This is a genomic window from Olsenella phocaeensis, from assembly GCF_048189965.1.
In the GTDB taxonomy this organism is placed as follows: domain Bacteria; phylum Actinomycetota; class Coriobacteriia; order Coriobacteriales; family Atopobiaceae; genus Olsenella_I; species Olsenella_I phocaeensis.
On the sequence record NZ_DBEZHV010000013.1, the window covers coordinates 108,540 to 156,733 of the forward strand.

At 67.6% G+C, this 48,194-nt stretch carries 40 protein-coding genes and 1 riboswitch (1 of these 41 only partly in view); of the genes, 22 read left to right on the forward strand and 18 right to left on the reverse strand.

Going from position 1 to position 48,194, the window contains the following annotated elements:
- The 7 genes from ACMPH2_RS06990 to ACMPH2_RS07020 form a co-directional block, all read right to left on the reverse strand.
- A protein-coding gene (locus ACMPH2_RS06990) for a tyrosine-type recombinase/integrase (RefSeq protein ID WP_417119028.1) crosses the window boundary here: on the reverse strand, positions 1 to 498 show its 5' end (the start). Its footprint begins 681 nt before the window's first position; 498 of the gene's 1,179 nt are visible here — the first part of the coding sequence; the start codon lies at positions 496 to 498; its stop codon lies beyond the left edge, outside the window.
- Complete coding sequence (locus tag ACMPH2_RS06995) at positions 495 to 1,349, reverse strand: HNH endonuclease signature motif containing protein (protein ID WP_417119029.1); 855 nt, start codon at positions 1,347 to 1,349, stop codon at positions 495 to 497. The genes ACMPH2_RS06990 and ACMPH2_RS06995 overlap by 4 nt, the downstream gene beginning before the upstream one ends.
- Positions 1,350 to 1,535: 186 nt before the next feature.
- Complete coding sequence (locus tag ACMPH2_RS07000) at positions 1,536 to 1,769, reverse strand: hypothetical protein (RefSeq protein WP_417119030.1); 234 nt, start codon at positions 1,767 to 1,769, stop codon at positions 1,536 to 1,538.
- Entirely contained in the window at positions 1,766 to 1,951 is a 186-nt protein-coding gene (locus tag ACMPH2_RS07005) for a hypothetical protein (RefSeq protein WP_417119031.1), read from the reverse strand. Before ACMPH2_RS07005 ends, ACMPH2_RS07000 begins: the two co-directional genes overlap by 4 nt.
- Positions 1,952 to 2,005: 54 nt before the next feature.
- Positions 2,006 to 2,329 (reverse strand): helix-turn-helix domain-containing protein, encoded by a 324-nt coding sequence (locus ACMPH2_RS07010; RefSeq protein WP_417119032.1) that lies wholly within the window; start codon positions 2,327 to 2,329, stop codon positions 2,006 to 2,008.
- Between the two features lie 204 nt (positions 2,330 to 2,533).
- Positions 2,534 to 2,779 carry a hypothetical protein gene (locus ACMPH2_RS07015; RefSeq protein ID WP_417119033.1) on the reverse strand — a complete coding sequence of 82 codons (246 nt, stop codon included), beginning with the start codon at positions 2,777 to 2,779 and terminating at the stop codon, positions 2,534 to 2,536.
- Between the two features lie 56 nt (positions 2,780 to 2,835).
- The gene (locus ACMPH2_RS07020; protein WP_417119034.1) at positions 2,836 to 3,054 is read right to left on the reverse strand and encodes a helix-turn-helix domain-containing protein; all 219 of its coding nucleotides are present in this window, start codon (positions 3,052 to 3,054) and stop codon (positions 2,836 to 2,838) included.
- Positions 3,055 to 3,175: 121 nt separating this feature from the next.
- Between ACMPH2_RS07020 and ACMPH2_RS07025 the strand changes: the two genes are divergently transcribed.
- The 6 genes from ACMPH2_RS07025 (at position 3,176) to ACMPH2_RS07050 (ending at position 8,408) form a co-directional block, all read left to right on the forward strand.
- Positions 3,176 to 3,835, forward strand: coding sequence for a LexA family protein (locus ACMPH2_RS07025; RefSeq protein ID WP_417119035.1), 660 nt, complete (start codon positions 3,176 to 3,178; stop codon positions 3,833 to 3,835).
- Between the two features lie 49 nt (positions 3,836 to 3,884).
- Positions 3,885 to 5,027: an exonuclease domain-containing protein gene (locus tag ACMPH2_RS07030; RefSeq protein WP_417119036.1), complete on the forward strand. Its 1,143-nt coding sequence runs from the start codon at positions 3,885 to 3,887 to the stop codon at positions 5,025 to 5,027.
- A gap of 34 nt (positions 5,028 to 5,061) precedes the next feature.
- Positions 5,062 to 5,259 (forward strand): hypothetical protein, encoded by a 198-nt coding sequence (locus ACMPH2_RS07035; RefSeq protein WP_417119037.1) that lies wholly within the window; start codon positions 5,062 to 5,064, stop codon positions 5,257 to 5,259.
- Between the two features lie 10 nt (positions 5,260 to 5,269).
- Positions 5,270 to 6,064, forward strand: a complete 795-nt coding sequence (locus ACMPH2_RS07040) for a hypothetical protein (RefSeq protein WP_417119038.1) — start codon at positions 5,270 to 5,272, stop codon at positions 6,062 to 6,064.
- 141 nt (positions 6,065 to 6,205) lie between these two features.
- Positions 6,206 to 7,150 carry an Abi family protein gene (locus ACMPH2_RS07045; RefSeq protein WP_417119039.1) on the forward strand — a complete coding sequence of 315 codons (945 nt, stop codon included), beginning with the start codon at positions 6,206 to 6,208 and terminating at the stop codon, positions 7,148 to 7,150.
- Positions 7,151 to 7,271: 121 nt separating this feature from the next.
- A complete protein-coding gene (locus ACMPH2_RS07050; protein ID WP_417119040.1) occupies positions 7,272 to 8,408 on the forward strand; it encodes a hypothetical protein in 1,137 nt (378 codons plus the stop codon).
- Between the two features lie 53 nt (positions 8,409 to 8,461).
- Here the strand turns inward: ACMPH2_RS07050 and ACMPH2_RS07055 are convergent, their stop codons facing one another.
- On the reverse strand, positions 8,462 to 10,972 hold the full coding sequence (locus ACMPH2_RS07055; RefSeq protein WP_417119041.1) for a phosphoketolase family protein: 2,511 nt from the start codon (positions 10,970 to 10,972) through the stop codon (positions 8,462 to 8,464).
- A gap of 371 nt (positions 10,973 to 11,343) precedes the next feature.
- Here ACMPH2_RS07055 and ACMPH2_RS07060 point away from each other — a divergent pair, with 371 nt between their 5' ends.
- Positions 11,344 to 12,390: an aldose epimerase family protein gene (locus ACMPH2_RS07060; protein ID WP_314639362.1), complete on the forward strand. Its 1,047-nt coding sequence runs from the start codon at positions 11,344 to 11,346 to the stop codon at positions 12,388 to 12,390.
- A 425-nt stretch (positions 12,391 to 12,815) separates the two neighbouring features.
- Here the strand turns inward: ACMPH2_RS07060 and ACMPH2_RS07065 are convergent, their stop codons facing one another.
- The 8 genes from ACMPH2_RS07065 to ACMPH2_RS07100 all read right to left on the reverse strand — a co-directional run bounded on the left by ACMPH2_RS07065 (position 12,816) and on the right by ACMPH2_RS07100 (position 23,348).
- Complete coding sequence (locus ACMPH2_RS07065) at positions 12,816 to 13,811, reverse strand: 2-keto-3-deoxygluconate permease (protein WP_062531771.1); 996 nt, start codon at positions 13,809 to 13,811, stop codon at positions 12,816 to 12,818.
- A 90-nt stretch (positions 13,812 to 13,901) separates the two neighbouring features.
- Positions 13,902 to 14,657 carry an SDR family NAD(P)-dependent oxidoreductase gene (locus tag ACMPH2_RS07070; protein WP_417119042.1) on the reverse strand — a complete coding sequence of 252 codons (756 nt, stop codon included), beginning with the start codon at positions 14,655 to 14,657 and terminating at the stop codon, positions 13,902 to 13,904.
- A 604-nt stretch (positions 14,658 to 15,261) separates the two neighbouring features.
- Positions 15,262 to 16,869 carry a xylulokinase gene (locus ACMPH2_RS07075; protein ID WP_417119043.1) on the reverse strand — a complete coding sequence of 536 codons (1,608 nt, stop codon included), beginning with the start codon at positions 16,867 to 16,869 and terminating at the stop codon, positions 15,262 to 15,264.
- Positions 16,870 to 16,969: 100 nt separating this feature from the next.
- On the reverse strand, positions 16,970 to 18,466 hold the full coding sequence (gene araA / locus ACMPH2_RS07080) for an L-arabinose isomerase (protein ID WP_417119044.1): 1,497 nt from the start codon (positions 18,464 to 18,466) through the stop codon (positions 16,970 to 16,972).
- Between the two features lie 82 nt (positions 18,467 to 18,548).
- On the reverse strand, positions 18,549 to 19,538 hold the full coding sequence (locus ACMPH2_RS07085; RefSeq protein ID WP_009278616.1) for an ABC transporter permease: 990 nt from the start codon (positions 19,536 to 19,538) through the stop codon (positions 18,549 to 18,551).
- A 12-nt stretch (positions 19,539 to 19,550) separates the two neighbouring features.
- Positions 19,551 to 21,044 carry a sugar ABC transporter ATP-binding protein gene (locus ACMPH2_RS07090; protein ID WP_417119045.1) on the reverse strand — a complete coding sequence of 498 codons (1,494 nt, stop codon included), beginning with the start codon at positions 21,042 to 21,044 and terminating at the stop codon, positions 19,551 to 19,553.
- Positions 21,045 to 21,060: 16 nt separating this feature from the next.
- Positions 21,061 to 22,011 carry an ABC transporter permease gene (locus ACMPH2_RS07095; protein ID WP_072500212.1) on the reverse strand — a complete coding sequence of 317 codons (951 nt, stop codon included), beginning with the start codon at positions 22,009 to 22,011 and terminating at the stop codon, positions 21,061 to 21,063.
- Positions 22,012 to 22,151: 140 nt separating this feature from the next.
- Entirely contained in the window at positions 22,152 to 23,348 is a 1,197-nt protein-coding gene (locus ACMPH2_RS07100) for a sugar ABC transporter substrate-binding protein (protein WP_083558326.1), read from the reverse strand.
- 524 nt (positions 23,349 to 23,872) lie between these two features.
- Between ACMPH2_RS07100 and ACMPH2_RS07105 the strand changes: the two genes are divergently transcribed.
- Together ACMPH2_RS07105 and ACMPH2_RS07110 are read left to right on the forward strand one after the other, a co-directional pair.
- The gene (locus ACMPH2_RS07105) at positions 23,873 to 25,237 is read left to right on the forward strand and encodes a PFL family protein (protein ID WP_072500213.1); all 1,365 of its coding nucleotides are present in this window, start codon (positions 23,873 to 23,875) and stop codon (positions 25,235 to 25,237) included.
- A 12-nt stretch (positions 25,238 to 25,249) separates the two neighbouring features.
- The gene (locus ACMPH2_RS07110) at positions 25,250 to 26,230 is read left to right on the forward strand and encodes a serine hydrolase (protein WP_417119046.1); all 981 of its coding nucleotides are present in this window, start codon (positions 25,250 to 25,252) and stop codon (positions 26,228 to 26,230) included.
- Positions 26,231 to 26,318: 88 nt separating this feature from the next.
- Here ACMPH2_RS07110 and murB read toward each other — a convergent pair whose 3' ends face one another.
- Entirely contained in the window at positions 26,319 to 27,242 is a 924-nt protein-coding gene (gene murB / locus ACMPH2_RS07115) for a UDP-N-acetylmuramate dehydrogenase (protein WP_417119047.1), read from the reverse strand.
- Between the two features lie 279 nt (positions 27,243 to 27,521).
- Positions 27,522 to 27,665, forward strand: a riboswitch (FMN riboswitch).
- Between the two features lie 4 nt (positions 27,666 to 27,669).
- Between murB and ACMPH2_RS07120 the strand changes: the two genes are divergently transcribed.
- The 13 genes from ACMPH2_RS07120 to ACMPH2_RS07180 all read left to right on the forward strand — a co-directional run bounded on the left by ACMPH2_RS07120 (position 27,670) and on the right by ACMPH2_RS07180 (position 47,156).
- Positions 27,670 to 28,248, forward strand: a complete 579-nt coding sequence (locus ACMPH2_RS07120) for an ECF transporter S component (RefSeq protein ID WP_417119048.1) — start codon at positions 27,670 to 27,672, stop codon at positions 28,246 to 28,248.
- A 47-nt stretch (positions 28,249 to 28,295) separates the two neighbouring features.
- Positions 28,296 to 30,077 (forward strand): ABC transporter ATP-binding protein, encoded by a 1,782-nt coding sequence (locus ACMPH2_RS07125; RefSeq protein ID WP_417119049.1) that lies wholly within the window; start codon positions 28,296 to 28,298, stop codon positions 30,075 to 30,077.
- Positions 30,077 to 30,883, forward strand: coding sequence for an energy-coupling factor transporter transmembrane component T family protein (locus tag ACMPH2_RS07130; protein ID WP_417119050.1), 807 nt, complete (start codon positions 30,077 to 30,079; stop codon positions 30,881 to 30,883). Before ACMPH2_RS07125 ends, ACMPH2_RS07130 begins: the two co-directional genes overlap by 1 nt.
- A gap of 444 nt (positions 30,884 to 31,327) precedes the next feature.
- Positions 31,328 to 35,059, forward strand: coding sequence for a phosphoribosylformylglycinamidine synthase (locus tag ACMPH2_RS07135; RefSeq protein WP_417119051.1), 3,732 nt, complete (start codon positions 31,328 to 31,330; stop codon positions 35,057 to 35,059).
- A 563-nt stretch (positions 35,060 to 35,622) separates the two neighbouring features.
- Positions 35,623 to 37,638: a TerB N-terminal domain-containing protein gene (locus ACMPH2_RS07140; protein WP_417119052.1), complete on the forward strand. Its 2,016-nt coding sequence runs from the start codon at positions 35,623 to 35,625 to the stop codon at positions 37,636 to 37,638.
- On the forward strand, positions 37,635 to 39,068 hold the full coding sequence (locus ACMPH2_RS07145; RefSeq protein WP_417119053.1) for an ATP-binding protein: 1,434 nt from the start codon (positions 37,635 to 37,637) through the stop codon (positions 39,066 to 39,068). Before ACMPH2_RS07140 ends, ACMPH2_RS07145 begins: the two co-directional genes overlap by 4 nt.
- A 13-nt stretch (positions 39,069 to 39,081) precedes the next feature.
- Positions 39,082 to 41,541 carry a DEAD/DEAH box helicase gene (locus ACMPH2_RS07150; protein WP_417119054.1) on the forward strand — a complete coding sequence of 820 codons (2,460 nt, stop codon included), beginning with the start codon at positions 39,082 to 39,084 and terminating at the stop codon, positions 41,539 to 41,541.
- Positions 41,542 to 41,875: 334 nt separating this feature from the next.
- A complete protein-coding gene (locus ACMPH2_RS07155) occupies positions 41,876 to 42,391 on the forward strand; it encodes a nitroreductase family protein (RefSeq protein WP_072500222.1) in 516 nt (171 codons plus the stop codon).
- Positions 42,392 to 42,460: 69 nt separating this feature from the next.
- Positions 42,461 to 42,679, forward strand: coding sequence for a hypothetical protein (locus ACMPH2_RS07160; RefSeq protein WP_072500223.1), 219 nt, complete (start codon positions 42,461 to 42,463; stop codon positions 42,677 to 42,679).
- A 141-nt stretch (positions 42,680 to 42,820) separates the two neighbouring features.
- The gene (locus ACMPH2_RS07165; protein ID WP_417119055.1) at positions 42,821 to 43,678 is read left to right on the forward strand and encodes an LOG family protein; all 858 of its coding nucleotides are present in this window, start codon (positions 42,821 to 42,823) and stop codon (positions 43,676 to 43,678) included.
- A 396-nt stretch (positions 43,679 to 44,074) separates the two neighbouring features.
- Positions 44,075 to 45,130 (forward strand): UDP-glucose 4-epimerase GalE, encoded by a 1,056-nt coding sequence (galE, locus tag ACMPH2_RS07170; RefSeq protein WP_417119056.1) that lies wholly within the window; start codon positions 44,075 to 44,077, stop codon positions 45,128 to 45,130.
- Positions 45,131 to 45,138: 8 nt separating this feature from the next.
- Complete coding sequence (locus tag ACMPH2_RS07175; protein WP_417119057.1) at positions 45,139 to 46,176, forward strand: polyprenyl synthetase family protein; 1,038 nt, start codon at positions 45,139 to 45,141, stop codon at positions 46,174 to 46,176.
- A gap of 68 nt (positions 46,177 to 46,244) precedes the next feature.
- On the forward strand, positions 46,245 to 47,156 hold the full coding sequence (locus ACMPH2_RS07180) for a peptidoglycan-binding domain-containing protein (protein ID WP_009278597.1): 912 nt from the start codon (positions 46,245 to 46,247) through the stop codon (positions 47,154 to 47,156).
- Between the two features lie 58 nt (positions 47,157 to 47,214).
- On the opposite strand, the gene ACMPH2_RS07185 is transcribed toward ACMPH2_RS07180, so the two are convergent.
- The coding region (locus ACMPH2_RS07185; RefSeq protein ID WP_417119058.1) for a sensor histidine kinase at positions 47,215 to 48,194 on the reverse strand (980 nt) is incomplete at its 5' end.

A 48,194-nucleotide genomic window follows, 5' to 3' on the forward strand; every position in this document is an offset into this window, starting at 1 on the left:
CCTCGTGGCCGCCTCGACGGGGCTCGACCCGCAGAGCCCGAGCGCGCGGAAGTGCCGCCACGCGCCGGAGAGGAACCAGTGCATGCCGAGGACGGAGCTCGCCGAGAGCGGCCCCTCCCCGCCGGCCGGGCCCTCCGAGAGGAGGCGGCGGTAGAGCTCGTCCACCATCCAGGGCGTCACGTCGGCGACGCGCAGGCGCGCGAGCGGGGCGGCCCAGGCGGCGTAGCGCCGGTAGGTCCTCACCGTGTTCGCGGGGGAGCCCGCGGCGGCCATGCCGTCGACGTGGCGCGAGAGCGCCTCGCCCACCCTGGGGGCGGCGCCCCCTTGCGCCAGGCCCATGAGCCACTCGCGGGCCATGGCGAGGGCCTCCTCGTCGGTCGCGCCGGGGAAGCTCCTGTAGGGCCTGACCGGCTCGCCCGTCACGGGGTTGGTCCCCAGGTAGGGCCTGACGTAGGGCGTGCCGTCCGCGGCGTGCCTGATCCTCGGCTCCCCCGTCACCGGCCCCGCCTCCCCGGGGCGCGCCTGCCGGCGGCGAGGCACACGGGGCAGGTCCTGACCGGCCTCGTGTAGGCGGCCTGCCCGCCCGTGGGCACGAACTCGCGCCCACGGGCGGCGCAGGCGCGCGCCCCGCCGCTCTCCAGCTCGCGCGCCCTCGAGCGCAGGCGGGCCATGGCCGCGCACGCCTCGAGCGTCTCCCGGTCCGACCAGCCGACGCCCAGGCTGTTCATCACGGCCAGGAGGTCCCTCGGCACGGCGACCAGGTTCTCGGGGCCGAGGTTCGCGCGGTCCCCGTCGGCGAAGAGCACGACGTGGCCCTCCGGGAGCGGGCCCCTCTCGCGCTCCCAGGCGACGACCTGGGCGGGCCTCCAGTTGTCCTTGGTGCAGGGGACGCCCGGGTCCTCCGCGACCTTCACGTAGGGGTAGCCCCGCTTCCAGAGGACCTCGCCGACGGCCCTGCGCGGGCTACCGCCGCCGTGGTTGCGCCGCGTCTGCGTGCCGTGCGTGGAGCGGAAGAGCGACACCTGGTGCCTTGAGAGCCCGAAGCCGAAGCGCTCCCGGAAGGCCTCCGAGAGGAGGTCGGTCCTCTGCCCGCGGTCGTGCCCGAGCATCCAGGCCTCCATCTCGGGCTCCCGCGACCACCTCACCTCCCGATCGGCCCTGCCGTCGTGGTTCGCGACGGGGCGCTTGGAGAGGCCCAGCCTGTGCGCCCTCATGTACACCGAGCGCACCGACGGCTCCCAGCCGAAGTCCCGCCCGAGCTCCATCGCGAGCTCCCGCGCGTCCGTCATCCCCGGGTACGCGCCCCTGAGGAACTCGTCCATCTCCGCCGTCCACCTCGCCCTCGCCACTCCGACCTCCCGTCCGCCTGGTCCCGACCTCCCCGCGCGCCCCCGGCCAGGCGCGGCCCGGGGGCGAAAGGAGTGCCCCCCGGCCGCCCCTCGTCCCGCTCGCTCCCGCGGCCACCGCGCCTTGCGACGCCCGGGGCGGCTAAGCGTTCCGCCGGGCGAAGCGGGGGCGCGCGGGGAGGGCGGGCCCTACTGCCCGCCCAGGAGCTCGGGCAGCCTCGCCGCCCCCGCCCCGTACTCGGCCCTGATCTCGGCCGTCCTCAGGATCGTGTTCGCGTTCGCGGTGACGGCCTGGGCGATCTTGCCCACCGCGCGCGAGCGCTCTATCTCTGCCCTGAGCTCCTCGCCCGAGAGCGACGGGTCGCCGAGCCGCGCGAGCTCCTCGAAGAGGACCTCGTTGAGCCTCCCGAGGGAGTTGTTCACCTCGCCACCTCCCACGCGGGCTCCGCCGCCCTCGTGGCGCGCATGCTCTCGTAGTCCGACGTCCCCGCCAGCCCCAGGGCCACGAGGAACGCGAGCATGAGCGCGAGGGCGACCGCGAGCTCCGCCACCGGGTAGGCGTCGGCCCTTCGTGTCCCGCGCCTGTGCGATACTTGCCTTGACATGGGTCCCATCCCTTCCGTCGCCGCCCGCGCGCGTTGCCCCGCGTCGCGGGCTCTTTACCTCTGGCTCTCGTCCATCCAGGCGTCCACCGCGTCGACCCTGATCAGGGTCCTGCGCTCCGCGCCCGGGGGCGTCACGAAGGCGAGCCTCCCCGCCTTCATCTCGTCGCGGATGGTGCTCGTGGGGACGCCCGTGTACCTGGCCGTGTCGGCCACCGTGTACGCCATCCGCGCGGGCAGACCCGCCGCCTGCGCGAAGGCGAGCGCCCTGCTCCCGCAGGGGTAGGGGTTCTCCTCCATGCGCCGTCTGTAGCGGTCGACGCCCTCCTGGATGGTGCTCACCAGCTCCTCGAGCGGGTCTGCCGTCGTGACCGTCGCCATGCAGATCGCCTCCCTTCCTTTTCAAGGCTTCCGAATCGAGCAGGCGGGGGCGGCGGGGCGTCACTCCGAGAAGAGGTCCCTTGCCCTGCAGCCGATGGCCCTCGCCCGTCGACCACTTCCAGACGGACGTGCGGCCGTAGCCGGTCCGCTCGGAGAGCTCCTTCTTGGTCATGCGCGCCTCCGCGAGGCGCACGTTCAGCATCGTTAGATAGTCCGGATTGCCCCGGCGGGCATGTCCGGGTCGATGAAGTCGCACGTGCTCACGAGACACATGCGCAGGGCGAAGAGCGCGAACCTCGGGTTCTTCTCGTTCCCGGAGTCGAGGCCTCTGGCGAACTCCCGCGCAGGCCCGAGATCCTCGAACGACTTTGCGTTCCAGGCCTTCGCGTCCTCGGTCCACTCCACGCGCCAGTTGATGGCGTCAGGGCGTGCTCCCGTCGTGCCGTCCATGTCCCCTCCCCTCCCTCCCCCGCGGGGGATGGCGCGAATAGTTCTGTTTAACGCAATTAATCTGCCAAAAAAATATTGACCATGCCGTCGTGAAGAATCTTGCGACCTGTCTTGTTCATGCTTGCGCGAAGTCCGATGAGCTCACCGATGCGAAACTCGGTCGGGGCCTTCTCTCGCAGCTGGTACGTCTGCCTGGTGATTCCGCAAGCTGAAGCGGCCTCTTCAAGTGTTAAGCCCGAGGCCCTTCGCGCTGCGTAAATCGCGTCAACGTCCATTCATCCTCCTTCCCTCGTTGCTAAGCAAGTATAGCGACTATTCCGTTTAACGCAATAACTATTTTGGAAAAAGGAAATTCCAAAGTGTAAGATTCTCGATAAACGGAACGTAGGAGGCGACATGGGGCTGCCAGAAAACATCGATGCTCTCTTGGTCAAATACGACATCAACCAGGAGGCGCTTGCCCGTGTCGCTGGAGTTGCTCCCTCCTCGATAACCCGCTGGAGAAACGGCGCCCAGATGCGCAAGGAGCCCTTGCGTGCCATCTGCAAGTACTTCGGCATCACGGAGGATGATCTTCTCTCCGACTCCTACGGGCTCGCGGCAAAGGAGCACGGTTACTTCCCCTCCTCCGCCCTCACCCCCGTCGCGTCTGAGGTGGCCTACGCGCCCCTCCTGGGGCGCGTCCACGCGGGGGACGCCCAGGAGCCCGACGTCCTGGACGACGAGGTGCCCGTCCCAGCCGAGGTGCTGGACGGCCATCCCCGCGCCTACTTCCTCGAGGTGGAGGGCCAGTGCATGAGCCGGGTCTACCCCGAGGGCTGCCACATCCTCATCGACCCCGACAGCGAGCCGACGAACGGCTCCATAGCCGTGGTCTCCATCGACGGGGCCGACTACGTCATGAGGAGGCTCTACCGGGGCGCGTCGACGCTCGTGCTCTCGCCCGACTCGTGGGACGAGGGCTACGAGGACATCGTCGTGAGGGACGGGGACGGCCACGAGGTCAGCTTCCACGGCTGCGTCGTGTGGTTCCAGGCGAGCAAAGAGATGGAGTAGGGACAGGTCCATGCCCAAATTCGGGCATGGATGGCAGACAGGAGGGCACATGTTCGACAGCATCACGTTCCTCGACGTCGAGACGCCGAACCGGCACAACGACAGCATCTGCTCCATTGGCCTCGTGACCACCGACCTCTCGGGGCGCGAGCTGGACCGCGCCTACACGCTGGTCAACCCGCAGACCCGTTTCGACGACGTCAACATGAGAATCCACGGCATCTCCCCCGTTGACGTGAGCGACGCGCCGACCTTCGCCGAGGCGTGGAGCGACGTGATCTGGCCGCGCTTCGACGGCTCGCTGCTGGTCGCCCACAACGCCGCCTTCGACCTCTGCGTCATCTGGAAGGCAGCCGCCACGCTCGGAATCGGCGTCGACCACTTCGACTACGCCTGCACGCAGAGGATGGCGAGGAGCATCCTGCCGCCGCAGGGCGACTACAAGCTGGACCACCTGTGCGACACCCTGGGCGTGCGGATGGGGAGGCACCACGACGCGGCGGCGGACGCCGACGGGTGCATGGGGCTGTTCTGGTCCCTCCGCGAGATGGCCCAGGGAGACGTCTCCCCGTACGTCGACACGTACAGGGGACCCGGGGCGTCCTCGCGGGTCCCGCGTCCCCGCGGCTCCGCTGGGACGGACTCCCGCCCAGGAAGGACGTACAGCCAGTCGACCAACGACATGCGCGACCTGATCAAGATCGTCGGAAGGGTCACGTCGGACGGCGACGTGTCGGTGGACGAGGCGGCTGCGCTCCTCTCGTGGATGCTCTCACGCGACAGCCTAGCGGGCGATCCGGTGGTGGCGAGGCTGATGGACGAGCTGCAGGAGGCGCTCGAGGACGGCGACATCTCCCTGCTGGAGTCCGACGAGCTCGTCGGCGAGCTGGACAGGCTCGCAAACCCGCTCGACGGTCACGCCGAGGCCGTCGAGTTCGACGGGAGGCTGTTCTGCCTGACCGGTGACTTCGAGCACGGCAGCAAGTCGGCCGTCACGGAGTACATCGAGTCGCGGGGAGGCACGGTAAAGACCGGGGTCACCAAGAAGTGCAGCTACGTGGTAATGGGGGGCTGCGGCAGCGAGGCCTACTCCCTCGGGAGCTATGGCACGAAGGTGAAGAAGGCGATGGAGCTGCAGGAGAAGGGCGTACCCGTGAAGGTCATCAACGAGTGCGATCTGTACCGCGACTAGACGATCGCAGGCGGCAGGCTCCGAGGAGGAAGCCATGAAGTTCGGCATGCGCAAGCCAAGCATCAGGAAGTCGCTCTCGGCCAGGACGAGGGGCCGCGCGACGAGGGCGGTCAAGAGGGCGGTGGTCCCCGGCTACGGCAAGAGGGGCATGGGGTGGCTGCACCCCAAGCGGAAGGTCAAAAGCGCCATCTACAGGAAGGTGACGTTCAGCCCATTCGACTTGTTCAGGTGAGAGGTGGCCAATGAAAGGTTTGACGGACGAGGAAGAGGAAGCCCTTGGTCTGGCGTTCATGAACAGGGGCGACGATTTACAGACCTACGCGGGCAAGGCGGCAAAAGCATTCATCCAGTTGGCAGATGCGGGCATGATCGATGCCGAATATGGAAGCATGAGTGGCAACCTTGTTCTCGTGCGCAAGGTACTACCTGAGGGAAGACGACATCTTGAACTCGTAAGAGAGTCGCTCCTTGCAGCGGGTGTCGAGTCATTGTCAGCTGATACTGAAAGGGTGCTGCGCAACCTTGCTTGGGAAGAAACCTGCGCAAGGGCAGCTGGCAGAGTTTTCTCGCATGCAGCAGATGAAGGTCTTCTTGAAGCCTACAAGGAGTTGTCCCGCAAGAAGATGATTGGTGTCACGTGGGCAGATAACACCGCCTACTGCATCCACGGGGTCACGGATGCCGGCTGGAAGTATGTCCGCGCCCTGGTGCCAGCGAAGGAGGGGCTCGTGGAGATCATCAACAACCCACAGTTCACCCAGCAGGTCATCGGCAGCGCAAACGCGAGCTCGTCTGCCTTGGCCTCCGCAAACGTCACGATCTCGGATGCCTATAGGGCCATCCGGGACAGCGATGCAACCGATGAGCAGAAGCGCGCAGCGGAGGACGGCATCGGCGAGATGGAGCGCGCGGCGGCCCAGGGCGACCTGGCGGCGTTTGCGGCGGGCATGGAGAAGGTGGCTTCCGTGGCCAAGAGCGTGGGCGCGATCGCGTCGGTTGTGGTGCCGCTCGTCGCCAAACTTGTCGGTGGGATGTAAGGATTTTTTGACAAGCCTCGCCGGACGGGTATAGTAATGGCAGTGATACGGCTTGGTGTCTCCACGTGAGCCCAAGACTGGTTGAGGGTCGCCGCCATCTTTATGGGGGCGGCCCTCTTCCTATTCCGCTTGGAGGACGCATTGAAAGAGCAAGACAAGCCCTTCAAAACAATCGACGAGCAGATAGAGATTCTCCGCTCCAGAGGCGTGGTTATAGACGACCACAAAGGCGCGAGAGAGCTGCTCCTCAGGAACAACTATTACTCCGTGATAAACGGATACAAGGAGTTCTTCCTCGACAAGGACAGATGCAACCAGGATGTCGAGGTGTACCGAAGGGGAACGAGGCTGGAGGACATAGCGACCCTCTACCGTTTTGACACGATGCTCAGGTTCTCGATGACGCACTGCCTCCTCAATGCCGAGAAGGCCCTGAAGACCGTAACCGTCCACGCATTCTGCGAGCGTCACAGGGGCATCGAGGACTATCTCGACCCTGCATGCTACTGCTCCAAAAGGGACTACAAGGGCACGAACTACACGAAGAACCTCATCAGGCTCCTGTCGACCATGCAGTCGCTGAGGGACGGGAAGGGTGGCCGACCTTACATAGAGCACTACAGGAGGGAACACGGCGGAGTGCCGTTGTGGGTGCTCTCCAACGCCCTCACGTTCGGCAACATGTCGCACTTCTACGATCTGCAAAGCATCGGTGTGCAGAATGAGGCATGTCACCTGCTCTGCGAAACAATCGGAGCCGACAGGCTTGGTGCCAAGAAGCTCAGGATGGCATACTCGACCATGACTGACTTCAGGAACGTGTGCGCTCACGGGGGGAGGCTCTTCTGCGCGAGGTCAGGCGTCAGGGGCGACAGGCGCTTCGCCGATATGGTCAGATACCTGGTTCTCGTATCAACGGAGCCAGAAGGTGAATTCGCCCTATCGGCCATCATGCAGGCGTTTAGGGTGCTGGCGCCGATAGAGGGTCTTCCTGAAATAGTACTGGACGAAATGGGCATCGGGCATGCCAAGCAGGCTAACGCTGACAACCCTCTGGCGAATGTGGTCAACGCCGGCAAAAAGTGACCAGGGATTGCCACCCCATTGGGGACGAGGTACGGCTTTGCACTCCTAGAAACCCCCGCACGCGATCTTGGAGGACTCGTGCGGGGGCCACGACCGTCCAGGACAGGAGGTCGATGCCATTATGGCACGACTGCGCAGCAGCTGGGGCAGCGTCTCCAGGCTGGGCCCGGGGCGCTACAGGCTCAGGTGGCCCGAGCGCGAGGGCCGGAGGACCGTCAGGCGCTCGAAGGTCATGCGCTGCACGAGGCGCGAGGCCGACGCCGAGCTCGCGCGGCTGAGGACGCTCCACGAGCACGCGCCGGGCGAGGTCCCCTGCCCCACCTTCCGGCAGTGCTGGGAGGAGTGGTACCACCCCGAGCTCTCCCGCCGCGTCGGCGAGGGCTCGCTCAGGCCGCAGACGCGCAGGCTCTACGAGGGTCTCTGGCGTGTCAACGTGGGCCCCAGGTGGGGAGACGTCCCCATGGACTCCGCCCTGCCGTCCGAGTGGCAGGAGTGGCTCCTCACGATGCCCCACGACACGGCGCGGCTCTCGAACGTCCTGGGCGGGAACCTCGCGAAGTGCGCCCGCATGCACGACGTGCGCGGCATCGAGTACGCGGGCATGGCCTACCGGCTCCGGAGGAAGGAGAAGAGCGCCACGGACGCGACGTGGACGCTCGAGGAGCTGGGGGAGGTCTGCCACGCCGTGGCGGGCACCGCCTGCGAGGTCCCCGCCATCCTCATGGCCTTCGGCGGGTGCCGCGTTGGCGAGGCATGCGCCCCGCTCGTCTCGGACCTGCGCATGGTCGAGTCGCACGGGATGCGGCTCGCCGTGGTCGCCATCGACAAGCAGCTCGCCCAGGGGCGAAGGGTCGCGCCGCCGAAGACCGAGGGCAGCGTGAGGAGCGTCGTGATTCCGGAGCCCTGGTCGCTCAGGCTCGAGGAGCTTGCCCGGGAGAGGGTCGCCCTGGGGCTCCCGTCGCTCAACGACGGCGGAGACGGCAGGCCGGCGTCCCGCACGACCGTCTCCGACCAGTGGGCCCGCGCCCTGGGCGCAGCCGGCGTGAGGCGGCTCCCCATGGGCAAGCTGCGCAACTCCTGGGAGACGATGATGCGCTGGCGCCTGGGCGTCGACAAGGACAAGATAGACAAGATGATGGGCCACACCTCGGCGGACGTCCGCGCGAAGCACTACGACCGCCCCGACGAGGAAGTGTTCGTCGAGACGGTCGCGGGAGCGTGGCAGGGGTTCCGTTCGGTACCTTCGGGGACAAGTTAGGACACAAGGACCTAACCCATACCCATCTACCAGCGGTTATTCAGTTGTGGTGCCTACTCGTCGTTGTCTCCGCCGGTCGAGGACATGGCGGCGGCACTGTTGTCCTGGTGGCCCACGACGTCACGCCAGACCCACTCGGTGAAGCGCGGGTGGTCGTAGCCGTTGTCGCAGGCGAACTGGAAGGCCTCGTCGCGGAAGGCGCGCCACTCGGCAATCTTCTCGGCGTACTTCTCGGTGTCCACGAGCTCGAGCGCGTGGGACGCGAGCGCCCAGCGGTCCATCTCGTTGAGGCGAAGCATGTCGTAGGGCGTGGTGGTAGAGCCCTCCTCCATGTAGCCGTGCACGTGGAAGTTGTCGTGGCCCGGACGGTCGAAGATCAGGCCGTGGATGGTGTGCGCGTAGGCATGGTAGGCGAAGAGCACAGGCACGTCGGTGCCGAAGAGCTCGGAGAAGCGCTCGTCGCTGATGGCGGCGTCGTTCTCGCCCGCGTTCTGGATGCTCAGCAACTTGACCACGTTGACGAACTTGACCTTGAGGCCCATGTCCTGCAGGGCGTCGGACGCCGCGAGGAGCTCGAGGGTGGGCACGTCGCCGCAGCAGGCGAGGACGATGTCGGCCTTCTCGCCCTTCTTGACGTTGCCGGCCCACTCCCACTCGGCCACGCCCTCGGCCAGCTCGGCCTTGGCCTCGTCGATGGTCTGGAAGGTCGGCGAGGGCTGCTTGCCCGCGAAGATGGCGTTGATCTTGTTGGTGGACTTGTAGGCCTCCTCGCCCACGGCCAGCAGCATGTTGGCGTCGGCGGGATAGTAGGCCTCGACCACGTGGTCGTTGTGGAAGTTCTTGTTGAGGAGGACGTCCACGAAGCCGGGGTCCTGGTGAGAGAAACCGTTGTGGTCCTGGCGCCAGACATGGCTGGTGAGCAGGATGTTGAGCGAGGCGATGGGCGCGCGCCAGGGGATGTGGCGCACGGTGGCCTCGAGCCACTTGGCGTGCTGGTTCACCATGGAGTCGACGACATGGATGAAGCTCTCGTAGCTCGACCAGACGCCGTGGCGACCGGTGAGCAGGAAGCCCTCGAGAAGGCCCTCGCACTGGTGCTCGGAGAGCTGCTCGATGACGGAGCCCACGGAGCTCATGTGGACGTCGTTCTCGGGGTCGGCGTTGAAGCCGGCGTCCCACTGCTTGTCGGTCAGCGAGTAGGCGGCCTGCAGGCGGTTCGAGGCGGTCTCGTCAGGGCCGAAGACGCGGAACTTGGTGAGGTTGAGCTTCATGACGTCACGGGTGTAGTCGCCGAAGACGCGGGAGGCCTCGGTGGTTCCGTAGCCATGGCCCTTCTCCGCCACGGGAATCTCGTAGTCGTGGATGTCGGGGAGCTCGAGCTCCTCGCGCACCAGGCCACCGTTGGCGTTGGGGTTGGCGCCCAGGCGCAGCTCGCCCTCGGGCATGAACTCGGTCACCTCGGGACGCAGGCTACCGTCCTCGTTCCAGAGCTCCTCGGGCTTGTAGGAGCGCAGCCAGCTGCGCAGCACGCGGAAGTGCTCGTGCGTGTCCTTGGCGGACACCAGGGGCACCTGGTGCGCACGCCAGCTGTCCTGGGTCTTCTTGCCGTCGATGTACTTGGGGCAGGTCCAGCCCTTGGGGGTCTTGAAGACGATCATGGGGTACGCGGGACGCTCGGTCTCGCCGGCGAGGGCGCGCCACTTGATGTCGCAGATCTCGTTGAAGACCTGCTCGAGCAGGGCGGCGAAGCGACGGTGGATCGAGATCGGCGGCTCGTCGTCGAAGCCGGCGACGAAGGTGTAGGGGTGGTAGCCCATACCGCGGAAGAACTCGTTGCGCTCCTCGTCAGAGATGCGGGCGAGGATCGTGGGGTTGGCGATCTTGTAGCCGTTGAGGTGCAGGACGGGCAGGACGATGCCGTCGGTGAGGGGGTTGATCAGCTTGTTGGTCTGCCAGGAGGTGGCAAGGGGACCGGTCTCGGCCTCGCCGTCACCCACGACGGCGAAGGCGAGGAGGCTGGGGTTGTTGAGGACCGCACCATAGGCGTGGCTCAGGGTGTAGCCCAGCTCGCCGCCCTCGTGGATGGAGCCAGGGGTCTCGGGCGCGAAGTGGCTGGGGATGCCACCGGGGTAGCTGAACTGGCGGAAGAAGCGCTGCAGGCCAGCCTCGTCGTCCGTGATCTGCGGATAGCACTCGCGATAGGTGCCGTCGAGCAGGGACTGCGAGGTGCCGGCGGGTCCGCCGTGGCCCGGCCCCATGAAGAACACGACGTTCTGGCCGTGGTCGTGGATGAAGCGGTTGACGTGGCCCATCAGGAAGTTGAGGCCCGGAGTGGTTCCCCAGTGGCCCACGAGGCGATGCTTGACGTCGGCACGGCCGAAGTCGCGGGGCTGGCCGCTCTTCTCGTCCACGAAGTCGTCGCGCATGAGGGGGTTGCTGCGCAGGTAGATCTGGCCGACGGACATGAAGTTGGCGGCGCGCCAGTACTTGTCGACCCAGGCCACCTCCTCCTCAGCGACGGGGGCGTCGAGCTTCTTCCAGGGGGTACCCAAATCTTCTGCCATGCGGACTTCCCTTCATTCGAACGTCCAGGTGACGCGCTTGCGCATAAACACTGCCAAAACACAAAAAACACCAATATGACTTTGCCCATTTTAGCCTACGAATGGATAATCGTCCCCTCATTTTGACCGTTGGCCGATTGCTGCTGGCTAAATTTTGCTAAACATGAGAAGGAGCGTTTAGTGCTCATGTGAGACGCCCATACAGGGCGCAGGGCTGGCTCCCGCCGGTGGCTCGTGCCGTCCCGCCGACGCCTCGCGCTGCCCCACCGAAAACCCCGCCCACCACGTGCGGCAACCCTCCCGGTCGCGCTAGCGTACGTGGCAGCGGTCCGTCACGCGGGCGGACTCGCGTCTTGGGGAGAGGGGTTCCTATGCCAGTTGCCACCAGGCCTTTCGGTCGCTGCGAGGATGGGCGCGAGGTCCACCTCTTCGAGCTCCAGAACTCCTCGGGCATGCGCGCCTGCGTCACGGACCTCGGCGCCTGCCTGCAGGCGGTCGTCGTCCCCGACGGGAGGGGCAGCTTCGTCGATGTGACCCTGGGTTACGACGGCGCGCCCGGCTACCTGCACAACGGCGCAGACTTCGGGGCCATCGTGGGCAGAAACGCCAACCGCATCGCCGGCGCGAGCTTCGAGCTGGCCGGCACGACCTACCACCTCGCGGCAAACGACGGCCCCAACAGCCTGCACTCGGGCCCGCACCTCTGGTTCGAGCGCCTCTGGAAGCTCGCCGACGGCCCACGCCAGAACGGGGACGGCAGCTGCCAGCTCACGCTCAACCTCCTGAGCAGGCCGGGCGACCAGGGATTCCCCGGTGCGCTCGACGTCTTTCTCACCTACCGCCTCTTCGAGGACGGCCGTCTCGAGCTGAGCTTCGAGGCCATGCCCTCCGCCACCACCATCGTCAACCTGACCTGCCACGCCTATTGGAACCTCAACGGACATGCCGCGGGCTCCATCCTCTCGCACGAGCTCTGGCTCGACTGCGACCGCTACACCCCCTCCGACGCCCGACTCATCCCCACCGGAGAGCTCGCCGACGTCACGGGCACCCCGTACGACTTCCGCAGCACGAAGGTGCTGGGTCGCGACATATGGCTCGTTCCCGGAGGCTATGACACCAACTTCGTCCTGAAGAACGACGAGAGGGTGGAGAGGGTCGCCCGCCTCACGGGTGACCAGAGCGGAATCTGGATGGACGTCTGGACCGATGCCCCGGGCCTGCAGCTCTACACCGCAGGCGGGCTCGACGCCCTGGGCAAGGGCGGCGTGCATCATGGCCGCTTCGACGGCGTCGCCCTCGAGACCCAGTTCTTCCCCGACGCCATCCACCACAAGAACTTCCCCCAGCCGGTCTACGCGCCGGGACACCCCTTCGTCTCGCGCACGGTCTTCGCCTTCGGGCACGCCGAACGCTAGGGCCGCCAGCGCCGCAAGCTCCCTCATCGCATGCGCCACCCGTGCGCATGCCGTGCTCCGCCCGTGCACGAGCGCGTCCGACGCGTCCGCCTCGCGCTCGAAAGCGTCCAACGCGTGCGATACAAACGCGAAAACGTCCAACGCGTCTTTGAGCTCACCGCCAACTGGGCAAACGTGAGGCTCTCAGACGCGTTGGACGTACTCGGCGGGCATTCGGACGCATCGGACGTACTCGGCGGGCATTCGGACGCATCGGACGTACTCGGCGGGCATTCGGACGCATCGGACGTACTCGGCGGGCATTCGAGCGCATCGGACGTACTCGGCGGGCATTTGGACGCATCGGACGTACTCGACTGCAGGCTGCACGCGTTGGACGCCATCGCGAGACAAAGCGCACGTGGCGCCAGGCGAGAGTCGCCCGCCTACGCCGTCGCGGGCTGCTGCTCCGCTGCGTCCTCCACGTGGTAGCGCTTGTACACGTAAGCCGTGATGAGCGGTGTCAGGATGGCCGTCACGATGGCGGCTGCCGCCACCTGCGCCGTCGCCGTGGCCAGCACGGCCCCGCCGAAGCGCTCGGCGCTGACGGAGGCCATGGCCGCCGGGGTGGCCACGTTGGCACCCGCGCAGCTCGAGATTGCCGCGCCAGCCACGCCGGTACCGCCCGTCGCACGGTCGGCGGCGACGGTCACGAGCGCGCCGCCCACGGAGCAGATTACGCCCAGCAGGATGCCGGGAAGTCCCGCCTGCACGATCTGGCTCAGGGTCATCGTGGAGCCCATCGCGAAGAAGGTCAGGATGATGATGCCGGGAAGGCCGGCCGAGAGGGTCTTCTTGAGGCTGGGGAAGCAGTTGCCCAGCACGATGCCCAGCAGGATGGGCAGCACGGCACCTAGAAGGCTCCAGCCCAAAGGCGCCTGTCCGGCAGCCCCTAGCACGATCATGGTGACGGGAGGGCCGACCACCAGGGTGGTCACGGCGACGGCACCACGCTCGACCTCGGTGCCGTAGTCTCCCATGAGCCCCGCGTAGAGCGAGTTGTTCGCGCCGGAGCAGGCGGCAAGGATGACCATGGACGAGAGTCCCAGCAGGTTGTCGCCCAGAGCGAACTGCACGATGAGCGCCAGCGCCACGCAGAAGACGACCTTGGTCGCGATGATGATCGCGCCACGGACGGCGGCCTTCGGTGCCGACTCGAACGAGATTGTGGTGCCCACCATGACCAGGAAGGCGCCGACGAGCGCGCCCGTACCACCGGTGGTCATGGCCGTGGTGAAGCTCCCCAGGGCGAAGACCTGTGGGAAGAAGGTGTTGATGGTGCAGGCGAGGAGCAGGGGCACGAGGATGTTGGCCCCGGGGATGCGGCCGAGCATCTTGAAGAAGCCGCCGCCCTTCTCCGCCTTGGTTGTTGCCTCGGACATGTGCGCTTCCCTTCGGTTTGCCTGCGCATGCTTCGGGGCCCTGGCCGAGCCGGGCCCCAATTGGTCGTACGACGTGACGTGCGCGGATGCTTACCCGTCCATCACGATTCCGCCGTCACAGTCCCCCACCTCGCCGTTGACGAAGCTCGCGAGGTCGGACGCGAAGAAGAGCACCATCTGCGCGGGCTCGGAAGGCTCGGCGGCACGGCCCAGCGGGATGATCGAGATGACCTTGTCGTGCTTGACCGGGTCCTCGCTGAGCGCAGTGGTCATGCTGGTCAGGGTGAAGGAGGGGCAGACGGCGTTGCACGAGATGCCGTACTTGCCGCCCTCCTTGGCGATGGCCTTGGTGAGACCGTTCACTCCTGCCTTGGACGAGGCGTAGGCGGCGGTGCCCAGCAGGCCCCCGCCGATCTTGCCGGCCACGGACGAGACGTTGACGATGCGCCCGCCGCCGTGCTCCTTGAAGTAGGGGAAGATCGCGCTGCACATGGTGAAGGTGCCCGTGAGGTTGACGTCGATGGTGCGCTTCCACTCCGCGTCGTCGACCTGCTCGAAGGGCTTGGCCGAGATGACGCCCGCGTCATTGATCAGGATGTTGACGCCCGGGACCTCGTCCAGGATCCGCGCGACGGTCGAGCGAACTGCCGCGGAATCGCCCACGTCGAGCCGGTAGTAGTGGTTGCCCTCCCCTAGCGACGCCACGAACTCCCTGCCGCGCTGCTCGTTGAGCCCGATGACAACGACGTGGCCGCCACCCTCGACGATGCCCTTGCAGATCTCGGCGCCGATGCCGCGGGTGCCGCCGGTGACGATCGCGGTCTTGCCCGTGAAGTCAAAAGCCATGCCCTGCTCCCTTCCATGTCGCAGCTTGTTTGCCGCAGAGAGCTTGGACCCTTTGGAGGCTGCATTTTATTCAGATTTGTAAACTATCGAATATTGTTCATGCGAAATTTGTATTCAGATTACTGGTCCTTTGCTTCGTCCTCAAAGGTCAGCGTCCTTCTCGACAAACACGATTCGCATGCATTCTTTTATGAGAGCCACTGCATAATTCATTCGTTCACATTTCCTACATAACTCACGCCGACGACGCACGATATCATGACGGATGGCTTCGAGCACCCACGACGTCAAACGCGCGTCTCTCAGCAAGAAATACGTCAAACGCGTCCGAAGCACTCACGTTTGCCCAGTTGAGCAGACGAGAAAAAACGCGTTGGACGTAGTCGAACAATTTTCGCACGCGTTCGACGTAGTCGAGCAACCCTCACACGCGTTCGACGTCGTGGGGACGTTCTCGCGCGCGTTGGACGTCATCGGCGGAGAGACGCACGCGTTCGACGTCGTGGGTGGGCATCGTGGGCAACGCGAGGCGGGCGCCGACCAACGTGCGGCCGACGCCCGTGCGTCAATCAAATCTTCAAAGTGGTAAGTGGTGAGACGTGGCCTACGCCAGTCGCGCCTCCGCAGCCTTCTCGGCCTCGTTCGCACGCCTGAAGTCGGCAAGCCAGGTCCTATAGCCCGCGACGTCGTCCGCATCGGGCTCGAGCGTCAGCTGCTCCATGCCCGCGAAGACGCGCTCGTCCAGGAAGCTCGGGAGCGACTGTCCCTCTGCCTTGTTGACCATGTACGAGGCGGCCACGGCCTGGCCCCAGGCGCCGCCCTCCCCTGCCGTCGCCATAACGGTGACAGGCGCCTCGAGCGCCGCCGCAAGCAGGCCCTGAGCCACCTTGGGCGTCTTGAAGATGCCCCCGTGCCCGTACAGCTTGTCGATGCGCACGCCCTCCTCGCGCAGGGCCTCGTTGCCTGCGGCCAGCGCGCCGAAGGCCGCCATGATGTGGCAGCGCATGAAGTTGGCGACGTCCAGCCGCGCGTTCTGCCTACGCAGGAAGAGGGGGAAGCCCGTCTGCACACCCATGACCGTCTCGCCCGAGACGAAGGGCAGCGACACCAGGCCGCCTGCGTCCCTCTCGCCCTTCAGCGCCTCGTTGAAGAGGGTGGTGAAGATGGCCCCCTTGTCCACCTCCTGGCCCATGACGCGCAGGAAGTCGGCCAGGAGGTCGACCCAGGCGTTGATGTCGGAGCTGCAGTTGTTGCAGTGGACCATGGCAACGGGGTCTCCCATGGGGGTGCAGACCAGGTCGATCAGGGGGTTGGAGGGGTCCTTGAGCGCGTGCTCGAGCACGACTATCGAGAATACCGAGGTGCCGGCAGACACGTTGCCCGTGCGCGGCGCCACCGCGTTGGTGGCGATCATCCCGGTGCCCGCGTCGCCCTCGGGCGGGCAGACGGGGCAGCCCGCCTCGAGGTCGCCGTCGTGGTCGAGGAAGCGGGCTCCCTCCTCGCTCAGGTGACCCGCCACCTCTCCGGCCACCATCACGCGGGGGAGAAGGTCCTCGACCCTCCACGCGACCCCCCTCTGGGACACGAGCTCGTCGAACTTGGCAACCATGCCAGCGTCGTAGCCCCTGGTGGCGGAGTCGATGGGGAACATGCCCGAGGCGTCGCCCACCGAGAGCACGTGCTCCCCCGTGAGCCTGCGGTGCGCGTAGCCCGCCAGGGTGGTGAGGCTCGCGATGCGGCCGACGTGCTCCTCCCCATCCAGGACGGCCTGGTAGAGGTGGCTCACGCTCCAGCGCTCGGGGATGTGGAAGCCGAAGAGCCCGGACAGTTCGTGGGCCGCGCGGGTCGTGGTGGTGTTGCGCCAGGTGCGGAAGGGCACGAGGAGCTCCCCCGCCGCGTCGAAGGGCAGGTAGCCGTGCATCATGGCGCTCACTCCCAGGCCGGCAACGCGGCGCAGGGTCACGCCGTAGCGCGCGAGCACGTCGGCCTTGAGGGCGGCGTAGGCGGCGGCGATGCCCTCGTCCAGCTCGCGCTGGGCGTAGGTCCAGTAGCCGTCGACCAGGGAGTTCTCCCAGTCGAAGGCGCCGATGGCGATGGGCTGGTCGTCGGCGTCGTCCAGGACGGCCTTGATGCGCGTCGATCCGTACTCGATGCCCAGGGTGCACTTCCCCGCCTCGAGCTCGGCGGCGATCTGTTGGGTGGTCTTCGTCATGTCTCCTCCAAGGGAAGGGCCGCAGCCCACAGAGAGCCGCGGCCCAGGTCAGCCAGAGATGCGCGTCGCCGCGGGGCAGGGTCCCGCGGCGCGCCAGGGCCTAGCGGTAGTACACCTCGCCCAGCTTGAGGTCGCGCTGGAAGTCGCGGAGCCTGGTGTTCTCGTCGATCACCACGGACTCGATGCCCATGGCCTCGGCCCAGTCGACCATCTGGTCTGCCGTGAGGTCGTAGGACATGGCGGTGTGGTGCGCCCCACCGGCGTAGATCCAGGCGGTGGTGCCCACCTTGAGGTCGGGGCGCGGGGTCCAGAAGACGGTGCCGGTGGGGAGCAGCGGCATGGGCTTCTCGACCTTCTTGCAGTCCACGTCCTGGATGATCAGGCGGAAGCGGTTGCCCAGGTCGACGAGGGAGGTGGCGATGGCGGGGCCGGTCTTGGCGGTGAAGATGAGGCGCGCGGGGTCCTCGCGGTCGCCCATCGAGAGCGGGGTCGCGCGGATCGAGACCTTGCCGTCGGCCACGGAGGGGTCGACCTCGGTCATGTGGGACTCGAGTATGCCCTCCTTGCCCTTGACCAGATTGTAGGTGTAGTCCTCCATGAGCGCGGAGCCCTTGGCGCCCGCCATGCCGGCGGTCATGACCTTCATCAGGCGCACCATGGCAGGGGTCTTCCAGTCGCCCTCGGGGCCGAAGCCGTAGCCCTTCTGCATGAGGCGCTGGATGGCCAGGGACGGCAGCTGCTTGAGCCCGCCCAGGTCGCCGAAGTGGTCCGAGAAGGCGTTGTAGCCGTGCTCGACCAGGAAGCGCTCGATGCCGATCTCCTGCGCGGCCTGCACCTCGACGTGACGGCGGAACTCCTCGGGGTCGCGGCCGTCCAGCACCAGGTCGTAGGTGTCGTAGTACTCGTCGGTCAGGGCCTTGACCTCGGCGTCCGTCACGCCCTCGACGAAGGGCACGAGGTCGTTCACGGGCCAGGCGTCGACGGTCCAGCCAAACTTGACCTCCGCCTCGATCTTGTCGCCGTCGGTCACCGCGACGTTGCGCATGGTGTCGGCGAAGCGGGCCACGCGGATGTTGCGGCTCTCGTTGACGCCCACGGCGACGCGCTGCCAGGCGCCCAGCTCGGCCTGGGCCTCGGGGTCCTTCCAGAAGCCGAAGACAACCTTGTGGTTCCAGCGCATGCGGGCGAAGATGTGCCCCAGCTCGCGCTCGCCGTGGGCGGCCTGGTTCTCGTTCATGAAGTCCATGTCGATGGTGTCGTAGGGGATCTCCTCGTTGTACTGCGTCGCGAACTGGCACAGCGGCTTGCGGAGGTCCTGGAGGCCCAGGATGTAGGACTTCGCGGGCGAGAAGGTGTGCGCCCAGGTGATGATGCCGGCGCACTCGTCGTCCACGTTGGCCGCGTTGAAGGTGGCGCGGATCACGTCGCTGGTGAGCAGGTTGGGCTTGAGCACGACCTCGAAGGGGACGAGCTCGCTGGCGTTGAGCTCGGCCACGACCTCGGCCGCGTGTTGGGCGACGTGCTCGAGCACCTCGTCGCCATAGAGGTCCTGGGTGCAGGGGCAGAACCAGAACTTGTACTGCTTGATCTTCAGCATGAAGAGCCTCCTTTTGCGAGCCGCGCTTTCGCGGCGATGCCGTTCGGGAGGGGAGGTCCCGGGAGGGGCCTCCCCCAGAGAGCTACTTGATGACCTGGTTGCCCTCGCGGTCAGAGAAGAGCGCCAGGAAGATCAGGAACACGATGCCCATGATGAGCTGCTTGGGCGCCGCCTCGAAGCCCATCATCGAGAGGCCGCGGTCCAGGATGCAGTAGGTCAGGACGCCCACGACGATGTTGGAGAAGCGCACCTTGGCGCCGCCCGAGATGGGCAGGCCTCCCAGGACGAGGGCGAGCATGATCTGGGTCTCCATCATGTTGCCGCCGGTGGCCGTGACCGAGCCGTTGCGGATGGCCAGGATGAAGGCGGCGAATCCCGTGATGCAGCCTGCCGCCACGTAGACCAGGACCTTGGTGCGCTGGACGTCGATGCCCGCGAAGCGCGCCGCCGTCTGCCCCGCGCCGATGGCCTTGAGGTTCGAGCCCAGCGGCGTGAAGGTGAACACGGCATAGAAGACCACGAGGCAGGCGATGGTGATGGCCATGAGCAGCGTGGGGTTGTTGAGGTCGGCCTGCAGGTAGCCGGCACCCTGTGCGGGCGAGTTGGTGGTGAGGAAGGCCACCACGCCGCGGAGCAGGAACATGGTGCAGATCGTGACGATGAACGAGGCTATCTGCCTCCGCACGTGGAAGTACGCGTTGACCGCGCCGATCGCGGCGCCTGTGGCGATTCCGCCCAGGACGGCCAGGACCGGGTTGACCTGCGAGAGGTAGCACACCACGATGCAGCAGACGCCAATCATGGAGCCCTGGCTGAAGTCGAGCGAGCCCATGGACATGATCATGAACACGCCGATGGCCGCAATCATGAGCACGTAGGTCGAGTTGAGGATGAGCCTGATGTTCTTGACCTGGACGAGCTTTCCGCCGGTGGCGACGGCAAAGAACAGGAAGATCAGGAGGAAGCCGAGCAGCGGCAGGATGGATCGCGCGTTGATCTTGGAGAGAAGTCCGGACTTGGTCTGCTCGTCACTCTCGCCTGCCACGGTGGCAACGCCGTTGGTTTCAGTCATCTTGTTCGCCTCCTAAACCATCAGAGAGATGAGGTCTTGCTCGCTCAGGTCGCGGGAGCGCTTGAGTTCGCCGTTGATCTTGTGGTCCTTCATCACGAGGATGCGGTCGCACATGCCGATGAGCTCCATGATCTCTTCCGAGATGACGAGGATGGCCTTGCCGTCCCTGCGCATCTGGTCCATGAGGGCGTAGATGTCGGCCTTGACCTTGATGTCGATGCCGCGGGTGGGCGAGTCGAGCAGGAGGATGTCGGACTCGGCGCCCAGCCAGCGCGCCAGGACGACCTTCTGCTTGTTGCCGCCCGAGAGCGCGGAGACGAACTGGCTCACGCCGACCATCTTGACCGACATGTCCTTGGCGTAGCGCTCCGCGAACTCGCGTTGCCTCTTTGCCGAGAGGGGCAACCCCATCTTGCGCAGCGAGGGCAGCGTGACGTTGTCCTGGATGGTGTCGGCGATGAGGAGCGACTCGTTGTCGCGGTCCTTCGAGGCGTAGGCGATGGAGTGGTCGATGGCGCAGTTGATGCTGTCGACGCTCGTGCCGTCCGAGAGCGTGACCTCGCCCGTGCGCTCGTATGAGGCGCCGAAGAGGGCCTTGCCCACCTCGTGCATGCCGCATTCGGAGAGGCCACCGATGCCCAGGATCTCTCCCCTGTGCAGCTCGAGCGAGACGTCCTCGAGCTGGCCGGGGACGCTGACACCCCTCATGGAGAGGGCCACGCCCGCGGCGAGCGACTCGCCGTAGTCCTCGCGGTAGTAGTGACCGCTCATCTGGCGGCCGACCATGAGGGTCTTGAGCTCCTCCTCGGTCACGTCCTTGGCGCTGACGGTCTTGATGAACTCTCCGTCGCGCAGGATGCTGATCGTGTCGGACATCGAGAGGACCTCGGCCATGTCGTGGCTGATGAAGATCACGGTGCGACCGTCGTCGCGGACCTTGTTCATGACGCTGAAGAGCTTGTAGCGGCCGTTCTGGCTGAGGGCCGTGGTGGTCTCGTCCACGACGAGGACCTTGGGCGCGAACCAGGTGGAGCGCACGATCTCGACGAGCTTGCGGTCCTCGAAGTTGTAGTTCTCGATGGGGTCCGAGGCCTTGATGTAGTCCAGGTCGTAGTCCGAGAGGAGCTCCTGCGCCTTCTTGTACATGGCGCGGGTGTTCTTGATCCCCCCGCTGATGAACTGGTCCTCGTCGCCGAGGAACATGTTTTCGGCGACGGTGAGGCCGTCGAGGGTGCCCTGCTCCTGGACGATGACGGCGGCGCCGTGGTGGTTGGCGTCGACCTGGTTCCTGGGGGCGATCTTCTGGCCGTCCAGCTCGAACGTGCCCTCGCCGATGGTGATGATGCCGGTGAGCATGTTGGTGAAGGTCGACTTGCCGGAGCCGTTCTCGCCTATGAGGGCGTGCACCTCTCCCTTGTAGAAGTCCAGGGAGACGTGGTCGACCGCGTGCGTGGGCCCGAAGCGCTTGTCGATGCCCACGGCATGGAGCATGATTTCCCTTGCCATCCTGCGTCCTCCCTTCCTACTTGACGACGGCGCCGTTGCGACGCTTGGTGGTGAGCGTGACGATGGCGAGCAGCGTCGCGCCGGTGACGATGTTGTTGACGGTTGTGGGCATGCCCAGGGCGACGAAGCCCGCGAAGATCATGGCCACGATGTACTCGCCGATGAGGATGGACACCACGGGGTGGCCGTACTTCTTGAAGGCCAGGCCGAAGAAGGTGCCCATGAGCGGCTGGAAGTTGAGCGCCTGCGAGAGCATGCCGGTCTGGGGCGTCTGCGCGGTGCCGTAGCCCAGGTAGAGGATGGACATGATGCCCATGAAGGTGCCGCAGAGCATGAAGGCGATGGCCTTGTAGCGGTCGACGTCGACGCCCATGTTCTTTGCTACGAGCTCGTTGGCTCCGATGGCGTTGGTGTAGGTGCCCACCTTGGTGTACTTGAGGATGAACCAGCAGAGCAGGAAGGCGAGCAGCGCCACCACGAGGTTCCAGGGGTAGGAGCCGAAGAGCTTGTAGGAGTCGCTCAGGCGCGTGCCGTTCACGTTGGCAATCCAGACGGAGAAGCTCTCGTAGATGAGCGAGAGGCCCGTGGTCACGATGATCGACGGGATGTGCATCTTGATGTAGGCAATGCCGTTGCAGAAGCCCAGGGCGAGGCCGACCAGGATGGGCACGACGATGACCGAGACCCAGCCGAGCTGGGGCGTCAGGGCGATGGCCGCGAGCTCTGAGACGATCAGGATGGAGCCGATGGAGAAGTCGAAGAGTCCCATGACGCAGATGAAGTACATGCCACAGCCGCCCACCGCGTAGATGAGGGCGGTCTGCAGGTACGAGGTGAGCTTGTCGGGCGAGCCGAAGGTGTCGGGAGACGAGACCTTGAACACGGCCCAGATCGCCGCGGCGATGAGCAGGAGCAGCCCCACCCCGTACCACTGGCTCTGCCGGGCCTTCTTCAGAAACGATTGCATCAATCGCCCCTTCCTCATGTTGCTGACAGGCGTTTCGCAGTGAATTGGAGGGAATCCGAGGACTCTCGGGCTCCCTCCGATTCGGATGCCGCTATGGTGCCGGCCTGGCCGACGTCAGGCGCTGCCCGGGCGTTGCGGGCCTAGGCGTGACGGGTCTTGACGTCCTCGATGCTGAGCGACGTGGCGGCCTTGTTGAGGTCGTCGAAGCTCTTCTCCGCGAGTGCCTTGATCTCGTCGTCGGTGTAGGGGGCGTCGTTCACGAAGTACTTCTCGTAGTCGGCGTACTCATCGGAGCTCGAGACGTAGACGTAGGGGAACTTGATCTCGGCGCCGAACTCGCCCTCCTTGACCTCGAGCTTGCCGGTGCAGGCCTGGTAGGTGAGCATGAAGGCGTACAGGGGGTCGCAGAAGTGGCCGCCGGACTCGGCGAAGATGCCGCCGGAGGTGAGCTGGTCGGCGAGGTCGGACAGGAAGTCGGTGGAGACGACCGAGATCTTGCCCGTGAGGCCCATGTTGGCGAGCTGGCCGATGGAGCCCACCAGCGGGTCGCCGCCGCCGCCGGCGACGATCAGGGCGTCGATGTCCGGGTTGGTGTTGACGAACTGCTCGGTGACCTTGGCGCCCTCGGCCGAGGAGGTGTTGGCGTAGACGGGCTCGGTCATGGTCGCCTGGTCGCTGGGGTGAGCGGCGTTCCACTCCTCGAGGCCCTCCTTGTAGCCCTGCCAGCGCAGCTGGAAGGTGGCGTCGCCGACGGTCCATCCCTCGAGGCAGATGTGGCGGGCGCCGGTCTTGTTGGGGCCACCCTTCTCGAGCAGGAGGCCCATCAGGGTCTTGCCGTTGAGGACCTCGTCCTCGTGGACGGCTCCGACGTAGTACTTGGAGCTCTTGGCCGCGGCGTAGACGTCGGGCGAGGCGGTCTCGGAGATGATGCGGTAGAACTGCGTGACGTACATCTCGTTCTCGTTGCAGGTGTTGATGACGGAGGTCATCTCGGAGTCCGCGGAGTTGCAGATGATCATGCCGTTGCAGCCGGCCGCGGCGAGGGTCTCGGCGGAGGCGGTGACCTGCTCGGAGACGTGGCCCTGGTCGACGACGGTGGTCTCGACGCCCAGGATGCTCGCGGCCTTCTTCACGATGTCGACCGAGAGGGAACCAAGTGCGTCGGTGGAGCTCCAGATGGAGACGCCGATCTTGACGTCCTTGCCCGACGCGTCGGAGCTGCCGGAGTCGGAGCTGCCGGACCCGCCGCTGCAGGCCGCGAGCACGGATGCCGCGCCCAGGCCCGCGCCGGTGACGCCCGAAAGCTTGAGGAAATCGCGCCTAGAGAGATTGCCCATTCCAAGTACTCCCTTCAAGAACCTTCCCGACCAAACAGTCGCCTTCGTGGGTGCCGTGGCACCCGTCTGCGGACCCTCTCGCCTGTCGTCCCCTGGCCCCTGTTGTTTAGGTCTCTGTTTACTGCCCACAAGAGAGAAAAACGACGGTCCGGACCTCGAAGAACGCCCCCCATGTAAGAAAGTTCCGCAGAACATGCGGGTCAATGTGACGTGTTTCGTTCATCGACCCTTTGCCTAACAACGTTGTAGCCTCTCTGGCACGTTCGCGAAACTCATTTGCCCGCGAACGGTTACAAAACAGTTGTGAACGGAGAAACATCAGTTAAATGGCAGTGTGTGAGGACTATTTTAGTAATTCGAAACTGAACATTTATGGCTTTGTTCACCTAACAATTTGGATGGGTGCCAGAGAGTTGGTCTGGCAGGAGGAGCCCGGGAGGAGTCGGGCCCCTCTGCCCCACACGCGGCCCGCCAATACGCAACAATAGCCAGTGCAATAGAGCGCGGAAGAGAGAAGGAGCCCCATGGCAATCACCCCCGAAGAGGTCCGCGAGACCCTCGACATGGTCTCTCGCCAGAACCTCGACCTCAGGACCATCACCATGGGCGTCTCGCTCTTCGGCTGCGCCGACGAGGACATGGCGCGCATGTGCACCAAGATATACGACCGCATCACGACGACGGCCGAGCGCCTGGTGCCCGTCGCCAGCGAGCTCGAGCGCGAGTACGGCATCCCCATCGCCAACAGGCGCGTCTCGGTCACCCCCGTGGCGCAGATCGCTGCCGCCTGCCCCGACCGGGACCTCTCGCCCATCGCGCGGGCGATGAACCGCGCGGCCGAGACCCTGGGCATCGACTTCATGGGCGGCTTCTCGGCGCTCGTCCAGAAGGGCATGGGAGCCACCGACCGCCGCCTCATCGACTCCATCCCGACGGCGCTCGCCTCCACCGAGCGCGTCTGCTCCAGCGTCAACGCGGCCAGCCTGCGCGCCGGCATCAACATGGACGCCGTGCTGCTCTTGGCCCAGAAGATGGTGGAGTGCGCCGAACTCACCCAGGACATCGACTGCTACGGCGCCGCGAAGCTCGTGGTCTTCTCCAATATGGTAGAGGACTCCCCCTTCATGGCGGGCGCCGTCCATGGCGGCGGCGAGGCCGACGCGGTCATCAACGTGGGCGTCTCGGGCCCGGGAGTGATGGCCGCAGCCCTCGGGGAGCTGCCACCGGACGCGGACCTCACCGAGGTGGCCGAGCGCATCAAGCAGACCGCCTTCAAGATCACCCGCGCCGGGGAGCTCATGTGCCGCGAGGCGGCGCGGCGCCTGGGCGCCGAGAGGGGCATCGTGGACCTGAGCCTGGCACCCACCCCGTCGGCGGGCGACTCCGTGGCCCAGATCCTCGAGATCATAGGCGTAGGCGAGTGCGGGGGGCCCGGCACCACCTGCGCCCTCGCCCTGCTCAACGACGCCGTCAAGAAGGGCGGCGTCATGGCCAGCTCCATCGTGGGCGGCCTGTCCGGCGCGTTCATCCCCGTCTCGGAGGACGCGGGCATGATCCGAGCCGCCCAGGACGGGGCCCTCAGCCTCGAGAAGCTCGAGGCCATGACCTGCGTCTGCTCCGTGGGGCTCGACATGATCGCCATCCCCGGCGACACCTCGGTCGAGACCATCGCCGGCATCATCGCCGACGAGATGGCCATCGGCGTGATCAACGCCAAGACCACGGCCGTGAGGCTGATCCCCGCCATAGGCAAGCGAGAGGGCGACGTCCTCGAGTTCGGCGGCCTCTTCGGCTCCGCCCCGGTCATGCCCGTGAACCGCTTCGCGGGAGACGTGCTGGCGCATCGCGGCGGCCGCTTCCCCGCCCCGCTCAACTCGCTCAAGAACTAGCCCGGGGCTGGGATGGAGCCCAGGCCGAGGCCGAGGGGACCCAAGGGCCGCGAGCCCCTGCTCCCCTACAACTTCCTCGAGGTGTCGCTGGTGACCCTCTCCATCGCCGCCCTGAGCCTCGCCTGGCCCCTGGGTCTGGGCGAGCTCGTGGTCGGGACGCACGACGGGGCGGAGGCTGCGGCCGCAGACCCCGACGAGTCGCTGCCCTCGGACGAGCTCCTCTCGCTCGAGCTCCCCGACGCGTCCCTCACGGCTCTGGGGCATCCCCGACCGCAGACCATAGCCTGCATGAGCGCCGTCCAGGAGGAGATCGTCCGCCTCGCCGCGCAGGGGGTGGACGTGGGCTTCTGCCTGCGCGACCTCGACGGCAACGAGTTCGTGGCCTACCAGGCGAACAGGGACTTCTACACCGCGAGCAGCATCAAGGGGCCCTACGTGGCCTCGCTCCTCGAGCGGCGCGTGGACGGGGGCGACCTCCCCCTGGGCGACGTCGCCTCCCGCGTGAGGAGCATCGTCCTCTATTCGGACAACGACGCCTACGCGAGCCTGGTCGACCAGTACGGCGAGGAAGGCTTCGCAGGATGGCTCGAAGAGGCCGGCGTCGACACCGGCGTCTACGACGACCTCGGCGCGTACGCGGAAACGAAGTACCCCCGAAGCACCCCCTCGCAGCTGGCAGACGAGTGGGAGGGCATCCATGCCTACCTGGGCCACAGGACGAAGGCCTCCGAGCTCCTTGCGGGCCTCTTCGAGGAACGCGAGACGAGCCCCATCAGGGATGCGCTGGGCAGCGACGCGCGCAGCTGGTCGAAGGCGGGCTGGTTCCCCACGCGCGAGAGCGATCTCGTGACCCCGGCGGCCAACGACGCCGGCATCGTGCTCCACAAGAACGGGAGCGGCTACGTGCTGGCCGTCATGTCAACCTCACCAGCTGACCTCGACGCACTCGAGGGCCTCATCCGGGCGCTGGACGAGCTGAGCCTCAGCCTCTGACCTTCCCGCGGCATGGCAGGGACTCGCGGGCCAGGCGCCCGCGGTCCTCTCGCCCGGCGCACCCTTGTCTGCCGAGGCGTCGGCACCCCTAGCCCAGGAAGAGCACCTCGGGCTCGAGCCTCACGCCAAACTGGCGCATGACCTCGTCCTGCACGTGCTCGATCACGGCATGGACGTCCGCTGCCGTGGCGTCGCCCACGTTGACCACGAAGCCGGCGTGCTTGGTCGAGACCTCCGCGCCGCCCGAGCGCCAGCCCTGCAAGCCAGCGTCCATGATCAGCTTGCCCGCGAAGTGGCCCTCGGGGCGCTTGAAGGTCGAGCCGGCACTGGGAAGTTCCAGGGGCTGCTTCTCCTCGCGGCGGCGGGTGAGGTCGTCCATCGTGGCGCGGATCTGCGCGGGGTCCTTGGGCTCGAGGTCGAAGGTGGCCGAGACCACCACAAGGCCGTCCGTGCGGATGCGACTGCTGCGGTAGCCCAGGGCGAGCTCGCCTGCGGGGATGGTGGCCAGGCTGCCGTCGGGCATGACCACGCGCACGCTCGCGAGGACGTCGGACATGCTGCCGCCGTAGGCGCCGGCGTTCATGAAGCAGGCGCCGCCGATGGAGCCGGGGATGCCGCAGGCGAACTCGAGGCCGGCGAGCCCCAGCTCGCAGGCCATCTCGGCGGCCTCCTTGAGGGTCACGCCAGCCTGGCAGGTCATCTGGGTGCCGTCGACCGACACGTTTACCAGGTCCTCTGCCATGGCGATGATGACGCCGCGGTAGCCCTCGTCAGAGACGAGCAGGTCGCTCCCGCGACCGAGGACGAAGTGGGGCACCCCCGCCTCGCGGCAGGCGGCGAGCACGTCACGCAGCTCCTCGACGTCCTCGGGAATGGCGTAGAGGTCGGCAGGCCCGCCGATCTGGAAGCTGGTGTGCCGGCTCATGGGCTCGTCTTCCAGGACGTTCTCCTCGCCCACGATGGAGCGCAGCCTCCAGGCGAGTCCCTGCAAGTGGTCGCCGCTCTCTGACATCCCGAATCACTCTCCCCGTCGCGCTCCCCGGCGCGGCTCGTCTGGCACGGCGCCCTCGTGGCGCCGCCGTCGCAGCAGATTATAGGTTGCTTGGCGGTGGCGGGGGCCGTTTGAGGCGACCGTACCTGGACACCCCGCCAAAAACTGCGCACGGAAGCTCCGAGTTGTGGGGGGACGCATTGTGCACGACGACGCTGGCTGACCATATGCAGCGAAAGGCACCTCTTGCGGAAATCCCGTGCGCGGTCTTTCTCGGCACGAGAAGTGCTATAGTCACGCAGACAGTTTCGGGGCGGGGTGAGATTCCCCACTGGCGGTGATGGGCGCGAAGTTCGCCCGAGTCCGCGCGCCGCACAGAAAAGAGCGGCTGACCTGGTGTGATTCCAGGACCAACGGTCAAAGTCCGGATGAGAGAAACGAGGCCACCATGGCACAGGACTCCACCATGCGTCACGACACCCACTCCACCACCGAGCAGCGCGGCTGGTCGACCAAGCGCATCGCCGTCACGGCGCTCTTCTGCGCCGTCGCCGCCATCGCCACCCTCTTCCTGGAGTTCCCCATCCTCCCGGGCGTGTCCTGGCTCAAGTACGACCCCTCCGGCATCGTGGCCCTCATCGCGGGCTTCGCCTTCGGCCCCGCCACCGCCGCCGCGGTCTCCGTCATCCCCTACCTGGTGCACCTGGCGACGGCCAGCGGCATCTACGGTGTGATCATGGCCGTACTGGCGACCTTCTCGCTCGCGGTCCCCGCAGCCCTCGTGTACCGTCGCGACACCAGCCTGCGCGGCGCCATCCTGGGCATGGTCGTGGGTGCCGTGGTCTGCCTGGTCGCCTGCATCCTGGGTAACGTCGTCATCACCCCCTTCTACGCGGGCATGCCCGTCGACGCCGTCGTCGCGCTGATCGTCCCCGCGCTCCTTCCCTTCAACCTGATCAAGATCGCCCTCAACTGCGTGGTGTGCGCGCTGGTCTACAAGCCCGTCACCAAGGCCCTGGGCAACTAGGCCGCGACTTGGAACCTGCTGCCGCCAGAGGCGCCGCGGGCGACCCCGTGCTGAGGCTCTCGCACGTCACCCTCGACTACGAGGGCGGCGTGCGAGCGCTTGATGACGTGTCCCTGGAGGTCGCGCGAGGCGAGCGTCTCTGCGTCCTGGGCGCCAACGGCTCCGGCAAGTCGACGCTCGCGAGCGTGCTCTGCGGCCTGCTCGCACCCGACGCGGGCGACGTCGAGCTGGTGGGGCGGCGCGTGCTTGTGGGCGGAAAGGTCGACTTCGCCGCCTACCGCCTGGCCCGGCGCAGCCTGGGCCTGGTCTTCCAGAACCCGGACGACCAGATTGTGACCTCCGTGGTCGCGGAGGACGTCGCCTTCGGCCCCGAGAACCTGGGCGTCCCCTCGGAGCAGATTGGCGAACGCGTAGCCCGGGAGCTCCACCGCGTGGCCCTGGACGACTACGCGCAGGCCGACCCGACCCGGCTCTCGGGAGGGCAGAAGCAGCGCGTCGCCATCGCCGGGGCGCTGGCCATGGAGCCCGAGGCCCTCGTCCTGGACGAGCCCGGCGCCCTCCTCGACGTGCGCGGACGCCGCTCGATCATGCGCGTCATGGCACGCCTCGCCACAGCCGGGACGACCGTCGTCCACGTGACCCACTTCATGGAGGAGGCCCTGGAGGCCGACCGCGTCGTCGTGATGTCCCACGGGAGGGTCGCGCTCGAGGGCACGGCGACCGAGGTCTTCTCGCACGCGGGAGAGCTTGCCGAGCTGGGGCTCGAGGAGCCCTTCGCGGCGCACCTGGCGGAGGCGCTGCGCGAACGCGGGCTCGCCCTGCCCTGGACCTGCGACGGAGAGCAGCTGGCGGGGGACGTACTCAGGCTCTGCGGGCGCGGCGACCGCACGCCGCAGGACGGCGGGCGAGAGAATCCGCGGCAGGTCTCGCCCGTACCCGCCCAGGTGGCGGACGCCGGGGAGCCGGCCGCCATCGAGCTCTTGCACGTCCGCTACTCGTATCGCGACGAGGACGCCCGCAGCGACGCGCGGCCGGCGCTCGACGGGGTGTCGCTGCGCGTCGCGCGTGGCAGCACCTGCGCCATCGTGGGCCAGACCGGCTCGGGGAAGTCCACCCTCCTGCGCATCGTCTGCGGCCTGGAGGCACCCGACGCGGGAGAGGTGCGCGTCGGCGGGAGGGCCATCGCCACGCGCCGCGACCGCCTGCGGCTGCAGGGGGGCATCGGCTACGTGATGCAACATCCCGAGCGGCAGCTCTTCGCCCAGACCGTCGCCGAGGACGTGGCCTTCGGCCCCCGCAACCTCGGGCTTCGCGGCAGGGCCCTCGACGAGAGGGTCGCGCTTGCACTCGAGATCGTGGGGCTCTCACACAAGGCCGAGGCCTCGCCCTTCGAGCTCTCGGGCGGGCAGCAGCGCATGTGCGCCATCGCGGGCGTGCTCGCCATGCAGCCGGAGGTCCTGGTCCTGGACGAGCCCACCGCGGGCCTCGACCCGAGGGGCCGCAGGAAGCTGAGGCGGCTCCTCGACGAGGTCCACGCGCGAGGCGTGACCGTTGTGCAGGTCACCCACTCCATGGAGGACGCCGCCCGCTGCGAGCGGGTCGTGGTGCTCGACCGCTCCCACGTGCTGGCGAGCGGAACGCCGCGCGAGGTGTTCCGCGGCGCCAACGAGGGGCGGCTGCGCGAGACGGGCCTGGGCCTGCCCCGCGCGCTCGAGTGGGCGCGCACGCTCGAGTCGCGGGGCGTCGCGGACCTGGGCGAGCCCCTCGTCCTGGACGAGCTCGCCGACCGGCTGGCCGCGCTCCTGCCGACCGGGGGAGGCGAGGCCTGATGGCGCTCAGGATACGCATGGGCCAGTACTACCCCGGAGACTCCCCCATCCATCGCCTGGACCCGCGTGCCAAGGTGACCGCCGCGCTGGCCGTCATGGTCTCGGTCTTCGCCATCTCGACGCCGCTCCAGCTCGCCTTCGGCTTCGCGTTCGCGCTCGCCCTCCTGGCCCTGGCGCAGGTGCCCGCGCACAAGGTCCTGGAGTCGATCCGTCCCCTGGTGGCGATGCTCCTCGTGCTGGGCCTGGTGAACCTCCTGGTCAACCGGAGCGGGGAGGTCGTGTGGCGGCTTGGCGTTCTGGCGATCACCACCGGCGGCCTGCGCGCTGCCTTCGTCTACAGCCTGCGCCTGGTCATCGCCGTGGTGGCGGCCGCCCTCATGCTGCTCACCACCACGCCCACCCAGCTCACGGACGCCTTCGACGCGGGGCTCGCGCCGCTCGCGCGCCTGGGGCTGCCCGGCCACGAGCTGGCCATGGTCTTCTCGCTCATGCTGCGCTTCATCCCCACCCTCGCCGACGAGACCCAGTCCATCCTGGACGCGCAGGCGTCGCGCGGGGGACGGCTCCTCGCCGGCAGCCCGGTCCGGCGGATACGTGCCGTGGGGGCGATCCTCGTGGCGCTGCTCGCGAGCTCAATCCACCACGCGGAGGGCCTCTCGCGCGCGCTCGACGCCCGCTGCTACGAGGGCGGGGCCGAGCGCAGCCACTGGCACCCGCTGCACATGCGTGGCGCGGACTGGCTCGCCGTGGGCGCCACGACGGCATACGTCGCGGCGCTGGTGGCGCTGGGACTCACGTCGCTGTAGCTCGCGGCGCCGAGGCCGCCGGGACAACGCGCCCCGGCTGCAACCCTGCCTCAATCGCGTCCCCGCCGCCGGAAGCCGGGGCCACTCCTTGCCGCTGGGAGCCAGAGTCATGCCCTTGCCACCGGAAGCCAGATGTGGGTGGTTTTCTCGGAGAAAAACGCCTTGAACCACCCACTTCTCCCCCTGCGGTGGCGGGAGAACCACCCACATCGGGCTCCTAGCGGCAAGGCGTCCCGGCGGGAAGACGCAGGGCTCCTGGCGGCAGGGGCCGTAGCGGCAGGGCGCAAGACAGGTCACCAACGCGGCGCGCCCCTCTCCCCCGCCATCATTCTTTCACCCTCATGACAAGGGCCTCGGCACCACCTTGCAGCCTTCTCCCAGCGCGTATCATGGGTTCGTTCGCACCTCACCGCTCCAACGAAGAATTGACGGAAGGTAGGACCCATGGTCTCTCGCGTTTATGTGGAGAAGAAGCCCGGATTCGACGTCGAGGCACGCCAGCTCGAGCGGGAGCTCAAGGAGATCCTGGGGGTAAGGGGGCTCAGGCGCCTCAGGATCGTGAACCGCTACGACGTGGAGGGAATCTCGCGCGAGCTCTTCCAGCGCTGCATCCCCACCGTGTTCAGCGAGCCGCAGTCCGACCTCGCCAGCACCCGCCGTCCCGCCGCGAGCAGGAGCACGGTCGTCTTCGCCGTCGAGTTCCTGCCCGGCCAGTTCGACCAGCGCGCGGACTCCGCGGCACAGTGCGTGCAGCTCATCAGCCAGGGAGAGAGGCCCCTCGTCGCCTCCGCCAAGCTCTACTACCTCGAAGGCGGGCTCTCTGACGCCGAGGTCGCCGCCGTCAAGGACTATGTGATCAACCCCGTCGAGGCCCGCGAGGCGTCGCTCGAGGCCCGCAAGACCCTCAGGGGCAGCTATCCCAAGCCGCCCATGGTCCAGACCCTCGACGGCTTCCGCGAGCTGGGACCCGACGGCCTCCAGGCCATGATCGACGACCTCGGCCTGGCCATGGACCTCGCCGACCTCGGCTTCTGCCAGGAGTACTTCGCCGGCGAGAAGCGCGACCCCACGATCACCGAGATACGGATGATCGACACCTACTGGTCGGACCACTGCCGCCACACCACCTTTGGAACCGAGCTTGAGGACGTCCGGATCGACGACGAGGTGGTCCGCGCCGCCTTCGACCGCTACCTGCAGATGCGCCACGAGCTGGGTCGCGACCAAAAGCCGCTCTGCCTCATGGACATGGGCACCATCGGCGCCAAGTGGCTCAGGTCCCGCGGCATCCTGAGGAACCTCGACGAGTCCGAGGAGATAAACGCCTGCACCGTAAAGGTGAAGGTCGACGTGGACGGCCACGACGAGGACTGGCTCTTCCTCTTCAAGAACGAGACCCACAACCACCCGACCGAGATCGAGCCCTTCGGCGGCGCGGCCACCTGCATCGGCGGGGCCATCCGCGACCCGCTGAGCGGTCGCAGCTACGTCTACCAGGCCATGCGCGTGACCGGCGCGGCCGACCCGCTGGTCCCCGTGAGCCAGACGCTCGAGGGGAAGCTCCCCCAGCGCAAGCTCGTGACCACCGCCGCCGCAGGCTACTCCTCCTACGGCAACCAGATCGGCCTCGCCACGGGCCAGGTGAGCGAGCTCTACCACCCCGGCTACGTGGCCAAGCGCATGGAGATCGGCGCCGTCGTGGGCGCCACGCCCGCGAGCCACGTCCGGCGCGAGACCCCGGCGCCCGGGGACAAGATCGTCCTTCTGGGCGGCCGCACCGGCCGGGACGGCATAGGCGGCGCGACGGGCTCCTCCAAGGCACACAACGTCGAGTCGCTGGCAAAGGACGGGGCCGAGGTCCAGAAGGGCAACGCCCCCATCGAGCGCAAGCTCCAGCGCCTCTTCCGCCGCGAGGACGCCTGCCGCCTGATCAAGCGCTGCAACGACTTCGGCGCGGGCGGGGTCTCCGTCGCCATCGGCGAGCTCGCGGACGGCCTCCTGATCGACCTCGACGCGGTCCCCAAGAAGTACGAGGGCCTGGACGGCACCGAGCTCGCCATCAGCGAGTCGCAGGAGCGCATGGCCGTGGCGCTGGCCCCCGGCGACGTCGACGAGTTCATGGGCTATGCCGCGGAGGAGAACCTCGAGGCGACCGTGGTCGCCGAGGTAACCGAGGAGCGCAGGCTCCGCATGGGCTGGCAGGGCCAGACCATCGTGGACGTCAGCCGCGACTTCCTGGACTCCAACGGCGCGGCCAAGCACCAGGTCGTGCACGTCGAGCGCCAGGGCAGCTGGCAGCCCTCCTGGGAGGGCGCCACCACTGAGGAACGCCTGCGCTCCGTCCTGCGCGACCTCAACGTGGCTTCGAACAAGGGGCTTTCCGAGCGCTTCGACTCGACCATCGGCGCGGCGACGGTGCTCATGCCCTTCGGTGGCCGCACCCAGCTCACGCCCAGCATGGCCATGGTCGCCAAGCTCCCCGTCGACGGGCGGACCACCAGCGTGAGCGGCATGGCCTGGGGCTTCAACCCCTACCTCATGAGCGCCAACCAGTTCACGGGAGCGTACCTCTCCGTCGTGGAGTCCCTCTGCCGCCTCGTGGCCGCCGGCCTCAGGAGGCAGGACGCCTACCTCACCTTCCAGGAGTACTTCGAGCGCCTGCGCGACATGCCCGAGCGCTGGGGCAAGCCCGTGGCGGCGCTGCTCGGCGCGCTCATGGCCCAGGCGGACCTCGGCGTGGGCGCCATCGGGGGCAAGGACTCGATGTCCGGCTCCTTCGAGGACCTGGACGTCCCGCCGACCCTGGTCTCGTTCGCGACGGCGGTGGGCAAGGTCGACCGCGTGACCAGCCCCGAGCTCAAGCGCGCCGGCTCCAAGCTGCTTCTGGTCAGCCCCCGCTACCAGGCCGACGGCGTCACGCCCGAGCCCGAGTCGCTCCTGTCCGTGCTCGACTTCGTCCAGGAACGCATCGGCTGGGGAGAGGTGCTCGCCGCCTCGACCCCCGGCTATGGCTGCCTGGCCGAGACCCTGTTCAAGATGGCCGTGGGCAACCAGCTGGGCGTCCTGCTGGATGATGGCTTCGCCGCGGACAAGCTCTTCCGTCCCGCCTACGGCAGCTTCGTGCTCGAGCTGGGAGACTCCACCTTCGTGCCTGCGGACACCGGCGACTTCGAGCTGCGCCAGATCGGCCGCAGCTGCGAGGACTACGTCCTGTGCGTCGAAGGGCAGCGGGTCGAGCTCGCTCCGCTCCAGGAGGAGTGGGAGGCAAGGCTCGAGCCCGTCTTCCCCTACCGCGCCGCGGGCGAGGCCGTCGAGGCGCCGAGCTTCGACGTTGCGACGGCCGGCATCAAGCGTCCGGCGCCCGCCGTCAGGCTGGCCAGGCCCCGCGTGGTGATTCCCGTCTTCCCGGGCAACAACTGTGAGTACGACTCCGCGCAGGCCTTCGAGCGCGCCGGGGCCGAGGTCAGCACCCTGGTGATCCGCAACCTCTCGCCCGAGGACGTCGCCCAGAGCACCGAGGAGCTCGTGAGGCAGATTGGGCAGAGCCAGATCGTCATGATCCCCGGCGGGTTCAGCGGCGGAGACGAGCCCGACGGCTCGGCGAAGTTCATCACCGCCTTCTTCCGCGCCCCCGCGGTCACCGAGGCCGTGCGCGACCTGCTGCAGGCGCGCGACGGCCTGATGCTGGGCATATGCAACGGCTTCCAGGCCCTGGTCAAGCTGGGCCTCGTGCCCTACGGAGACATCCGTCCCATGGACGAGGGCTGCCCCACCCTCACCTTCAACAGCATCGGGCGCCACCAGAGCAGGCTCGTGCGCACGCGCGTCGCCTCGAACCTCTCGCCCTGGCTGTCCCGGTGCGAGGTGGGGGACGTGCACACCATCGCGATCAGCCACGGGGAGGGGCGCTTCGTGGCCTCCGACGAGCTGCTCTCTCAGATGGTGACCGCAGGGCAGGTCGCCACGCAGTACGTGGACGAGGCGGGCGTGCCGGGCATGGGACTCGACGTGAACCCCAACGGCTCGGTGCTGGCCATCGAGGGCATCACCAGCCCGGACGGCCGCGTCTTCGGCAAGATGGGCCACAGCGAGCGCTACACGCAGGGCAACTTCGCAAACGTCCCCGGCAACCACTACCAGCCGCTCTTTGAGGGTGGCGTGGAGTACTTCAAGTAGGGCTTGTCTGAGCTGGAGGACATTGGGGCGGGGCACGAGGGGGTAACCTCCCGTGTCCCGCCTCCTTTGTTGCGCAAAAAGTGCGCTCGAGCGACCTATCGGACGACCGCCGGACGAGCTACCGAACAGGCAGGACCTCTGCGCAAGGAGGGCCCGTCGCCAACGCTAGGCAGATGTTCTTTACTGGCGACCTCGGATGGGAACCGGCCGAGAGCGGCCCAGTAAGGAACGGATTTCGTGTCGTGCGCCCGACGGGCGTTCTTTACTGACGCCATCGGATGGGAGCCGGCCGAGTGCATCCCAGTAAAGAACAGATTCCGTGCCGCATACCCGGCAGGCGTTCTTTACTGGCGGCCTCGGGGTGGATTGGCGCATATACGGGGCAGTAGAGAACAAAATCGTCCGACGCTTACACAAGCTCCCTGGCAGCGAAATCGGATTGGATGCAGAGGGACCGAGGGCCCACACCACCCGGGCGCCCTGGCATTCTTCGTACATGTGTTCCCTTCGTCCCGCGCCGTGGGTAGAATCGAGACAGGCCGCGACGAACGAGGGAGGTGCGCATGGACGACCGGAGCAACGAGACGGAAGGCAGGCCCCGAGCCGACCTGGACACGCTCGTCCAGGACATCGTTCAGCGCGTCCTCGAAGTCGAACGCCGCCGCGGGGGAGCGAGCCTCAGCGAGCGTTCGTACTCCGACCAGCCCATCCTCCGAAGGGGCTCCGACTGGCGCCGCGAGCGGGAGGAGCACCCCGCCGGAGCGGGGCGGCCCACGCCAGCAGGGCGGGCCGGCTCGGCAGAGCGGTCCGCGTCGTCCGAGCGTCCCGCAAGCGCACGTCCCGCGCCGGCGGGACGTCCCCGGCAGGAGCGCTCCATCGCCTCGAACCGAGCCGAGCGGGCGCGCAGGGCCTACCAGTCGCAGGCCCGCTTCGACCAGCAGCCCCTCCCGCGCGACACCCCCCGCCCCCTGCCCCATCCCGCCCTGCCGCCGACGCTCGCGCGACTCCGCGACCTCGAGGGCGACTGCGACGTCCAGGGCAACCTCCTGCGCGGGGGAAGGCTCTTCGCCGCACAGGCCCGCCTCGCGGCGGACTTCGAGGACGACCACCCCTACCAGGGCGCCCTCCCCTTCCGCTACCTGCCCACCTACCAGGAGCTGAGCGACCGGGAGCTGCGGGGGTACTTCAGCTGGCGCACGCTCTGGCGGCGGGGCGAGGCGTCGGACGCCCCCTCCACCTTCGTGCGGCTCCTCTCCTTCGAGCTCGTCAACGGCGTGGGCGTCGAGCCCGGTACCCCCGTGGCGCTCGAGCTCCGCCGCCTCGTCGACGCCTGCCGGGACCAGGCCGCGAAGCAGCCGGGTGCCGCGGGAGGGGTCGTGCTCGACCTCGAGCGGCTGCTGCACGACTACGTGGTCTGCCACCAGCTCGACCCCGAGCTCGCCACCAGCGAGGAGGAGCGCGCCTTCGCACGGGCGGTCATGACCCTTCGCCTCGCCGAGCGGGCGCGGCTCTGCCAGGAGGGCCTCCGAGGCCTCACGTCCAAGGACCAGGAGGGTCCGACGCCCACGGACGCCGAGCTCTGGGAGGCCCTGGGAAGGGTCTCGTCCTACCCACCTGAGCGCTCGCCCTTCCTCAGGGAGCACCCCGGAGAGGTGGCACAGGTGGCTGCCGGGGTCTTCTCCCGCCTGGTCCACCACTGCGCCAAGCGGCGCAAGACCGACTTCGTCGACAGCCTGGTGGGACCCGTCCAGGAGCACGCCTACTACCCCTTCGCCGGCGTCCCCCTCGAGGACGCCCCCAAACCGGAGGGCCTGCGCGTGCGCCTCACCGCCGCAGAGACGATCACGCACCGCTTTGGCTGCTGGAAGCTGCGCAAGGACTTCTCGACCAGCGGCAGGAGCCGCGAGCTGGGAAGGATCGTCCGCGGCATCGACCGCCAGATGCGCGACGACTGGGACTTCGACCGGCCCCTCAAGGAACAGCACCTGCCCGCCTACGTCACCGGCATGATCCAGAAGGAGAGCACGCTCGAGCTCGCGCGCGTACGCGAGGAAGAGAGACGGCGGATCAGCTTCGACCTCTCCAAGCTGGGGTCGATCCGCTCCGCCGCCGCCCTCACCCGGGAGGCGCTGCTGGTGGACGAGGAGCGCGAGGGCTACCTCCCCGAGGACTCCCCGCCCACCGCCGAGCCGCCGGTTGCCGCATCTGCCGTGCCAGCCCAGCCAGACGATAGTTGCGTGCCCTGCCCTGCCGACGCGTCTGCCGTTCCGCCCGCTGTGCCGCAGCCCAGCTCGCACGACGAGGCGGAGTCGCCATACGCCAAGGGCGCCGGCGAGCCGGAAGGCGCCGTATCCTCCCCCCTCGGCCTCGACCCGGAGGAGCTCGCCCTTCTCCGCCATCTGCTCGCGAGCGGCACCGCCGCCACTACCCCCGGTTCGCGCAGCGTCGAGATGCTCGCGGACTCCGCCAACGAGAAGCTCTTCGACCTCCTACAAGACAGCGCGATCGAGTTCGACGACCAGGGTCCCCACCTCGTGGAGGACTACATCGAAGACCTGAGAGGAATCCTCGAGCCATGACCGAGCCCAGCGCCAAGCCACGCGTCCCCCGCCGCATCGCGGCCGTGATCGTCAACTCGCTCAAGGGCGGCGTCGTCCCGCGCGTGGGCCTGCCCTACGTGACAGTGGGCCGCGAACGAGAGATCCAGGCCCTCCTCCACGACCTAGAGCTCGTGGCAGACGGGGGCGCCAGCTTCCGCTTCCTGGTGGGGCGCTACGGCAGCGGCAAGAGCTTCCTCCTCCAGACCATCCGCAACCACGCCATGGGCCGGGGCTTCGTCGTCTGCGACGCGGACCTGTCCCCCGAGCGGCGCTTCCAGGGTGGAAACGGCCAGGGCCTCGCCACCTACCGGGAGCTCATCCGCAACCTCAGCACCAAGACGCGTCCCGAAGGAGGGGCCCTCAACCTGATACTCGACCGCTGGGTCACGAACGTCGAGATGCAGGTACGCGCCGAGGAGGGCATCGACCCCGACGACGCGGGCTTCTCGCCTGCCGTGGAGGCGCGGATACTCGCCCTCGTGCAGTCGCTCCAGGAGCTCGTGCACGGCTATGACTTCGCCCGCCTCCTCACGATGTACTGGCGCGCGCACAGGGAGGGGGACGACGCAACCAAGGCCAACGTGACCAGGTGGTTCCGCGGGGAGTACCGCAACAAGACCGAGGCGCGCCAGGAGCTGGGCGTCTCGGTGGCCATAGGCGACGACGACTGGTACGACTACCTCAAGCTCTTCGCAGCCTTCCTCAAGGGGGCCGGCTACCAGGGGCTCGTGGTGTTGGTGGACGAGCTGGTCAACCTCTACAAGATTCCCAACGCCATCAGCCGCCAGTACAACTACGAGAAGATCCTGACCATGTACAACGACACCCTGCAGGGCAAGGCCAGCCATCTGGGCATCATCATGAGCGGCACCCCGCAGACCATCGAGGACCGCCGCCGCGGGCTCTACTCCTACGAGGCGCTGCACTCCCGGCTCACGCAGGGACGCTTCGCCCAGGGGGGCTTCGCGGACATGCTGGCGCCCGTCATAGAGCTCCAGCCCCTCACGCACGAGGAGCTCCTCGTGCTGGTGGAGAAGCTCGCGGACATCCATGCGGGGCTCTTCGGCTACGAGCGCAGGATCTCGCAGGAGGAGCTCATCGCCTTCCTCCAGGCGGAGTTCGGCCGCGTGGGGGCGAGCACCCACCTCACGCCGCGCGAGGTCATTCGTGACTTCGTCGAGCTGCTCGACATCCTGTTCCAGAACCCGCAGATCAAGGTGACGGACCTGCTGGGGAGCGAGCAGTTCCAAGCCCCCGTCGCAACCCCGCAACCGGCGCCGACGCCTCGAGCGGTCATGCCGACGGAGGCAGTGGCGCCGGTCTCCTCCGCGGCGGCGGGACGTGAGCGCGTGTCGCCCGAACAGGCGGCACCACGACAGCAGGACGAGTTCGCAGAGTTCAAGATCTAGGACGGGAGAGGCCTTGGACGTCTTCGACCGCTATGCTCCCTTCATACAGGACTTCATCTACCAGCACGACTGGCAGAGCCTGAGGGCCGTGCAGGTCGCTGCCGCGGAGGCGATCTTCGACAGCGACCAGAACGTCCTCCTCACCGCCTCGACGGCCTCGGGCAAGACGGAAGCGGCCTTCTTCCCCATCCTCACCGAGCTCTGGGAGGACCCGCCCGCGTCGGTGGGCGCCATCTACATAGGACCCCTCAAGGCCCTGATAAACGACCAGTTCATCCGCCTCGAGGACCTCTGCGTCGAGGCGCGGATCCCCGTCTGGCACTGGCACGGCGACGTGTCGCAGTCCCACAAGGCCAAGATGCTCAAGCATCCCTCCGGCATCCTCCAGATCACGCCCGAGTCCCTCGAGGCTATGCTCCTACACCGCCATGCCGCCATCGCACGCACCTTCTGCGACCTGCGCTACGTGGTCATCGACGAGGTCCACTCGCTCCTGCGCGGCGACCGCGGCAACCAGACCCTCTGCTGCATCGAGCGCCTCTCGCGCATCGCGGGCGTGAACCCCCGCCGCATCGGGCTCTCGGCCACCATCGGCGAGCCCGAGGCCACGGGCTCCTACCTCAGCTCGGGCACCGGGCGCGGCTGCCTCATCCCACGCATGGACGCCCCGCGCGAGAGCTGGCGCCTCAGCATGGAGCACTTCTACGTGAGCGGCCCCCAGGCGCCTGACCGCGGCACTGACGGCCTGGGGCACGGCGGGACGTCGGTTGCAAAGGAGCCCGAGCCCAGCTACGAGGTGCCCCTCTCCCTTGCCCAAGGCGAGAGGGTCTCCACCCCCTCGGGCCGGGCCGAGGACGTGGGCGCGAGGGCGCCTCAGGGCCGCGACACCACGTCCGCCAACGACACGGCGCCATTCGCCGCAGATGCGGACGGCCTGCCCCCCGTCCCCGAGCAGCCCGACTGGGAGCCCTCCTCCGACGTCGCCCCCGTCTTCGCCGACCCCGGCCTCGCCTACGTCTTCGAGCACACCCGCAACCGCAAGTGCCTGGTCTTCGCCAACTCCCGCGAGGAGTGCGAGGAGGTCACCACCAGCCTGCGCCAGTACTGCGAGGCCAACGGGGAGGGAGACCGCTTCCTCATCCACCATGGCAACCTCTCGTCCAGCCTCAGGCTCTCGGCCGAGGACCTCATGCGCGACGACGACCTGAGCCTCACCACCGTCACTACCTCGACCCTCGAGCTGGGCATCGACATCGGCCGGCTGGAGCGCGCCTTTCAGATCGACGCGCCGTTCACGGTGAGCTCCTTCCTCCAGCGCATGGGCCGCACGGGACGGCGCGGACAGCCCAGCGAGATGTGGTTCGTCATGCGCGAGGACGAGCCCGAGGCGCGCGCCCTCCTGCCCGAGACCATCCCCTGGAAGCTCCTGCAGGGCATAGCCCTGGTGCAGCTCTACCTCGAGGAGCGCTGGGTCGAGCCACCCAAGCTGGACGGCCTGCCCTACAGCCTCCTCTACCACCAGACCATGGCCACGCTCGCCTCCTCCGGCGAGCTGACGGCCGCCGACCTCGCGCGGCGCGTGCTCACGCTCGCGCCCTTCTGGCGCGTGAGCCTCGACGACTACCGCGTCCTCCTCAGGCACCTCCTCGCTATCGACCACCTGCAGGAGACGGAGTCGGGCGGGCTCATCGTGGGAATCACGGGCGAACGCGTGACCAACAACTTCAAGTTCTACGCCACCTTTGCGGAGAACGAGGAGTTCACCGTCCGCAGCGAGTCCCAGGAGCTGGGGACCATCGTGGCGCCGCCGCCCGTGGGCGAGCGCATCGCCATCGCCGGAGCCGTCTGGGTCATCGAGGAGATCGACTACAAGCGCCACCTCATCGAGTGCAGCCGCGTGAAGGGAAAGGTGCCTGCCTACTTCGGGATGTGCGCGGGAGACGTGCACACCCACGTGCTCGAGCGCATACGACAGGCCCTGGGCGAGGAGGACGAGTACCCCTACCTCAGGCGCAACGCCCACGCGCGTCTGCTCCAGGCCCGTCACGTCGCGGCCAACGCACATGTGGACACGGAGCCGCTGGTCAACGTGGGAGGCACCGCCTGGTGCCTCTTCCCCTGGCTGGGGTCCTACGCCTTCCTGGCGCTCGAGCGTTTCATCAGGCTGCGCTGTGCTGACGAGCTGGGGATCAAGGGCCTCGACTCCTCGCGGCCCTACTTCATGCAGTTCACCATGAGGGCCGACGCGAGGCGGTTCTACCAGGTGCTCAAGCGCGAGGCGGCGCGGGGCGTGGACCCCATGGAGCTGGTGTACCCGGGAGAGGTGCCCCGCTTCGACAAATATGACGAGTTCGTCCCCGACGGACTCGTGCGCAAGGGCTTCGCCCTGGGCGTCCTGGACGTGCGGGGCATGCTCGAGCGGGTGCTCTCCTGGCCGGATGGCGCGCTTCTCTCGCCCGCGCCCCTCCCCTAGCGTTCTCTATGCTGATCGCCGGCCCCCCTCGTTCTCTATGCCGACCGCCGGGCCCCACCTCGTTCTCTATGCATTCTCCTGAACTCGCCCCTCCACCAACAGGGCTTTTGCGACTGCGATTTCAGAGAATGGCATAGAGAACGAGGGGGCGGGCAGGCCAGCATGCGCGGGAGCGGACGGGCAGATGGTGGCGCAAGTCGGCCAGACGTGGAAGCGGCGACGTACGGGGCAAGGGGGCGAGAAGGGCTACACTCAGGCTTAGCTGCAGTGTCGCAGCGGTCGCCCCGTCCGGAAGCGCACGGGACGACGTCACCCCAGGACGGGAGGCACCCAGATGTCAGACTTCCTCACGCTCGCTCGCGAACGCTATTCCTGCCGCAAGTTCAGCGACGCCCCGGTGGAGCCCGAGAAGATCGACGCCTTGATCGCTGCTGCGGTCGCCGCCCCCACGGCCGTGGACAAGCAGCCCTGGCATGCCTGGATCATCCAAAGCCCCGACGCTCTCGAGACCGTGCGAGAGAACACCCCCTACGGCTTCAGCGCCCCCCTCATCGTGGCCGTCGGCGCCAAGGAGGACGAGGCGTGGGTGCGCTCCTTCGACGGGCGCAACTTTGCCGACGTGGACGCGAGCATCGTGGCGACGCACATCATGCTCGCCGCGCATTCGCTCGGCCTGGGCAGCACCTGGGTGGGCAAGTTCGACGCCGGAGCGCTGAAGCAGGCCTTCCCGCAGATGCAGGGCTACGACCTCATCGCGCTCTTTCCCCTGGGGTATCCCGCCGACGACGCCGAGCCCGCTCCGCGCCACACGATGCGCAAGTCTGCCGACGAGCTCGTGAGCCGCATCTAGCGGGCGGCAGAAATCAGACAGCCGGCCATCCCCGGCAAGGGCACGGCCGGCGGAGAGGGGCCACACACCATGAGGTCGTTACTCATCAAGGACACCACGCGCGAGGAGCGCATCCAGATCGTCCGGCAGGGGCTGGACTTCTGCGGGGACTCGAGCTGCGAGAGCTGCAGCGGGTGCAGCATGGGCGTGGGCTCCATAGACGCCATGTACCAGCCCTACATCGACGGCGAGATGGAACTCAGCGAGGTCAACATGCGCCACGCGGCCACCCGCTACACCCTCGGCTGAGAACGCAAGGCGAGAGGCGACACGGCCTCAGAGCTTGGCCCAAGCTTGGTCCAAGGACACCGCACGCGAAGAGCGACCACACCAGAAAGGGCCTTGGCGTAGCATCTTCCACCAGGAAGCGAAGATGGGAGACGCATGGACATGGGCGAGAGGCGCCAACGCATGGGGCGGGACAGCTGGGACATACCTGCAGGACATGGCGCGCAGGACGACGGGGTGGCGGACGGACGGGGCGCGGACGCGTACCACAGGGGTTCGGTACTCCTCAGGGGCCAGATGATCCCCGACCGCACCACCACGAGCAGCCTACTCGCGCCAGACGACCCCACCGACTGGATTCGCATGGACCCGTGGCGCGTCATGCGCATAGAGGCGGAGTTCGTCGACGGCTTCGACGCCCTCGCCAGGTTGGGACCGGCCGTGAGCGTCTTTGGGTCGGCACGCACGCCACGTGGATGCCCCAGCTACGACGCCGCGCTCACCATGGGACACCTCCTCGCCGAGCGAGGCGTGGCCGTCATAACGGGCGGTGGGCCAGGCGTGATGGAGGCGGCGAACCGCGGGGCCTCCGAGGCTGGGGGCACGTCCGTGGGGCTGGGCATAGAGCTGCCCGAGGAGCAGGGAATCAATCAGTGGGTCAACCTTGGCATGAGCTTCAGGTACTTCTTCGTGAGGAAGACCATGTTCGTGAAGTACTCGCAGGGCGCGATCATCTGTCCGGGCGGGTTTGGGACCCTCGACGAGGCCTTCGAGCTGCTCACCCTCGTGCAGACCCACAAGGTCGAGCGCACCCCCGTCGTCATGTTCGACCGCGAGTACTGGCAGGGGCTCTTCGAGTGGCTCAGGGGCACCGTCTCTGACTCCGGAAACATCTCGCCCCTCGACCCGTCCCTGGTCAGGCTCACCGACGACCCGGCGGAGGCGGTCGACATCGCCACGAGCGCACTTCCCGGAAAGGGACGTGACGCGTCATGCGAGGACGGCGGGACCTCGAAGTAGGCCACATCCTGCGTCGAGAGAGCCCCGCCCCCCCTCGACGCCAAGAGCGGGACAAGCTGGAGCATGATGGGACATGACGGGGCAAGCTGGGTCATACCGGGACATGCTCCGACATGCTCCGGCAAGCGTTCTCTATGCCATTCTCTGACACCGACCCAGCGCCAACAGGGCTTTTGTAGGCAGGATTTCCGAGAAATGCATAGAGAACCAAGCGACTTCAGGAAGTTGCATAGAGAACGGCGCCCGATCGCGCGCGGCGGCCCCCGCCCTGCCTTGCCCTCCCCCGCCCTGCCCTATACTGTTCATGGACGGTTGCGCCCGTCGCGCGGCGGCAGCCTGCGCCAGAGCACAGCCATCCCAGGAAGAAGCCTACCGTCCAGTAGACGAGGAGCACCCATGAGCGTCGAAAAGTCACCCCAGGACACCTGCGTCCTCGTCACCGGAGGCGCCGGCTTCATCGGCAGCCACACCGTGGTCGAGCTGCTCCAGGGCGGCTACCAGGTGGTCATCGTGGACGACCTCAGCAATGCCTCCGAGAAGGTGCTCGACCGCATCGACCAAATCGTGGGAGAGGAGGCGTCGGCAAGGCTCTCGTTCTACCGCGCCGACGTGAACGACCGCGACGCCATCGAGGCCATCTTCGACGACAACGACATAGACCGCGTCATCCACTTCGCCGGCTTCAAGGCCGTGGGCGAGTCCGTCTCGAAGCCCATCGAGTACTACAGCAACAACCTGGGCAACACCCTGACCCTGGTGGACGTCATGCGCGAGCACGGCTGCAAGTCCATCATCTTCAGCAGCTCGGCCACCGTCTACGGCGATCCCGACAGCCTGCCCATCACCGAGGCCAGCCCCAAGAAGGCCTGCACCAACCCCTATGGCTGGACCAAGTGGATGATCGAGCAGATCCTCTGCGACCTCCACACCGCCGACCCCGAGTGGAACGTCGTCCTCCTGCGCTACTTCAACCCCATCGGTGCCCACCCCTCCGGACTCATGGGAGAGTACCCCAAGGGCATCCCCAACAACCTCCTGCCCTACGTGGCACAGGTGGCCGTGGGCAAGCGCGAGGTCGTCCACGTCTACGGCAACGACTATGACACCCCCGACGGCACCGGCGTGCGCGACTACATCCACGTGATGGACCTCGCCTCCGGCCACGCCGCCGCACTGGCGTGGATGGACGGCCGCACGGGCGTCGAGGTCTTCAACCTGGGCACCGGTCGGGGAACCTCCGTGCTCCAGATCATCAGGGCCTTCTCCGCTGCCTGCGGACGCGAGCTCCCCTACCAGATCGACCCGCGCCGCCCCGGCGACGTCACGGCCAACTATGCGGACTGCGCCAAGGCCAGGGAGCTCATGGGCTGGGAGGCCAAGTACGACATCGACGACATGTGCCGCGACTCCTGGAACTGGCAGTCGCACAACCCCGACGGCTACGAGGACTAGGCGGCCCCATGCCTGACGGTCAGCTCTTCAGGGACTACCTGGCGCGGGTGCTTCCCCTCGTCGAGGGCTATCTTGCGAAGGTGGAGCCCCACGACCACGATGCGGCGTCGCATGGCCCCGAGCTGGAGCGCTACCTCTACGCTCCCTACGCGCACTTCACGCGGGCGGGCGGCAAGCGTACGCGCCCCGCGCTCTGCCTCCTGGGAGCAGAGGCCGTGGGCGGTAGAGCCGAGGCGGCACTGCCCGTCGCAGCCGCCATCGAGCACTTCCAGAGCGCGGCCCTCATCCACGACGACATCGCGGACGAGGGAGAGACGCGCCGCGGCGAGCCCTGCACCTACCTCAGCGAGGGGACGGGCCCCGCCATCAACATGGGCGACCTGGGCATCGTGACCACCTTCCGCCTCGTCCTGGCAGACGCGTCGCTGGATGCGGCGACGAGGCTCCGCCTCCTGGGCGAGCTCGCGGACATGGAGCTCAGGACCGTCGAGGGGCAGGCGCTCGACCTGGGCTGGGTCCGCGACGGGCGCTGGGACGTGAGCTCCGAGGATTACCTGCGCATGGCGACGCTCAAGACCGCGCACTACTCCGCCGCCGTTCCCCTGGCCGCCGGCGCCATCTGCAGCGGCGGAAGCGGGCGCCAGGTCGAGGCCCTGCGCGCCTTCGGCATGGACGCGGGCCTGGCCTTCCAGATCCAGGACGACCTGCTCAACCTGGTGGGAGACGCAGACGCCCAGGGCAAGGACTTCAGGAGCGACGTCACCGAGGGCAAGCGCACCCTGGTCGCCACCTGGGCCCTCGAGCACCTGGAAGGCGGCAGGCGAGAGGAGCTCCGCAGCCTGCTCGACGCCCATGCCACGGACGAGGCGTCTCTCGCCCGCGCGGTCCTCCTCATGGACGGGGCGGGGGCCATCGAGCATGCCCGCTCGGTCGCGCGCGAGCTCTCGTCCAGGGCGAAGGGGCACATCGAGGGCGTCGGCCTCGAGGACGGCCCGTACGAGACGCTCCTCTCCATGGCAGACTTCTTCGTGGAGCGCCAGGGATAGCACGTAGCATTTGACACGCATCAGGCCTTGCGCCACATGCCCCAGGGCCTTCGCAACGGGAGAGACGCATGGAAGCTATACGTGAGGGCGCGAGCGGCGCCGCGGTGGAGGACATCCAGGAGCGCCTGGGAAGACTGGGCTACGAGGTGGAAGCCGCCGAGCTCGACGGCCATGCCTTCGGACCGACCACCGCGACCGCCGTGGCCAAGTTCCGGCTCGACCACCAGCTGCCCCTGGGCGGCGAGGTGGATTCCGCGACCTGGGCGGCCCTCGTCGACGCAGGCTACTCCATGGGCGACCGCACCCTCTACCTCCGCCTCCCCAACTTCCACGGCAGCGACGTGCTGGCCCTGCAGCACTGCCTCAACATCCTGGGCTTCTCCTGCGGCGAGCCCGACGGCTGCTTCGGCGTCTACACCGAGAGCGCGGTGAAGCAGTTCCAGGAGAGCCAAGGCATGCTGGCGGACGGCATGGCCTTCCAGGACACCTTCGACGCCATCGAGCGCCTGCACCACGTGTGGAGCGGCAAGCCCGCCTCGGGCCCGCACCCCATGGGCGGCATGGGCTTCGCCCGGGCCGCCGGGGTGCTCGAGAGCACGCAGCTCTCCATCACCGCCGAAGACCCCATCAGCCGCAACGTGGCGGGTCGCATCTGGAACCTGGCAAGCGCCACGAGCGAGAAGAGCGGCCTCGACCTCATCGAGAGCCCCCTTGCCGCGCGCGAGGGGGACCGTGCGGTGCTGGTGCTGGCCTCCACCCCCCTGCCCGAGGGCAGCAAGATGGCCAACCTCTCGACCGACGACGTCGACTCCCTGCCCCAGCGCCTGCGCACCACCTGCGAGAGCTCTCGCGAGGAGGTCCCCGTGGTGCGCCTGGAGCTTCCCCTGGGCCTTGACTACGACGGCACCTTCACCACGGGGGACGCGCAGACCTTCGCGGTCATGCTACTCGACGCCATCTGCGCCGCCTTCGACCTGTAGGCCGCGGGGCCCAGAGAGCTGGCGGAACACGCGGGGCCGACCTGGCTGGCAGCTGGCGCTAGTCCCAGACGGGGCAGGTCAGCACGAAGGCCTTCGTGAGGCTGCCGTAGGGCTGCTCCAGGCGGATGGAGAAGCCATGCAGCTCCGCGATGCGCCTGACTATGTAGAGCCCCAGGCCGCTCCCCTCGCCGCGCCGCGCCTCGTCCCCGCGCGAGAAGGGCTCGAAGAGGCGGTCGACGTCGCCCTCCATGGGAAGGCCGGTGTCCCCCACGACGACCTCGGCCACGCCGGCGCGTCGCACGAGCCCGACGCGGACGGTCGTGCCCGCGGGGCAGTGCCTCACGGAGTTGGCTATGAGGTTGGCCACGACCCTGCCCAGCTGGACGTCGTCCGCCAGGACCTCCAGGGGCTGCTCGCTCACGTCCACCTCGAGGGTCATACCGGCGGACTCGACGTCAGTGTAGGCCGCAGCCGCCTCCCTCAGCACAAGCTGCGGCAGGTCACAGGGCTTCCGCTCGAGCCTGAAGGCATCGCTCTCGAGCCGCGTGAAGTCAAACAGGGCATCGGTGAGCCTTCCGAGGCGCTCCGCCTTGGCGCGAATGGCGGCGAGGTAGCGCCTCTGGTCGGCCGCGTCGTCGACCAGGCCATCCCCCAGCGCCTGGGCAAGCGAGAGGATGCTCATCACCGGGGTCCTGAGGTCATGCGCCATGTCCGTCACCAGGAGGTTCCTCCTGGCATAGAGGCGCTCGCGCTCCCGGTCGCGCTCCTCCTGGACCTGGGCGACCCTGCGCTCCACCATCCGTGCGAAGAGCATGGCGCCCACCGCGGGCGGCAGGACGAGCAGCGCCATCCCGAACGCCAGGACCCCCAGGCCGTACAGGGCCCCCGGGATGTACGCGAGCCCGCTGAGCGCGAACCGCTCCAGCGCCAGGGGCACCAGCGTCCCGAGGGCGAGGGGCTGCAGCAGCGCCTCCATGGCCGCGACGAGCACGGCCACCAGGAGGAAGCGACGGACCAGGAACGCGTCCAGTCGGCCCC

What these genes read in the sequence shown, in the direction of transcription:
- ACMPH2_RS07070 (WP_417119042.1), bottom strand. Translation starts at nt 14,657, where the DNA reads ATGGCTTTTGACTTCACGGGCAAGACCGCGATCGTCACCGGCGGCACC.
- ACMPH2_RS07175 (WP_417119057.1), top strand. Translation starts at nt 45,139, where the DNA reads ATGCCTGACGGTCAGCTCTTCAGGGACTACCTGGCGCGGGTGCTTCCC.
- ACMPH2_RS07135 (WP_417119051.1), top strand. Translation starts at nt 31,328, where the DNA reads ATGGTCTCTCGCGTTTATGTGGAGAAGAAGCCCGGATTCGACGTCGAG.
- ACMPH2_RS07100 (WP_083558326.1), bottom strand. Translation starts at nt 23,348, where the DNA reads ATGGGCAATCTCTCTAGGCGCGATTTCCTCAAGCTTTCGGGCGTCACC.
- ACMPH2_RS07025 (WP_417119035.1), top strand. Translation starts at nt 3,176, where the DNA reads ATGGGGCTGCCAGAAAACATCGATGCTCTCTTGGTCAAATACGACATC.
- ACMPH2_RS07110 (WP_417119046.1), top strand. Translation starts at nt 25,250, where the DNA reads ATGGAGCCCAGGCCGAGGCCGAGGGGACCCAAGGGCCGCGAGCCCCTG.
- ACMPH2_RS07165 (WP_417119055.1), top strand. Translation starts at nt 42,821, where the DNA reads ATGGGCGAGAGGCGCCAACGCATGGGGCGGGACAGCTGGGACATACCT.
- ACMPH2_RS07085 (WP_009278616.1), bottom strand. Translation starts at nt 19,538, where the DNA reads ATGACTGAAACCAACGGCGTTGCCACCGTGGCAGGCGAGAGTGACGAG.
- ACMPH2_RS07035 (WP_417119037.1), top strand. Translation starts at nt 5,062, where the DNA reads ATGAAGTTCGGCATGCGCAAGCCAAGCATCAGGAAGTCGCTCTCGGCC.
- ACMPH2_RS07180 (WP_009278597.1), top strand. Translation starts at nt 46,245, where the DNA reads ATGGAAGCTATACGTGAGGGCGCGAGCGGCGCCGCGGTGGAGGACATC.
- ACMPH2_RS07120 (WP_417119048.1), top strand. Translation starts at nt 27,670, where the DNA reads ATGGCACAGGACTCCACCATGCGTCACGACACCCACTCCACCACCGAG.
- ACMPH2_RS07050 (WP_417119040.1), top strand. Translation starts at nt 7,272, where the DNA reads ATGGCACGACTGCGCAGCAGCTGGGGCAGCGTCTCCAGGCTGGGCCCG.
- ACMPH2_RS07075 (WP_417119043.1), bottom strand. Translation starts at nt 16,869, where the DNA reads ATGACGAAGACCACCCAACAGATCGCCGCCGAGCTCGAGGCGGGGAAG.
- ACMPH2_RS07155 (WP_072500222.1), top strand. Translation starts at nt 41,876, where the DNA reads ATGTCAGACTTCCTCACGCTCGCTCGCGAACGCTATTCCTGCCGCAAG.
- ACMPH2_RS07030 (WP_417119036.1), top strand. Translation starts at nt 3,885, where the DNA reads ATGTTCGACAGCATCACGTTCCTCGACGTCGAGACGCCGAACCGGCAC.
- ACMPH2_RS07040 (WP_417119038.1), top strand. Translation starts at nt 5,270, where the DNA reads ATGAAAGGTTTGACGGACGAGGAAGAGGAAGCCCTTGGTCTGGCGTTC.
- ACMPH2_RS07105 (WP_072500213.1), top strand. Translation starts at nt 23,873, where the DNA reads ATGGCAATCACCCCCGAAGAGGTCCGCGAGACCCTCGACATGGTCTCT.
- galE (WP_417119056.1), top strand. Translation starts at nt 44,075, where the DNA reads ATGAGCGTCGAAAAGTCACCCCAGGACACCTGCGTCCTCGTCACCGGA.
- murB (WP_417119047.1), bottom strand. Translation starts at nt 27,242, where the DNA reads ATGTCAGAGAGCGGCGACCACTTGCAGGGACTCGCCTGGAGGCTGCGC.
- ACMPH2_RS07055 (WP_417119041.1), bottom strand. Translation starts at nt 10,972, where the DNA reads ATGGCAGAAGATTTGGGTACCCCCTGGAAGAAGCTCGACGCCCCCGTC.
- ACMPH2_RS07160 (WP_072500223.1), top strand. Translation starts at nt 42,461, where the DNA reads ATGAGGTCGTTACTCATCAAGGACACCACGCGCGAGGAGCGCATCCAG.
- ACMPH2_RS07015 (WP_417119033.1), bottom strand. Translation starts at nt 2,779, where the DNA reads ATGGACGGCACGACGGGAGCACGCCCTGACGCCATCAACTGGCGCGTG.
- araA (WP_417119044.1), bottom strand. Translation starts at nt 18,466, where the DNA reads ATGCTGAAGATCAAGCAGTACAAGTTCTGGTTCTGCCCCTGCACCCAG.
- ACMPH2_RS07095 (WP_072500212.1), bottom strand. Translation starts at nt 22,011, where the DNA reads ATGCAATCGTTTCTGAAGAAGGCCCGGCAGAGCCAGTGGTACGGGGTG.
- ACMPH2_RS07060 (WP_314639362.1), top strand. Translation starts at nt 11,344, where the DNA reads ATGCCAGTTGCCACCAGGCCTTTCGGTCGCTGCGAGGATGGGCGCGAG.
- ACMPH2_RS07020 (WP_417119034.1), bottom strand. Translation starts at nt 3,054, where the DNA reads ATGGACGTTGACGCGATTTACGCAGCGCGAAGGGCCTCGGGCTTAACA.
- ACMPH2_RS07140 (WP_417119052.1), top strand. Translation starts at nt 35,623, where the DNA reads ATGGACGACCGGAGCAACGAGACGGAAGGCAGGCCCCGAGCCGACCTG.
- ACMPH2_RS07065 (WP_062531771.1), bottom strand. Translation starts at nt 13,811, where the DNA reads ATGTCCGAGGCAACAACCAAGGCGGAGAAGGGCGGCGGCTTCTTCAAG.
- ACMPH2_RS07145 (WP_417119053.1), top strand. Translation starts at nt 37,635, where the DNA reads ATGACCGAGCCCAGCGCCAAGCCACGCGTCCCCCGCCGCATCGCGGCC.
- ACMPH2_RS07010 (WP_417119032.1), bottom strand. Translation starts at nt 2,329, where the DNA reads ATGGCGACGGTCACGACGGCAGACCCGCTCGAGGAGCTGGTGAGCACC.
- ACMPH2_RS07130 (WP_417119050.1), top strand. Translation starts at nt 30,077, where the DNA reads ATGGCGCTCAGGATACGCATGGGCCAGTACTACCCCGGAGACTCCCCC.
- ACMPH2_RS07005 (WP_417119031.1), bottom strand. Translation starts at nt 1,951, where the DNA reads ATGTCAAGGCAAGTATCGCACAGGCGCGGGACACGAAGGGCCGACGCC.
- ACMPH2_RS07090 (WP_417119045.1), bottom strand. Translation starts at nt 21,044, where the DNA reads ATGGCAAGGGAAATCATGCTCCATGCCGTGGGCATCGACAAGCGCTTC.